The sequence below is a fragment of the Rubrivirga sp. S365 genome, assembly GCF_032248475.1.
Lineage (GTDB): Bacteria > Bacteroidota > Rhodothermia > Rhodothermales > Rubricoccaceae > Rubrivirga > Rubrivirga litoralis.
The window spans coordinates 511,020-567,198 of the sequence record NZ_JAVTTN010000001.1 but is presented as its reverse complement, the minus strand read 5'-3'; the positions used below and the strand labels follow the sequence as shown (position 1 = coordinate 567,198).

Genomic DNA, 56,179 nt, shown 5'->3' with positions numbered 1-56,179 from the left:
TAGGCCGGCGCCGTCATCGTCGTGCCGCACGCGCCGCACAAGACGGAGGGCTCGCTGAACCGGGCGCGCGGCCACGGGCGGGATGCGTGGTCCGCCGTCTCGTCGTGGCAGGCGTGGCACGGGTGGTAGACGCCGCAGCACCCGGCCCGGAGGGCGACGACGTCGGTCGGCCCGTCGTAGTGGGCGCACCGCGTCTGCGCGTCCACCGACACGCCGCGGAGGGGGACGGCGAACCGCGCGTCGAGCGCGGGCGGGGCGGTCGTCCGCCGGCCCACTCGCCTACTCCGCCGTCAGGCGGCGGACGCCAGCGTAGCCGCCGGCGACGAGCCACACCTTGGCGAGGTCCCACACGGCGAACAGGAGCCAGCCCTTGACGATCGACTCGGTCCACGTCTCGTGCCCGGCCGCGAAATGCAGCCACGTCACGCCGACCGTGAACAGGAGCGCCGAGCCGGCGAGCATCGACAGCGCCGAGCCGACGAACGAGTTCCACCGCCGCGAGAGCGTCCCGACGAGGAGCGCCACGAGCGGGTAGGCCAGGAGGTACCCGGCCGACGCCGAGCCGGCAAAGTAGGAGACCCCGTGGCCCTCGCCCGCGAACACGGGGAAGAGCAGGCCCGCGGCGAGGTAGAGCCCCATCGCGAAGAGCCCGTTCCGCCCGCCGAGGAACAGCCCGGCCCCGTACACGGCGACCGTCTGGAGCGTGATCGGGACCTCCCACAGGTAGATCTTGACCTGGGCGCCGAGCGCGGCGAGGAGTGCGAACCCGACCACGCCCAGCACCTGGGTCGTGACCGAGGCGTCGGCGCGGCGGAGGGCGTCGGCGGCGGCGGGGCGGGGCGAGCGGAGGGCGACGGCGGCCATAGGAGGGGCGGGGCGGGAGGGGAGCCGGAAGATAACGGGGGCGGGGCGGCCGGCGGTTCCACGCGCACCGTCTCCACCCCGCCCTCGCGGCCGGCGGGCGGGGCGGCGGCCCGCGACTCCACCCCGCCCTCGTGGGGGCGGGGCGGTCTGCGGCGGGCGGGGCGGCTAGCGCGCGCCCTCGGCGGCCTTGAGGAACGCGATCGACTCGGGGATCGCCTCGTGCGCGCGCGGGCTCTCGCGGCTCAGCTCGACCGTCACGAGCCCGGTGAACCCGACGTCCGCGAGCGCCGCCAGGATCGGGGGGACGTCCACGTCGCCGGTCCCGAACGGCTTGTGCAGGTGGACGCCTCGGTCCATGTCCTCGACGGCGACCGTCCCCAACTGACCGCCCCGCTCGCGGACCGCCGCGGCCGGGTCCTGCTCGCCGGTGACGAGGAGGTGGCCCGTGTCGAGGGCGAGGCGCAGGCCGGGCGCCGCCGCCGCCAGCCGGTCGTAGTCGGCCAGGTGCTCCGTCAGGTGGCCGGGCTCGGGCTCGAACGAGGCCGTCACGCCGCGCCGCCCCGCCCGCTCGACGAGCGCGGCCACGCCCTCTTCGAGCCACGCCCAGGCGTCCGCGCGGGCGACGCCGTCGCGGAGCGGGCCGGACCAGAACGAGACCGTCTCGCCGTCGCACGCCGCGCACACGTCGAGCGCCCGCGTGAGCATGTCGAGCCGCCGCTCGCGCCCGTCGGCCTCGGGGCTCATGAGCGTCGGCTCGTGCTTGCGGCGGGGGTCCAGGAGGAACCGGGCGCCGGTCTCGACCACGAGCCCGAGCCCGCGCTCGCGGAGCAGCACGCCGAGGTTCCACGCCTGCACCTCGTAGTCGTCGGCCGTCACGTCGAGGTGCTGCCAGTCGAGTGTGAGCGCGACCCCGGCGTATCCGGCCTCGGCGATCAGGTCGAGCGCGTCTTCGAGCCGGTGGTGGGCGCACCCGTTCGTGTTGTAGGCGTAGCGGAGCATGGGGGAATGCGGAAGGGTGAGAGGCTGTTCGAGACCGCACGGCGTTCTCCTCCCCCCAGCGGGGGGAGGCTGGGAGGGGGGACCCTGGGCGGCTGCCCCGCCCTCGCGTTGGCCTCCGATGTCGGTCTTCCACCCCGCCCTTTGGGTCCGGCCCTCTCGCGGTGGGGGTGGGGGAGATCCCAAACAGCCCTGAAAGCGGAATGTGAAAGAGGCGGTCGCCGAGGGCGGGGCGGGGCGGGGCGCTCAGGTGTGCCTCGCCCCGCCCCGCCCGCGCGTCACCCGCCCCGCCCGCGCGTCACCCGCCCCGCTCGGCGCGGAGGCCGACGACGTGCTCGGCCGGCTCGCGGTACATGGCGTAGAGCGGGCCGAGCGCCTCCTCGACGAGGTCGAGCGAGACCCACGCCGGGCCGCCCAATGCCGCCTCGCCGTCCGGCGCGAGCGGCACGGCCTGCGCCTCGGCCGGCGGCCGCCCGATCCCCACGAGGTCGGGGTGGACGATGGTGTCGCCGGCGCGGATGCGGTCGAGGAGCCGGCGGAGGTTGCGCGGCCCGACGCGCCCGTACGTCACCGTCTCGACCTCCAGGCCCGGCACGATCGTCTTGACCACCGACACCGGCGCGTCGGGCGGGGCGAGGTCGACGGCGAACGCGTCGAGCCCGGCGTCGGCGAGCCGCTCGGTTACGAAGGCGACGAGCGCAGCCGGGTCGTCGGCCACGTCGTGCGTGGGGAGCGCGTCGAACGGGAGCCGCTCGGCCTCGCGGAACCACGTCCCCTCCAGCCGGCGGAGCTGCTCGCGGCCGTCCAGCCCGGCCCACTCGGCGACGGCGTCCGTCGCGCGGTCCTCCTCGGGCGCCACGCCCGCCTCGCGAACGCGCGCGAGGTAGGCATCGGGCACCGCGCCCTCCAGGTCCGCGAGCGGCCCGTGCGCGTACCGCTTGCGGACCCGGCTCGCGCCGTACTCCAGGAGCGCCTTTTTCAGCGCCCGCTCGCGGTCGGGGTGGGCGCCCTCGCCGGCGCCCGTGAGGACCAGCGGGTGCGGCATCGCGTCCAGGTCCCGCTCGCGGCCCTCGACGTAGACGACCGGGATGCCGAGCGGGGTGTCGGCCAGCTTTGCCATGAGCGTGACGCCGCCCGTTTGCAGGCGGTCGATCCACTCGCGCGAGACCGGGTCCGTCACGCCGTCCAGGTCGATCACGAGCCCGCGGTCGAAGGCCCGGTAGCCGACCGACGAGGCGTCGCGCTGGACGAGCTCCAGGAGTCCGTGCGCGACGGCCCGCTCGCGCGTGTCGCCGGCGCCGAGACCGTTCGTGATCGGCGTGTAGAGCGGGCGGTAGCCGTCCGGCAGGTTGTAGCCGTGGGCGACGGCCTCGTCCAGCAGCACGTAGGCCGCCCCGCCCCGCCCGACGCGCTGGGCCTCGACCCACAGGCGCTCCGTGTCCTCGGTGTAGTCGGTCCCGACCGGGAGCCGGAGGCGGAGCGGGTCGACGGCGTCCGCCCCGCCCTCGACCAACTCGCGGTACGAGGCGCGGCGGGCGGGGAGGTCGGCGCGCAGGCGGTGGACGAAGACGCCCTCGGCCAGCTCGCCCCAGGCCCCGATTCGGGCGCGGTCGTCGGTCTCGCCGTAGCCGATTCCGCTCTGGAACTCGCCGTCGATCCAGGTCGCCACAGTCCACACCGGAATACCGGTCGTGTCGAGCGGCGTGAGCGGGAACTCGAACGTCTCGTTGAGCCCCAGCGCCCGGCGGTACAGGGCGACGGCGGGCGGGTCGGGGGGATGGGCCATGAGTGACGGGCGACGAGCGATGGGCAAATGCGCCTCGGGCGGGGCGGGCATCGTAGGGACACCATGCATGGTGTCCCGGGCAGGGCGGCGCGGGTGGGGCGGTCCGCCACCCCGCCCACGTCAAAGGCGGGGCGGGGCGGGGAGAGGGCCGCCGGGGATTTCGTGCCAGTCGGCTGAGGGGTGCCCGGCGAGTTGGACGTCGAGCAGCGACAGCACGGCCGCCTTGCCGCCGGTCGGGACGGCCTCCCACGGCGTCACCACGCCGTCGAAGTCGAGGGCGGCGAACAAGGCGCGGTAGGCGCGGGCGTCGTCGTGCGAGAGCGGGATGTGCGCGTCGTACGCCTTGTGCGTCGAGACGTGCGTGGCGCGGCCGTCTGCGTCCAGCCGGAACTTGAACGCGTCGCCGCAGAACACGAGCCGCCGCGCCTCCCAGTGGAGCACGCTGTGGCCCGCCGTGTGGCCGCCCGTCCACAGGAGCCGGAGCCCGGGCGCGAGCTCGGCCTCGGCCCCGAACGGCCACGAGACCGCGAGCGCCTGCGCGAACGGGAGCGCCGCGCTCTGCACCACGACCTCGGGCTCGAACCGCTCGGCGACGCGCCACCACGACCCGAACACGTGGGCGTGCGAGCCCGACAGGAAGCGGACGCCGCCCAGCGCCTCCATCTGGTCGAGCGCCGCGTCCGACGTCCACCCCGCCCCTTCCCACGACACGTTGCCGTGCTCGGTGCGGAGAATCCAGCCCAGCGGGCCGATCCCGAGCGCCGGCGCCGTCTCGAAGGCCCACACGTCGGGGAGCACCTCGCGCCACGTCGTCTCGAACCGCCCGGCCGCCTCGCCCTCGCTCACGAAGTCCCACCCCGCCCGCGGCAGCGGGTGCCGGTAATCGGTGCAGACGGGGCAGTCGGGCGGGGTGGCGAAGTAGGGCTGCCAGAACCCGCAGTTCGTGCAGGCCCAGCGGGGCAGCGGATCGTCGGTGTGGGGCACAGCGGGCGGGGCGGGTGTCGCTCTGTAGGGGGACACCATGCATGGTGTCCGCATCCGGGGTCAGGCAGAAACGGGCAGGGCGGCGTCCGGTGCGGGCACGCGCGCCGACGGCTCGCCCAGGGCCGCGTCCAGCAGCCGCATCGTGTGGAGGTCGTGCGCCGGCGACCACGCGAACGGCTCGCCGCGGAGGAGGGCGTCGGCGAAGGCCTCGACCTGGAGCCGGAACGGGCTCGCCGCGCCGTCGAAGGGGACCGCCTCCGCCCCGCCCTCGTCGTCGGTGAGCGTGAGCGTGCCGCCCGGCGTCTGCCCCATCGTGTTGAGCGCGAGCGCCCGCGCCCGCGTGCCGACCACTTCGAGCTCGCGGCGCGGAAACGTGTCGGGGCAGTTGTAGGCGACGGACAGGTTGAGGAGCGCCCCGCCCTCGGTCCGCCCGACGAGGGCGGCGCCGTCGTCGACGGCGTAGTCATGGACCCGGCGCTGGAGGAGCGCGGCGACGTCGGTGATCGGCTCGCCCAGGAGGACCTGCGTGAGGTCGAGCCCGTGCGGGGCGAGGTCGAGGAACGCCCCGCCCCCCGCACGCTCGGGGTCCGCCCGCCAATTATCGTGTGGGTTCTCGTCGGGCGACCAGTCCGGCCCGGTCCAGCAGGCGTAGCGGATGCGGACGGCCGTGACGGTCCCCAGCGCCCCGCCCGCGATCAACTCGCGCAGGGCAACGTGGGCGGGGTGGAACCGCTGGTCGAACGCGGTCCCGTACGGCACGCCCGCCGCCTGCGCGGCGCCGAGCAGCGCCTCGGCCTCGGCGAGCGTCCGCGCGACTGGCTTCTCGCAGAGCACGGCCTTGCCCGCCGCCGCCGCCGCGCGCACCGGCCCGAGGTGCGCGTCGTTCGGCGTCGCCACGTAGACGGCGTCGACGTCGTCGCGCGCCAACAGTGCGTCGAGGCTCGTCGTCCGCTCCAGGTCGTGGTCCGGGAGGAAGGCGTCGAGGGCTGCCGCGTCGAGGTCGCACGCCGCGACCACGCGCCCGTTCGCGCTCGCCGCGATCCCCGGGCCGACGTAGTCGCGCGCGACCCACCCCGCCCCGACGACGCCCCAGCCGATCGTGTCGCCCATCACGACCCGAGCTCGCGGCGCTCCAGGTGGGCGACCGTCGTGCCGTCGCGCAGCACCTCGCCGTCCTCGGCGCCCGGCCCGCCCGCGAGCGGCGAGTCTGCGGCGACGGCCCCGTGCCCGCCCCGCTCGTAGCTGCCCGAGGGCGGGGTGGCGGGCGCGGGCGTGTCGGGCAGGGCGGGGCGGTCGGCCTCAGAAGGGTCGCTCTCCTCCCCCCGACGGGGGGAGGCCGGGAGGGGGGAGCTTGAGCCGACCGCCCCGCCCTCGCCGCGGGCGGGGTGGTCGAACGCGAACAGGCCGGCGGCGCGGAGCACGTCGCGCTGGAGGTCCTGGTAGAACCCGCCGTGGCAGACGTCGAGCTGGCCGGCGGCCGTGTCGCTGCCCAGCGCGTCGTCGAGCGTGAACCGGGCCGTGCGCGCGTGCCAGTCCATTTCGAGCACGCGGTCGAGCGCGTCGGCCGCGTGGAACGCCTGCGCCTCGGGCTCGGCGAACCGGGCCTCGCGCGTGAGCCCGAGCGCGTCGCGGACGAGCGACTGCAGCTCGACCGGCAGCGTGGCGACGGCCCGGTCGGTCGCGACGGTCGCCATCCGCGCGGTCAGGTCGTCGCCGATCAGCACGTCGCCCGCGTGGCCGGCGTCGGGGAGCGAGGCGTTGAACAGGTGGTGGGCGAGGCCCGTCAGGAACACCTGCGCCGGGTCCGCCCCGTAGTCCGGGGCCAGGACCACGCCGAACACGGCCGTTGCGAACGAGTGGTCGGCGTGGCTCTCGGCCGGCTCCAGCACGAGCCGCGGGAGGCCCGGGTGCGTGGCGCCCGCGCGCGGCTGGCGCACGAGGAGGTCCACGACGGCCGGCTCCTCGCCGTGCGGGAGCGCCCCGAGCGCCGCGCGGAGCCGCCCGCGGAGGCCGGCGTCGACCGCCCCGCCCAGGTCGTCGAACGCGCGGCCGAGCACGTCGAGCGCCTCGGACTCGTCGAGCCCGTGGGCCATCATCACGCCCGCGTTGAGGGCGGCCAGGCGGACCGCCGCGAGCGCCGCGGCCGTCTCGCTCAGCGCGACCGCCTCGACGGGCTCGCCGGCCGCGAGCCGCGCCCACGCACGCCCAAACTGGCGCTCGGCGAGCGACCGCGGCGAGCGCGCGTCGCGGACCCGCTTGAGGTCGCGGATCTGGCGGAGGAGGTCGACGGGCGGGGCGGGGCGGGCGGGGTGGCGGGTCACGCGGAGGGGGCGGAGGTGGACGACTCCGTACGCGCGTCGGCCGGCGCGGTGTCCTCGGTGAGCCCGTCGAGCCACGCGAGGAACGCTGTCTGCTGCCGGCCGAAGTCGTGCTCGGGCGTGCGGCCGGCGGCCGTCATCGGCCCCTTGAAGAAGACGCCCATCGGCTCGGCCACGCCGCCCCGCCCCGCCCGCGAGGCGAGGTCGAGGCACCGGGCGATGTCGAGCACGAGCGGGGCGGCCAGGATCGAGTCCTTGCACAGGAAGTTGACCTTGATCTGCATCCGCTGCCCCAGGAAGCCGACGAGGTCCACGTTGTCCCACGCCTCCTTGGCGTCGCCGCGCGGGCGGTAGTAGTTGATCTTGACCACGTGGTCCTCGACGGGGTAGCCCAGGATCTGGTCGAGGACGGTCCCCTTGGTCCCGATCTTCGAGGCCAGCGAGCCCGCCTCGCGGAGCGCCTCGCCGTCGCGGTTGCCCAGGATGTTGGTCGAGAACCAGCCCTCGACGCGGAGCGCCCGGTCGCGAAGGCCCGGCGCCATGAGCGTCTTGAGGAAGGTCTGCCCCGTCTTCCCGTCCTTCCCCGCGAGCGGCACGCCGCGCGCCTCGGCCAGCTCGACGAGCGCCGGCACGTCGGCGCCGACCGACGGCGTAAAGTTGCCGTAGGGGACGCCCTCCAGGACGGCGGCGTAGGCGTAGAGCATGGCCGGCGGGATCCGGTCGTCGCCGGCGTCGACGGCGGCCTCGAAGGCCTCGGCCGTCTGGAACACGTCGGCGTCGAGGTCCGGCGACGCCTCGGTCGAGGCCAGGTTGATGACGACCGCGCGGTCGAGCCCGTTCTCGCTCTGGAAGTCGCGGAGCGTCCGGCGCAGCTCGTCGACGACGTCGCGGAGGCCGAGGTCGGCGGCGTGGCAGTGCTCGCCGGTCACGCCCTGGCAGAAGCGGTCGTCGCCGTAGGCCGGCCACGGCGCGATGGCCGCGAGCGCGTCCCTGGCCGCGTCGTACTGCTGCGCGTCGAGCACTTTGTGGTGGAGCGCGGCCGCCGCGAGGTCGCCGTCGAACAGGTCCCAGCCGCCGAACACGAGCGACTCGTAGGGTGCGAGCGCCGCCGTCCGCTCGGGCGCGAGCGCCGCCAGCGGGAGCCCGTCGGTGCCGGCCGCGCCCTGGCGCATGAGCTCGACGCCGGCCACGGCCGTCGTCGCCACCGCCCCGCCCAAGCCGACGATGGCCACGCCGACACGGCCGGCGGGCGGGGTGGACAGGTCGGCGGGCTGCGCGGCGCCGTCGCCGGAGGGAGTGTCAGACATGGGCGGGGTGGGGGAGGAAACCGGGCGCGTCGTGCGCCCGCTGGATCAAGCGCCCGGCCGGCGCCTGCTGTTCCGGCGCCGGGCCGCGGGCGCTCGATGTGAGGAGACTCCTGACCGCCCCGCTCGGTCTCTCACGAGGGCGGCGCCCGCGCGTGCGGGGCGGGGCGTACGGCACGGGGCGGGGCGGGCGCCTTGCGCGCGCCGGGCGGGGCGGCGAGCTTGCGGCGCCCCCACCCGCTCCCGCACGTGCTCAACTACATCTGGGCCGGGCTCATCATCGTGAGCCTCGTCTTCGCCCTCGCCGCCGACGTGGGCGACCTGGCGCGCGACACGTACCGGAACGGGCAGGCGCTCCCGGTGACGGTCGCCTTCCCGGCCGGCTACGACGCCGACGCCGCGCGGCAGCCGGCGCTCCTGCGGATCGACGCCGACGCGTTCCGCCAGTTCTACGGGGCCGAGGGCGCGCCCGAGGCCGAGTACCCGGCCACGTTCCGGCGGACCGACGCGGGCTTCGAGATCCGCCTCGACGACGCCGACGCGCCCCTCCCCGCCCCGCTCGACGTCATCCGCGACGCGACGAACCCGAGCGACAACGTGCTCCAGGGCACGCTCGGGCCGACGTTGAAATTGGGCCGCGAGAACGCATACACCGCCCCGCCCGCCCCGAACCCGCCGACTCCTCAGCCGGTCCAGTCGTTCGATCCGGGGATGGAGGTCGTCTCGACCGGCCTCACGTTCGCGCCGGTCCGGTTCGTCAAGCTGGGCGACATCACGCAGGCGGCGCTCGACTTTGCCGAGACGGCGGTGACGATTGCGATCGGGCTCGTCGGCGTGCTCGTCCTGTTCCTGGGGCTGCTGAAGATCGCCGAGGACGCCGGCATCGTCCGGGCTGTGGTGCGGCTGGTCCGCCCCGTCCTCGGCCCGCTCTTCCCCGACATCCCCCGCGACCACCCCGCCATGGGCATGATCGCGCTCAACCTGGCGGCCAACGTGTTCGGGCTGGGCAACGCGGCCACGCCGTTCGGGATCAAGGCCATGGAGGAGCTCCAGAAGCTGAACCCCGAGCCCGAGACCGCGACCGACTCGATGGTCATGCTCCTGGCCCTCAACACGGCGAGCGTCCAGCTCATCCCGCCGCTCACGCTCATCGCCATCATCGGGATTGAGACGAACGCGGTCTACTTCCCCATCCTGTTCACGACGATGGGCTCGCTCGCCGTCGCGATCATTGCGGCCAAGACGCTCGGCCGGCTCCGCCGCTACCGCGAGACGGACCCGCTGCGGCACGGCCTGCGGGCGCCAGACGCCGCCCCGCCCGCGGCTGGGGGCGGGGTGGCCTGAGCCCGTCGCCGCCCCGCCCATAACCCGTCACTCGTAACCCGCAATGGACGCCTTCCGCGAGATCATCAGCGTGCTGTCCGTGTTCGTGCTCCCGGCGATGATCGTCGGGATCCCGGTCTACGGCCTCGTCAAGCGCGTGCCCGTCTACGAGTCGTTTGTCGAGGGCGGCAAGGAGGGGTTCGGCGTCGCCGTGCGGATCCTCCCGTACCTCGTGGCCATCCTGTTCGCGATCGGGATGTTCCGGGCGTCGGGCGCGATGGAGTGGCTGGCCGGCGCGCTCTCGCCGGTCCTCGCGCTCATCGGGATGCCGGCCGAGGTGCTGCCCATGGCGATCGTCCGCCCGCTCACGGGCTCCGGCTCGGTCGCCGTCGTGGCCGAGCTCGCCGAGCGCTACGGGACCGACTCGCTCGTCACGCGGATGGCCTCGACCATGTTCGGGTCGACCGAGACCACGTTCTACGTGATCGCCGTGTACTTCGGGGCCGTCGGCGTGAGCAAGACGCGGCACGCGCTCCCGGCCGGCCTCATCGCCGACGTCTCGGCCATGCTCTTCGCCGTCTGGCTCTGCCTGTTGTTCTTCGGGTAGCGGGTACGGGGTACGAGGTACGGGAGCGCTGCGGGTGTCACGTGCCGTACCCCGTACCGAGTACCCCGTACCTACGGACCCACGACGTTCAGCGCCAGGTCCAGCGTGTGGAGGTGGAGGCCGACGGCCGTCCCCACGTCGAGGCACCGGAGGCCGAGGCCGTCCAGGTGCGGGGCGAGGTCGTCGCCCTCGGCGGCGGCCTCGACGAGCGCGGGCGTCCGCTCGCGGAACCGCTCCAGGAGGGCGGGGCGGCCGGGCTCGCGGTCGTAGTCGGCGCCGAGGACGAAGAGCGGGAGCTCGGTGACGAGGCACAGCGGCGTCTCGGCCGCCCCGGCGGTCTGCGCCCCGCCCCGCCCCGCCCGGTTGCGGCCGGTGAGGACGGCGGTCTCCATGGACGAGAGGAAAAACCTGGCAGCGGTCTCCTCGTCGCCGCGCTCCAAAAAGTGCTCGCGCATGGCGCGGCCCTCGGGCGTCGTCCAGAAGCCGGGGCCGCCGTAGCGGAAGCCCTTCTCGGCGCCCCGGTCGTGGTCGTGGAGGCGGAGCCCGGCCTCGGCGGCGGCCCGCTCGAACCCCGCCTTTAGCGCGCCGAGGGCGGGGCGGTCGATCCAGTCCTTCTCGATCAGGAGAAGCGCGCCCTCGGAAAACGCCATCCCGTGCAGGCTCGCGTGGAGGGCGACCGGCGCGTAGGGGAACAGGAACCGGCTGGCGGCGGCGTTCTCGGGCCGCATCACCGGGTACCCGAACTCGACGTCGCGGCCGGGCGGCTCGCGGCGGCGGCCCCGCAGGAAGCGCCCGAGCGTCTGGGTGGGGCGGCCGGCGTCCCACGCCTCGATCCACGATTGGCGCGCCTCGCCGTCGGGGTTCACGTGGGGGACGACGCGGACCGTGAACCGCTCGAACAGGTCGCCCACCCCGCCCCCGTCGGCGCCCCAGCCGCGGGCGGCGAGCCCCTCGAGGACGAGCGTGCGGAGCGTCTCCGGCCCGACCGGCTCGTCGGCGTGGGCGCCGGCGACGAGCGTGACCGTGCGCGGCCCGTAGCCGAGCGTGACGCCGGCGATCGGGCGCCCCTTCTCGCTCCGCCCGATGGTCTCGAACTGGGCGAGGTCGGGGTTCGCCTCGCACGCCGCCCGCATCTCGTCGAACACCTCGTCGGAGGTGCGGAAGCGGGCGGGGCGGTCGAGGTCGGCGAGGCGCATCGGGAACGGCGGAAGGGGAAGGCGGAAAGGTGCCCGCCCCGCCCGTGCGGCACAACGGGCGGGGCGGAAACGGCCGGGCGCTCGCCCCGTTTCTCTACGACGCGCGACCGCCCCGCTCGCGGCGTGCGGGCGGGGCGGTCAAACGCGCGGGCAGGGCGGGGCGGCTCGTCATGGTCCTGACCCACTGACCTACCCGCTCACTGACCTACTGGCCCGAGGCGTCCGGCGCCGGGTCGGCCTCCGTCCGCTGGACGGGCTCCTCGCCGGTCGGGAAAAACTCGAGGGCCGCCGAGTTCATGCAGTAGCGCTGGCCGGTCGGGGGCGGGCCGTCGGGGAAGACGTGGCCGAGGTGGCCGTCGCACCGCGCGCACCGCGTCTCGGTCCGCGTCATGCCCAGGCTCCGGTCCACGATCTCGCGGACGTGCTCCGAGTCGACGGGCTGGAAAAAGCTGGGCCAGCCGGTACCAGACTCGAACTTCGAGCCGGACTCGAAGAGCGGGAGCCCGCACAGGTGGCACGCGTAGCGGCCCTCCTCCTTCGTGTGGAGCAGGAGCCCGCAGCCGGGCCGCTCGGTCCCGTGGTCGAGCAGGATGTGGCGCTCCTCGTGCGTGAGGCCGGCGTCCTCGACGGCGCGCTCGCGGGCCTCGCCGCGGAGCGGGGTCAGGTCGTAGCCGAGGGCAGACGTGTGGGATGCGGTGTCAGTCGGAGTCATCAGAAGGGGAGAAGATGTGGCGTCTAGACGCCGGTACGCCCGCACGTCTTTCCCCGATCCGCCGCCCCGCCCGTGCGGCGGCATCGGCAGAGTGGGACGTGGCGGCGCACGGGGCGGGGTGGCCGTCCGTCGCCCCTACGGCGCTTCCGCCCCGCCCGCCGCGAAGGCCCGCGCGCAGCGCTCGGCCCACGCCTCGGCGCCCGCGACGTCGGCCGGCGTCGGGCCGCCGTCGATGTCGTGGAGCGGCGCAGCCTCCGCCCCGCCCAGCTCTAGAAACAGGTCGCGCAGGCGGAGCGCCGCCGTCTGGTAGTACGGGTCGTAGTCGCGGTCGCCCAGCCCGACGACCCCGAACGCGGCGCCGTCGAGGGCGGGGCGGACGGCCTCCAGCGACTCGGCAAAGTCGACGGCGTTGTCGGGGTACGTCCCGTCCGACCACGTGCACAGCACGGCGACGAGCTGGCGGTACGCCCCCAGGTCCTCGGGCACGGCCTCGGCCATGTCGAGGACGTGGGCCGCGAACCCCAGGTCGCCCAGCCGCTCGGCCACGGCGTCGGCGACGACCTCGGAGTTGCCGGTCTGCGTGCCCACGAGCACGAGCACGTCGGGGTGGGCAGCGGTGAGGTCGAGCACGGCGGGCGGGGCGGCGAGCGGAAGGCGGAAGATGACCACCCCGCCCCGACTGGCGCGGGGACGAGGCAGGCGCGCGATTCATGGTGACCGCGCGGGCGGGGCGGGGCGGCAAGATCCGACCGCCCCGCCCCTCCGTAGTTGCATGCAACGCCGGAGATCACGCGCACCTGAACCCAAACCGACAACGCCCCACCCCGCCCGCGGCGCAGACGTGGGCGGGGCGGCGGATGTGCGTTTCCGTGTGAGGCCGCCCCGCCCGCACGAGCGGGGCGGGGTGGCCGGCCCTTCACCGTTGGCTGCGCCGGCCTGGCGGCTCAGCGTTCCCCTACCCCTCCGGGTTCAGGACCGCGTCGATCCGCGCCTGCACGTCGAGCAGGTGGTACCGCTCGGCCTGCTCGCCCGCCGCCGCGTAGCGAGGGAGCGCCCGGCGGACGTCGTCGGCAAGCGACAGGAGCGCGCCGCGCGCGAGCGGCCGAGCGTCCGAGCGCTCGATGCTCTGCGGGCGGTACCCGTAGGCCCGGTCGCGGAACTGCTCGGGGACCGACGACGGGTCCTCGGTCACGATCTCGCCGAGCCGCGCCACGAACGCCCGCTGGAGCGCGCGCCGGGCCGGGTCGATGGACCGCCCCGCCCCGATCTCCGCCCACACGCCGTCCGTCAGCATCGCCATCATCTCAGTTGGCTCGAAGGCGTCCTCGTAGAGCCACGCCGCCTCGGTCATGCGTCCCAGGCGGACCGGGTCGAGCAGCCGGTCGAGCGCCGTCTCCTGGAGCCGCTGGACGCGGTCGGCGATGCCGCCGGCCTCGATCCGCCCCAGGATCGCCGTGTCGAGCATCCACTCGGGCGTCGTGAACCCCTCGTCGACGAGGAACCGGACGGCCGCCCGCTGGCGCTCGGCGTCGACCGGCTGGTAGACCGCCCCGCCCTCGTCGGCGTACTTCGGGTCGATCGTCACCCCGCCCACGACGCGCGAGACGTGGCCGAGATAGCGCGCCCACTGGCCCGCCACCTGGCCGTAGAGCTCGTCGAGCTGCGAGTAGTCCTCGCCCTCCTCGACCGTCCACTCGCGCAGCCGTGGGACGATCCGCTTGAGGTTGGCGAGCCCCAGCGTGGACGCGTAGACGGCGTCGTCGCCCAGGTCCTCGGACTGCGAGCGCGGGTCGACCGGGTCGAACGTCTGCGCGCCGTAGCGGAACGCCGGGTCGTCGCGGTTCGCCATCACGAGGGCCTGGAGCTTCCGCCGCTCCTCGGCCTCGGTCTGGGCGTCGGGGAAGTAGCGGTAGCCCCACTCGACGGCCCACTTGTCGTACTCGCCCACGCGCGGCATGAGCTGGGTCACGCCGTCGCCCGGCTGGGCGACGTAGTTGAACCGGGCATAGTCCATGATCGACGGGGCCGTCCCGTGGGCCGCCGTGAACGTCGGGCTGCGCAGGCTGTCGACGGGGTAGGCCGTCGACGAGATCCAGTTGTGCGGGAGCCCCAGCGTGTGGCCGACCTCGTGGGCCGAGACGAACCGGACGAGCTCACTCATCACCTCCTGGCGGAACCGGGGCGCCCGCGCGTCCGGGTTCACGGCCGCCGTCTGCACGAAGTACCAGTTGCGGAGCAGGTTCATCACGTTGTGGTACCACCCGATGTCGGACTCCAGGATCTCGCCCGTCCGCGGGTCGTGGACGTGCGGGCCGTAGGCGTTTTCGGTCTCGGACGGGAAGTAGCGGATCGTCGAGTAGCGGGCGTCCTCGGGGCTCCACTCCGGGTCGTCGGGCGCGTCGAGCGCGCGGATCGCGTTCTTGAACCCGGCCTGCTCGAACGCCACGTTCCAGTCCTCGACGCCCTGCTTCAGCGGCGCCCGCCACTCGGTCGGCGTGGCGGGGTCGATGTAGTACGTGATCGGCGTGACCGGCTCGACGAGCTCGCCCCGCTCGTACGCCTCCATGTCGGAGGGCACGAGCCGCCAGCGCGTGACGTACTGGCGCTCCTCGGCCCGCTGCGCGTCGAGCCCGTAGTCGACCTGGTCGATCGTGAAGAACCCGACGCGCGGGTCGTAGCGGCGCGCCCGCATCTTGTCCTCGGGGAGCAGGACCATCGAGTGCGCCATCTCGACGGAGAGCACGCCGGTCGAGGCGTTCTCCGGCGGCTCCGCCGCCTCGTACGTCAGCACCGACCGGACCTCGACGTTGCGCGGGAACGACATGGCGCGGGCCAGGAACGAGCGGTCCGTGTCCAGCCGCCGCACCTTGAACTGCTCGCGGGCGCCCTGCGGAAGCCCGAAGACCGGCGTGTCGCCCGTGAACGCGTCGGTCAGGTCCACGACGACCGACGCCGAGTCCGGCCCGATGGCCTCGACCGGCACGCGCGCGATGATCGGCGCGAACTGGGCGTCCTGGACGGCCCGCGCGATCGGCAGGTCCGGGTCGGCGACCGACTGGTACTGGACCGTCCGCAGCAGGACGTGGTCGCCCTGGCGCTCCCAGCGGACGGCCTGCGTGTTCACCTTGGCCCCGCCGTACTGGAACCCCTCGGTCGTCTTCGAGACGCGGCTCACGACGAGCATCTCGGCGCCGAAGAGCGAGTCCGGGATCTGGACCAGCAGCTTCTCGCCGTCGTCTTCGAGGTGGACCGTGAACAGGCCGTCGTCGCTGACCGCCCCGCCCGTGACGACCTCGGCGAACGGCTTCATCCCGTTCTCCTCTTCCGCCCCGCCCCCGTCCGCTCCGTTCTCGGCGGGCGGGGTGGCCGTCTGGGTGGTCGCGCAGCCGGCTGCGAGGAGCGCGGCGGCGAGGAGGGTGGCAAGGCGGGTCATGGGCGTCGGGGCGTCGGTGGAAGGGCCGTCTCGTGCGGGCCGTCGGGTCGCGCAGTGTACCGCCCCGCCCGACCGCGCACCCCGCCCGGCGCGCGCGGCGGGGGCGGGGCGGCTAGAACGGGGCGTCGGTGGCCGGCGGCGGGAGCGGCGGCGGTCCGCCGTCGCCCGAGTAGCCCGGGCCGGGCGGGGGCGGGGCGGTGCCGGACGGGGGCAGCGAGAAGTCGTCGTAGCCGCCCGACGTGTCGCTTGCGAGGTACGAGTTGAGGTTCTCGAAGCGGGCGTACTGGTTCACGAACGCCACCTTGACGTCGCCGATCGGCCCGTTCCGCTGCTTCCCGATGAGGAGCTCGCCGAGCCCCTCGGTCGAGTTCCCGTTCTCGTCGACCGTGATCCCGTAGCGCTCGGCGCGGTAGATGAACATGACCACGTCGGCGTCCTGCTCGATCGAGCCCGACTCGCGGAGGTCCGAGAGCTGCGGCCGCTTGTCGCCGCCCCGCGTCTCGACGGCGCGGCTGAGCTGCGAGAGCGCCAGCACCGGCACGTCGAGCTCCTTGGCGAGCCCCTTCAGCGACCGCGAGATCTGGGCGATCTCCTGCTCGCGGTTCCCGCTCTGCGCCTGGCTCGTCCCGTGCATGAGCTGGAGGTAGTCGACGATGACGAGGCCGATCCCGTGCTCGGCCTTGAGGCGCCGGCACTTGGCGCGCAGCTCCAGGATGCCCAGGCCCGGCGTGTCGTCGATAAAGATGGAGGCGGCCGAGAGGCGGCCGGCGGCCCGGGCCAGCTTGGGCCAGTCGTCGTCGTGGAGCCGGCCCGTCCGCGCGCGCTGGGCGTCGACGCGGGCCTCGGACGTGAGCAGGCGCTGCGCGAGCTGCTGCGCGCTCATCTCGAGCGAGAAGTACGCGACGCCGGCCGGCTTGTCGGGGTGGAGCGCCGCGTTCCGCGTGACGGCGAGGCTGAACGCGGTCTTGCCCATGGATGGCCTCGCCGCGATGATGACCATGTCGGACGGCTGCCAGCCGCCGGTCATGGCGTCGAGCGACGAGAACCCCGAGGGCACGCCCGTGATGCCGCCCTCGCGCCCGTGGATGGACTCGAGGTGCTGCATCGTCTGGTGCACGACGGAGTTCATGTCCACGGCCCCCTTACGGAGCTGGGACTCCGAGATCTGGAAGATCTCGCGCTCGGCGTTGTCGAGCAGGTCGAAGGCGTCCGTCGTCGGGTCGAAGGCCTGGCCGACCACGCCGGTCATGGTCGTGATGAGCTTGCGGAGCAGGCTCTTCTCGGCGATGATCCGGGCGTGGTACTCGACGTTGGCCGCGCTCGCCACGTGCGTCGTGAGCTCCGTCAGGTAGTAGCCGCCGATGCCGTCGTAGTCGCCGCGCCGCTTGAGCTCCTCGGTGAGCGTGATGAGGTCGACCGGGTTGCCGCGCTCGAAGAGGGCCTCGACGGCCTCGAAGATCCGCTGGTGGCGGGGGTCGTAGAAGGCGTCGGCCGGGAGGATCTCGATGGCCTTCGGGATCGCCTCGCGCTCGATGAGGAGCGCGCCCAGGACCGACTGCTCGACCTCGGTCGCCTGCGGCGGCATCCGCCCCGCCTGCTGCTGCATCGGGAGCACGTTGAGCGGGCGCCGGCTCCCGCCGGTCATCCGCTCGATGGGGACGCCCGGCATCGACTCGTCGATGCGGAGCGGGCGCTGCTGGAAGTCGTCGGGGTCGGGCATGAGCGGGTAATGAGTGAGGGGTGACGGGTGAAGGGCGTCTTCTCATCGCCCTTTACTCGTCACTCATCACCCGGTAAGCTGGTCGTAGCGGGTGCGGAGGAGCTTGACGTCCTCCCACGTGGGCCGCTTCCACTGGGGGTTGCGGAGGAGCGCGGCGGGGTGGTACGTGACCAGGAGCGGGAGGCCGTAGAAGTCCTGGAACGTCCCGCGGAGGGACGCCAGCGACGACTTCTTCCCCAGCAGCCCGTTCCCGGCGCTCTTGCCGACGGCGAGGAGCACCTTGGGGCGGACGAGCGCGATCTGCTTGTAGAGGATCGGGATGTGGGCCTCGACCTCGTCGGCGAGCGGGTCTCGGTTGTTCGGCGGCCGGCTCTTGAGGATGTTCGTGATGTAGACCTCGGGGCGCTTAAAGAGGACGGCCTCCAGGATCTTGTCCAGGAGCTGCCCGCTCCGGCCGACGAACGGCTCGCCCTGGCGGTCCTCGTCGGCGCCCGGCGCCTCGCCGATGATCATGAGGTCGGCGTCGGGGTCGCCGGTGCCCAGGACCGGGTGGATCCGGTCGCGGTCGATGGGCACGAGCTCGGTCTCGTCGAGCCAGGCGTAGACCTCGTCGAGCGAGGCCATGTCGCGGAGCGGGGAGTCCTCGGGGATGAGGGCCTCGATGCGCTCGTAGGGCGAGAGGGCCTCGTCCTGGCTGGGGTCGGGGAGGGCGCCAAACAGGTCGGGCACGTCGTCGGGGGAAGCGGGGGCGTCGGGGGGCGGGGCGGCCTCCTGGGGCTCGGGCGCCGGAGTGGCCGCCCCGCCCCGCCGGGGCGTCTCGGGCGGGGCGGCCGTCGGGAGGTGACCCTCGGCTTGCCGTTGGCCGGCAGGAAGGGGGGGCTCGTCGGGGGCGGGGGGCGCGGCCTCTGCGAGGAGCGGCGGCTCGTCGTCGGGGGGCTCCCACTCGGGCCGCTCCTCGGCGAGGGCCGCCGCCGCGGCGGGCTCGGCGCCCGCGCGGTACCGCGTCGGCCCGACGATGGCGCGCTGGAGCGCGAGGAGGCCGCGGGCCTCTCGGAGCAGGTCGGGGAGAGAGGCGGCGTCGGCCACGGGCACGGTCCGGGGGGGACCGGTCAATGTATCGGGCGGGGCGGCCCTCCGCAACGGCGGTGGATAAGGGTGTGGACAACCCGCTCGACCTTCACCGCCCCGCCCCGCGGCGGAGGAGGGGCGGCAGGCACTACCCCACCCCGCGGCGGAGACGGAGGGGCTGCCGTACGGCACCGTGCAGGGAGGTACAGGGTACTCGGTACGAGGTACGCGAGCGCCGAGGTTAGATCGGGCCGTACCCCGTACCTCGTACCCGGTACCCACCCGGAGGGTGCTCCAGGCGCCACCCCGCCCGCAGAGCACTTCGAGCGGGGCGGGCACGGAACCGCCCCCTCCTCTCAGGCCCCGAGCGCCGCGCGGACGGCCGGCGCGATCCGCTCGGCCCAGGCGTCGTAGGCCGCTCCATTCGGGTGGAGGCCGTCGGCGGCGACGAGCGCACCCTGCTCCCGCGAGAGGGCCGTGACGTCGACCCACCTCGCCCCGGCGGCCTCGGCCTCGGCGCGGGCGGCGGCGTTGAAGGCGTCGACCTCGCGGCCGATCTCGGCCGGCGTCCGCACGGGCACGTCGGCGTCCTCGGGCGGGGCGGCGCCGTGCGGCGTGCGGCCCCAGTCGGGGATCGAGACGACGACGACGCGCTCCGCCCTGCCGGTTTGCGGTCCGCCGGTTTGCGGTCCGCCTGCGAGGGCGGCGGCGCGGGCGAGGAGGGTGGTGAACCGGGCGCGGTAGGCGTCGGCGTCGGGCCGCCGGTACTGGTCGTTCACGCCGATGAGGAGCGTCACGGCGTCGGCGGCTTCGGGCGGGGCGGCGTCGAGGGCGGCAGCGAGGTCCTTGGTCGTCCACCCCGTCTGCGCGACGACGGTGGGCGGGGCGACGTCCACCCCGCCCGCGCTCAGGGCGGCGGCGACCCGAGCGGGCCACGCCTCGTCGGGCGCGACGCCCTCGCCGACCGTGTACGAGTCGCCCAGGCAGAAGAGGCGCGTCACGCGGGCGGGGCGACGTCGTGCGCGGCGGCCTCGCGCGTGACCACGTCGAGGAGCGCCGCGGCAATCTCGGCCTTGGGCGCCGTCGCGATCTCGACGCGCTGGCCGCCCCGCCCGAGCAGCGTCAGGCGGTTGGTGCCGGTGCCGAAGCCCGCGCCCGGCTCGCCCTGCACGTTGAGGGCGATCCAGTCGAGCCGCTTCCGCTCCAGTTTGGCGCGCGCGTGGGCGTCGCCGTCGTGCGTTTCGAGGGCGAAGCCGACGAGCGTCTGGCCGTCGCGGCGGCGCTCGCCGAGCGCGGCGAGAACGTCGGGCGTGCGGCGGAGGCGGAGCACGAGGTCGCCCTCGCCCTTTTTCAGCTTCTGGTCCGAGGGCTCGGCCGGCGCGTAGTCGCTCACGGCCGCCGCCGCGACCACGAGGTCGGCCTCGACGGCGAGCGCGGCCGCCAGCATCTCGTCGGCCGTCTCGACGTCGACGCGCTCGACGCCGGGCGGGGTGGCGAGCGTGACCGGTCCCGCGACGAGCGTCACGCGCGCGCCGCGCCGCGCCGCGGCCTCGGCGACAGCGAACCCCATGGTCCCGGTCGAGCTATTGGACAGGAACCGGACCGGGTCGATGGCCTCGCGCGTCGGTCCGGCGGTGACGAGGACGCGGACGCCGGAGAGGGATGGGGGATGGAGGATGGAGGGATGAGCGCTCCCGCCCGGCTTTGGACCCTCTGCCCATCCCTCTTCATCCCTCCCCATTCCCGATCCCTCCCCGCCCCGCCCGGGCGGGGCGGCCAGCCACTCGCCGATCCGCCGCGCGAGGTCCTCGGGCTCCGGCAGGCGGCCGTCGCCGACGAGCCCCGACGCCAGTTCCCCGTGGGCGGGGTGGACGACCGTCACGCCGTCGGCCTGGAGCGTCGCCACGTTGCGCCGGGTGGCCGGGTGGCCCCACATGTCGTGGTCCATGGCCGGCGCCACCAGGACCGGGCACCGCGCCGAGAGCACGACGGCCGTGAGCATCGAGTCGCAGAAGCCGCCGGCCAGCTTCGCCAGCGTCTGCGCCGTCGCCGGGGCGACGACGACGCCGTCGGCCCAGAGCCCGAGCTCGACGTGCTTGGTCCACGCCGTCTGCGCCGCGCCGGCGTCGGGGAACAGCGGCCCGAGCACCTCGCGCCCGGCCAGCGTCGCGACGGTCAGCGGCGGGATAAAGCGGGCCGCCGCCGCCGTCATCACCGGCTGGACGTCCGCCCCGCCCTTGACGAGGCGCCGCACGAGGTCGGCGGCTTTATAGGCCGCGATGCTCCCCGTGATGCCGAGGACGATCTTTTTGCCTTCGAGCGGCACAGCGGGGCGGGGTGGAGCCGTCGCTCTTCGGGGGAGGACGCACCCCGTACCAAGTACCCTGTACCAGCTCTAGGCTCCGTCGCCTTCGCTGGCGGTCGGGTTGCGGAAGTAGAGCTCGCCGTCCTGGAGCTCCTCGATGGCCGCGCGGCTGGGCTTCGGCTGGCGCTCGTACTCGAGCGAGATGCGGAGCTGGTCCTCGTTCGAGCGGAGCTCCTCGGCCGGGTCGAGCGCGAGGTCCTCGAAGTAGCTCAGCCGCTGGTCGAGCTCGGCCTTCGTCTTCGAGGCGAGCTGGCGCGCTCGCTTCGAGATCACCGTCACGGTCTCGTAGAGGTTGCCGGTCTCGTCGGCCAGCTTCGTCGTGTCGAGGGTCTGGATCGCCATGGGTCGGAGGGGGAGCGGGTAGCTAGAGAGCGTACGCGCGGGCGGGGCGGGGCGGGGCTAAGAATCCAGGAAAGCGCGGACGCGCGCGGTCGTCTCGCCGACGGCCCGCTCCAAATCGTCGTTGACGACGGTCGCGTCGAACTCGTGGGCGTAGCCGAGCTCCATCTTGGCCCGTTCGAGGCGGACGGCGATCCGCTCCTCGTCCTCGGTCCCGCGCGCGTGGAGCCGGTCGGCGAGGGCGGCCAGGCTGGGCGGCTCGACGAAGAGCGTGAGCGCGGCGCCGCCGAAGAGCCGCTTCACGTTGAGCGCCCCCTTGACGTCGATGTCCAAGACTACGGCGCGGACGCCCTCGGCCCGCGCCGTTCGCTCGACCTCCTCGCGGAGCGTCCCGTAGAACCGGCCGGGGTAGACCTCCTCGTGCTCGACGAAGTCGCCGGCGCTCAGGCGGTGCAGGAACTCCTCGGGCGAGAGGAAAAAGTAGTCGACCCCGTGGGCCTCGGCCGGGCGCGGCTCGCGCGTCGTCGCGCTCACCGAGAACTGGAGGCCGGGCACCTCGGCCATCAGCCGCCGCGCGATCGTCGTCTTGCCGGCGCCGCTCGGGGCGGTGAGCACGAGGAGCTTCATGAGAACGCTGAACGATGAATGATGAACGACGAAGGGGCGGGGTGGGCGGTCTCGCTCGTCGAACACCCCTTCAGCATTCGCCGTTCAGCGTTCAGCGTTCAGACCACGTTCTGGACCTGCTCGCGGATCTTCTCGACCTCCTCCTTCATGGCGACCGCGAGCCGCGTGAGCTCGGCGTCGTTGGCCTTCGAGCCGACCGTGTTGACCTCGCGGCCGATCTCCTGGGCGAGAAAGTTGAGCCGCCGCCCCACCGGCTCGTCCAGCGCCAGCGCCTCACGGAACTGGCCCAGGTGCGACCGCAGGCGGACGGCCTCCTCGGTCACGTCGAGCCGGTCGGCGAGCAGGACGGCCTCGGCTTCGAGGCGGCCGGGTTCGAGCTGCCCCGCCGCCACGAACTCGTCGAGGCGCTCGTGGAGCCGCGCGCGGGCCTCCGCGGTCCGCTCCGGCGCCCGCGCCTCGACGGCCGCCGCCCCGCCCTCGATGGCGTCGGCGCGGGCGACGAGGTCGTCGCGGAGCGCCGCGCCCTCGGCCCGGCGCATGGCGTCGAGGGCGCCGAGCGCCTCGGCCAGCGCCGCCTGGACCGCCCGCCACCCCGCCCCGTCGTCGGGGGCGGGGCGGGCCACGAGCACGTCGGGCAGGCGGAGCACGTCGGCCAGCGTGACGGCGGCGGCGGCGAGCCCGGCGTCCTCGGCCGCCTCGCGGAGCAGGGCGCCCGCCGCGCGGGCCGTCTCGGCGTCCACGCGCAGGCCGCTCGCCGCCCCGCCCGCGCGGCTCAGCGACACGTGGACGGTCGCCGTGCCGCGCCCGATGGCCTCCTTTACGGTGGACTGCACCGCCGTCTCGTGCTCGGCCAGATCGCCCAGCCCGCGGACCGTGGCCTCGGCGTAGCGGCCGTTGACCGTGCGGACCTCGACGGTCGCCTCGGCGCCGTCAGCGGCGGCGCTCCCCCGTCCGAACCCGGTCATGCTGCGGATCATGGGGCGGGGCGGGGCAGAACGGGGCGGGGCGGTCGGTACGGAAGAGCCCCGGCCTGCGGGGCAGGGCCGGGGCTCCGTGCGGAGAGAGAGGGATTCGAACCCTCGGTACCGGAAACCGGCACACGCGCTTTCCAGGCGCGCCCCTTCAGCCACTCGGGCACCTCTCCGGGGAATGCGGAATGAGGAATGTAGAACGCGGAAGGGAGTCCGAGAGCCGCCCCGCCCGTCCTGACGGCCCCTTCACCATTCCGCGTTCTCACTTCCACATTCCTAGACCTTCATGATGTCGGCCTCCTTGGCCTCGAGCGTCCGGTCGATGCGGCCCGTGTAGCGGTCGGTCATCTCCTGGAGCCCGCCCTCGGCCTCGTACTCCATGTCCTCGGAGAGCGACTCGGCCCGCGACGTCTTCTTGATCTGGTCCTTGGCCGTGCGGCGCGCGTTGCGGATCGAGATTTTGGCCTCCTCGCCCTTGGTCCGGGCCGTTTTGGCGAGATCGCGGCGGCGCTCCTCGGTCAGCGGCGGGATCGAGATCAGGATCTGCTGGCCGTTGTTGGTCGGGTTCAGGCCCAGGTTGGCGTTCGCGATCCCGCGCTCGATGGCCCCGATCGTGCCCTTGTCGTACGGGGCGACCGTGAGGAGGTCGGCCTGGGGCGCGGCCACGTTCGCCACCTGGTTCAGCGGCATCGTGCTCCCGTACGCCTCCACGCGGACGCTGTCGAGCATCTGGGGCGCGGCGCGGCCGGCGCGGACCGTCGCGAGCTCGCTGACGAGGTGGTCGAGGGCGGCGTCCATCTGCATCTCGGCCTCGTCGAGGGCCTCCTGGAGCTGCGGGTCGATCATGGTGTGCGGGCGGGGTGGGGGGAGGAAAGCGCCCGCCCCGCCCGGACCGTCTGCTCCGGGGCGGGGCGGGGCGGGCTAGGCGAAGACGACGGGCTCGAGGTCGACGTCCCAGTGGACCGTCGTCCCGACGTTCTCGCCGCGCAGGACGCGCGTGAGGGCGCCCGGCCGGTTCATGTCGAACACGATGAGCGGGAGCCCGCCCTCCTTGGCGAGCGTGACGGCCGTGAGGTCCATGACCTGGAGGTCGCGCTGGATGACCTCGGCGCCGTGGATCGTGTGGTAGCGCTGGGCGTCGGCGTCAGTCTCGGGGTCGGCCGTGAACACGCCGTCAACGCGGGTGCCCTTGAGGATGACCTCGGCGTCGACCTCGGCGGCGCGGAGCGCGGCGGCCGTGTCGGTCGAGAAGTACGGGTGGCCGGTGCCGGCCCCGAACACGACGACCCGGCCCTTTTCGAGGTGGCGGATCGCGCGGCGGCGGATGAACGGCTCGGCGATCTCGTTCATGTCGATGGCCGAGACCAGCCGCGTGTCGAGGCCGACCGCTTCGAGCGCGTCCTGGAGCGCCATCGCGTTGATCATGGTCGCCAGCATGCCCATGTAGTCGGCGTGCGCGCGGCTCGACATCTGGGCGCCCTGCGGCGAGACGCCGCGGAAGATGTTGCCCCCGCCGATGACGAGCGCCACCTGGGCGCCGGCGTCGACGGCCTCCTTGACGTCGGCGGCGTAGCGGCCGAGGACGCCGTGGTCGATCCCGAACTCGCGCTCGCCGAGCAGGGCCTCCCCGCTCAGCTTGAGGAGCACGCGGCGGTATCGCAGGCCGCCGGTCGTCGTCGGGTGCTCGTCGTCGGCCTCGGGGGGCATGGGGGGCGGGGCGGCAGGACCAAAAAAGCCGCTCGGGCGGGGCGGCGGGGCACGCGGAAGGTACGCCGGCGCCGCGGCGCCGGGCAACGCGGCGGCGGCCGCCCCGCCCGAAATCGCCGCGTAGAGCGAGCCCGCCGGCGCCGTGGGCGGAGCCCAGCGGGGCGGGGCGGTTTAGCTTTGGCCGCCCCGCCCGCGCGCTCCGCGTTGCCCATGCCCGCCCCGCCCGCCGCCCCCGCCGACCCGCCCCGCCCCGGCGAGGGCTCGCGGGAGGTCACGCGCCGGGCGCTCCTGCGCGGCGCGCGGCGCCTGTTCTCCGAGCGGGGCTACGACCACGTCGGCGTCCGCGAGATCGCGGCGACGGCAGACGTCAACGCGGCGCTCATCAACCGCTACTTCGGGTCGAAGCTGGGGCTGTTCCAGGAGGCCGTCGCCGAGAGCTTCACGGTCGGCAACCTCCTCGTGGGCGACCGCGCCACGCTGGGCGACCGCCTCGCGCGCTACCTCGTGCGGCCCCGGCCGGGCGGCTTCGACCCGACGCTCGTGCTCCTCCGGTCGGCCGCGTCGCCCGAGGCCGGCGGCGTCCTCCGCGCGGCGCTCGCCGACGACGTCGCCGCCCCGCTCGCGGCCTGGCTGGGCGGGGCGGACGCCCGGGAGCGGGCCGGGCTCGTCGCGGCCGTCCTGTTCGGGTTCGCGCTCGGGCGCGACGTGGCCGCCGTGCCGGCCCTCGCCGACGGCGACCGGGCGGCGCTCGCGGGCCACCTCGGCGCCGTCCTCCAGCGCCTCATCGACGGGGCCTAGCGGGCGGGGTGGCGGGTCGGGGGCGTAGCTTGGCGGCTCTCCCCGACGCACGATGGGCTTTGACTCGAACGGCGCCCGCTTTCTCCTCTCGGCGCGCGAGCGCGGGGCCTCGTTCGAGCGGACGCTCACCCTCGGCCACCAAGACCTCCACCTCGCCCCCGAGGAGCGAGCCCGGATCCTGGCCGACTACGGGCTTGCCGACGCGCCGCTCACCGACGGCCCCGGCTTTCTCCGGCACCTAGGGGCCGACGACGTCGCCGCGCTCGACGTGTCCGACTACGAAGGCGCTCGGATCCTGCACGACCTCAACGAACCCGTCGGCGAGGAGCACAAGGCGCGGTACTCGGCCGTGATCGACGCGGGGACGTTGGAGCACGTGTTCAACTACGCCGTCGGGCTCAAGAACGCGATGGAGATGGTGGCCGTGGGAGGCCACCTGATCACGATCAACCCGGCTAACAACTTTCTGGGCCACGGATTCCACCAGGCCAGCCCGGAGCTTTTCTTCCGGGCGCTCTCGCCGGCCAACGGGTACGAGATCGGCCGGGTGGTGCTGGCCGAAGAGGGCGGCGGCTGGTACCAGGTGACGGACCCGGCATCGGTGCGCTCTCGCGTCCAGATCGTCAACGAGCGGCCCACGTTCGTCATGGTCCAGGCCCGACGCACGGCCGACGTGCCGGTGTTCGCCGAGTGGCCCCAGCAGAGCGACTACGCCATGATCTGGGCCGACCATGCGGGCGAGCGGACCGCCGGCCAGAGCCCGCTCGTCCACGGCCTCCGGCAGCGGCTCCGTCACATCGGGCCGGTATGGCGGACGCTCCGGGCGCTCAAGACGACCGTCGCCGCGCCCGGCGAGCGGCGGCGGCGGTCGTTCCAGAACCGGACGCACTTCCGCCCCGTCGATCGCTGACGGGCGTCGACCACCCCGCCCCAAACGGCGCCACCCCGCCCGGGCAGCGCCGGGCGGGGTGGTCAGGACGTCGTCGGCGGAGAGGCGGCCGCGCCTCGTGCGAGCGGGCAGCGGGCAGGTCGCCCGCCCCGCCCGCATCCGTCACCCGCCGAGGGCGAAGCGGACGAACCGGCGGAGCTCGGCGTCCTGCTTTTTCAGCATCTGCTCGACGGTCATCGAGGAGTCTTTCACGAACGGCTGCTCGACGAGCACGTTGTCCTTGAAGTACCGCGTGAGCTTGCCCTCGGCGATCTTGTCGAGGATCTGGTCGGGCTTGCCCTCGGCGCGGGCCTGCTCGCGGCCGATCTCGCGCTCCTTGTCCTGCGTCTCCTGCGAGACGTCGGCGCGCGTGGCGGCCACGGGGTTCATGGCCGCGGCCTGCATCGCCACGTCGCGGCCGGCCTCGGCGAGGTCGCCCGAGCCCGTCATCTCGACGAGCACGCCCAGCTTAGCGCCGGGGTGGATGTAGTCGACGACGGTCCCGCCGTCCTGGGCCTCGACGGTCTCGAAGCGGCGGACGTCGATCTTCTCGCCGATCTTGCCCGTCATGGCCGTCAGCGCCTCGCCGAGCGGCTGGCCGTCGACCGGGACCGCCTGCGCGGCGTCGAGGTCGGCGGGGCGGGCGTCGAGGAGGGCGTCGGCGACCTTCTGGGCGAACGTGACGAACTGGTCGTTGCGGGCAACGAAGTCGGTCTCGGAGTTGACCTCGACGATCACGCCGACGTCGCCGCTGTCGGTCGTCGCGGTCACAATGGCGCCCTCGGTGGCGTCACGGTCGGAGCGGCTGGCGGCCACCTTCTGGCCCTTTTTGCGGAGGATGTCGATGGCCTGGTCGAAGTCGCCGTCGGCCTCGACGAGCGCCTTTTTGCAGTCCATCATGCCCGCGCCGGTGGCCTCGCGGAGCTGCTTTACGTCTTGTGCGGAGATTGCCATGTCGGTCGGTCTGGAATGTCGGATGCGGGGTCGGGCGGGGCGGACCCGACGGGCACGTAGCCCCGAAAGCGAGACGGGGACACGACGGGCCGGGCGGCGCGGCGTGTCCCCGTCGGGCGGCGTGGGCGGCCCCGGCGGAGCGGCCCGAGGGCGGGGTGGAGCCCTCTAGCTGTTGTCGGTCTCGGCGTCGGCGAGCGTGACGACCTCCTCGGTCCCCTCGGTCTCGTCGTCGCCCTTCTTGGCCGTCTCCTCGGCCTCGGCGGCGCGCGTCGCGGCCTCGGCGGCGGCCTCCTCGCGCTTGGCGAGCCCGGACTGCCGGCCCTCGATGATGGCGTCGGCGATGACGCGCGTGAACAGCGCCACCGACTTCATGGCGTCGTCGTTGGCCGGGATCGGGAAGTCGACGAGGTCGGGGTCGACGTTGGAGTCGACGAGGGCGATGACCGGGATGCCCAGCTTGCGGGCCTCGTCGACGGCGATGTGCTCGCGCTTGACGTCGACGACGAAGAGGGCGCCGGGCACCTTGTTCATGTCGGAGATGCCGCCGAGCACGCGCTCGAGCTTTTCGAGCTCGCGCGAGCGCATGAGCCGCTCCTTCTTCTTGAGCCCGGCGACGGAGCCGTCGGCCTCCTCGCGGCGGAGCGTCTCCATGCGCCGGAGGCTGCCGCGGATGGTCTGGAAGTTGGTGAGCATCCCGCCCAGCCAGCGGTCGACCGCGTAGGGCATCCCGCACCGCTCGGCCTCCTCGCGGACCACGTTCTGAGCCTGCTTCTTGGTGCCGATAAAGAGGATGTTCCGGCCCTGCGACGCGAACCGCGCGGCGGCCTCGGCGGCCTGGTCGAGGAGCGTCTGGGTCTGCTTGAGGTCGAGGATGTGGATCCCGTTCCTCTCCATGAAGATGTACGGGGCCATCTTCGGGTTCCACCGGCTCGTGAGGTGGCCGAAGTGGGCGCCTGCGCGGAGCAGGTCTTCGATCGGAAGGCGGGCCATGTTGGCTGTGGGCAGTCGCCGGCCGCGGAGGGCCGGGCGGGGTGGTTGGGGCCTCCCCCGCCGTCGCTCGCGCGGCCGACCCGCCCCGCCCGAGGGCGGTCCGACCGGTCGGTCGGCGGGCACCCGGCCGCGCGTCGGGCGGGGTGGGGGATGAATGCAGTACGGGGTACCAGGTGCGGGGTACGAACTCCGGGAGCGGCGTACCGAGTACCCTGTACCTCGTACCCGCGAAGCCTAGCGCTTCGAGAACTGGAACTTCTTGCGGGCCTTGGGCTGGCCGGGCTTTTTGCGCTCGACCATGCGGGGGTCGCGCGTGAGGTAGCCGGCGTCGCGGAGCGGCTTGCGGAGGTCCTCGTTGAAGTCGATCAGCGCGCGGGCGATGCCGAGCTGGATGGCCTCGGCCTGGCCGGTGAGCCCGCCGCCCTTCGCGTTGACGAGGACGTCGAACTGGCCGCGGAGCTCCGTCAGGTCGAGCGGGGCGGTGGCGGCGCGCTGGCGGATCTCGGTCGGGAGGTACTCCTTGAGCTCGCGCTTATTGACGACGACGTTGCCGGAGCCGGGGCGGAGGTAGACGCGGGCGACCGACGTTTTGCGGCGGCCGACGGCCTGGTACTGGGTTGCCATAGATGCGGGGTACAGGATACAGGGTTCGGGGTACAGTCCGGCGTGGGCACGGGGGCGGGGTGGCCGCGCCTCGTACCGAGTACCCCGTACCGCGTTAGATGTCGAGGGGCTCGGGCTGCTGGGCCGCGTGCGGGTGGTCGGGGCCGGCGTAGACGTGGAGCTTGCCGAGCATGGCGCGGCCGAGCTTGTTGCGCGGCATCATGCCCTTGACGGCGTTCTCGACGATGAACTCGGGCTTGTGGTCGCGGAGCTCCTTCGGCGTCCGCTGCTTGATGCCGCCGGGGTAGCCGGAGTGCCGGAAGTAGAGCTTGTCGGTCTCCTTCTTGCCCGTGAACCGCGCCTTGCCGGCGTTGACGACCACGACGTGGTCGCCGACGTCCATGTGGGGCGTGTACTCCGGCTTGTGCTTGCCGCGGAGGATCGTGGCGACGCGGGCGGCGAGGCGGCCGACGACGAGGTTCTCGGCGTCGACGACGTGCCACGCCGCTTCGACGTCGCCGGGCCGGGCGCTGTAGGTCTTGAACGAGGTCGTGTTCATGGGTCTGTCGGGGCCGGGGGGCCGGCGCGGGCGCAAAAAGAGGGCGGGGCGGGCGGGGCTCCTCCGCGCAGACGTGCGCGGGAGGGCAGCGGTCCGCTCCGCGGCCGACGGGCCGACCGGGCGTCTACGGCAGACGGGGGCCGGGGCAGTCGAGCCTGGGAAGCTAGAGGGCAGGCGGGGCAGGGGCAACGTCTGGGACCCGGCCGGACGGCCCGGATGGGCGAGTTCAAGGGTTCTTCCTCGGTAAGAGCGCGCGCTCTATCTTCACCGTCTGCCCAGGTATGCCCACGGATTCGACGGCTCACTGTGTCCGACATCTCCTTCGAACGGCTCGACGCCGTCGCCGCCCGCCTCCCCTTCTCCGTCGACGACTACGGCGCGGCCGCGGCCGCGTTCGTCCGCTGGCGGGCCGGGGGCGGGGCGGCCGACTGGGAGGCGGCCGTGACCTGGGCGTACTGCTACTCGCTCCGGTACCTCTACGTCCGGTTCGCCCGCGAGCCTGCCGCGGCGTCGGCCGACGTCGAGGCCGTCGTCGACCGGACGTTTATGCGCGTGCTCGACAAGCTTGACGAGGTCCGGGACCCGTCGAAGTTTCCGCAGTTCGTGAGCGTCGTGTGCAAGCGGGCGCTCCTCACCTACCGCGAGCGGTGCCGGCCGACGGCGGCGCTCGACGAGGAGCGGATGGCCGCCCCGCCCCGCCCGGAGTACCTCGACGGCGACCTCGTGCGGTGGGCCGTCGGCCGGGCCGTCGACGCGCTGCCCCCGGCGCTCCGCGTCGTGGCCCGGATGCGGCTCCTCGACGGCGCCCCCTACGCCGACGTGGCCCGCGCGACCGGGCACGCGCTGCCGACCGTGCGGACCTACCTCTCGAAGGCGGTCCGCCGGCTGCGCGACGACCCCCACCTCCGCGCGCTCGCGTTCGACGACGTGCTCCCGGTTGGGGCAATCCCCGAACCCGAGGGCGGGGCGGTGTAGCGAGGTTGCACGCGCGGTCGGGCCGCGTCTACCGCCCGACCCGCCCCGCTCTTGTGGACGACCTCGGCCCCCTGATCGACGACTACCCCGCCCTCTCGCCTGAGGAGCGGGCGGACGTGGAGGCGCGCGTGGCCGCGGCGCCCGAGTGGGCGGCGGCTCTGGCCGCGGCCCAGGAGTTTGCCGCCCTCCTCGACGCCGCCGCGCCCCGCCCCGCCCCGCCCCCGGCCGGCGGCGACGGGCAGCGCCCGGACGACGCGGCGGCCGCTCGCCTCCGTGCGCTGCTCGCCGAGGCCGAGGACCCGGTGCAGAAGTTCGAGCGGCTGACCGGCCAGCCCCTGCCCGATCTGCCGCCCCGCCCGACGCCGAACGGCAAGGGCGGCGGCCGAGCGGGGCGGGGAGGCGCCGCCGCGGTCGTGGTCCTCCTGGCGCTGTGGGGCGGGGTGGCCGCTCAGTCCGCCGCCACGGCGCCGGAGCGCGCGCGCGTCGCGGACGTCGGGGCGCTGGCGGACGTGGATCCGACCGCCCGGGGCGGGGTGGAGCCGCTGGCCGCGCGGCTGGACCACGCCCTGAGCCGCGTGGCGGACGCGCGGCGTGGAGCGCCGAGCCGCCCCGCCCGCTACGACGCGGACGCGCTGGCGACAGCGGCGGCCGACCTCGGCGGACTCGTGGCCGAGGCGCCGGCGGGCTCAGCGGTCGCGCAGGAGGCCGGCCTCGCGCGTGGACGCGTCCTCCTCCACCTGGGCCGCGACGCCGACGCCGCGCGGACGCTCGGCGCGCTCGTCCGCGACGGCGGCTACCGGGCGCCCGAGGCGCGGCGCCTGCTCGACTGGGTCCGCGCGGGCGGGGCGAACGAACGGGACGGGTGACGGCGCGCTGACACCGCCGCTCGGTAGCTTCCCGACCGCCCCGCCCGGCGGGTTCTCCCTCTGAGTCTGCCCGTTAGGTTTTCGCCTCCAGGACCGCCCCGCCCGTGTACGCATACGTTTCCGGCACCCTCGCCGAAAAAAGGCCGACCGAGGCCGTCATCGACGCCGGCGGCATCGGCTACCGGCTCCTGATCCCGGCCTCGTCGTTCGACAAGCTCCCGGCGGTCGGGAAGCCGGCCAAGCTGCTGACCACGTTCGTCGTCCGCGAGGACGCGCAGACGCTCTACGGGTTCGCGACCGACGGCGAGCGGACGGCGTTCGAGACGCTGACGGCCGTGAGCGGCGTCGGCCCCAAGCTGGCGCTCGCGGCGCTCAGCGCGATGAGCCCGGCCGAGCTCCAGAGCACGGTCGTCTCGGGCGACGTGGCCATGCTCACGCGCGTCCCGGGCGTGGGGAAGCGGAAGGCCGAAAAGCTCATCGTCGAGCTCAAAGACAAGTTCGCCGACCTCGACGGGCTCGAGCCGGCCGGCGCGCTGGGCAGCGGCGACTCGGCCGCCACGCAGGCCCGCGCCGACGCCCGCGCGGGCCTGGAGGCGCTCGGGCTGGGGCGCGCCGAGGCCGAGCGCCGGCTCCGCAAGGTGCTCCGCGCGAACCCGGAATCGCCCTCGGCCGAGGACCTCATCCGCCTCGCGCTGCGCGAGAGCTGAGGGCGGGGCGGCCGGGCGGGGCGCCGGGGCGGGGAGGAGAAGAGGACGGGAGGAGAAGAACCGCTCTGCGTACGACCGCCCCACCCGCCGCCCCGCCCTACGCCGCGACCGCGTCCAGGAGGGGCTCCGCCGCTTCCACCCCGCCCGAGCGGTCGAGGACGGCTTCGAGCGCGCCGAGGCACGCGAGGACTGGGCCGGGGCGGGCGCCCTCGCCCATCAGCCCGATCCGCCAGGCGCGGCCGGCGAGGTCACCCAGGCCGCCGCCGATTTCGAGGCCGTGCTCGTCGAGGAGCCGGCGCCGCGTGGCGGCGTCGTCGACGCCGTCGGGGATCCAGACGGCGTTGAGCTGGGGGAGCCGCTCGGCCTCGGGCACGACGAACGCGAGGCCCAGCGCGTCGAGCCCGGCCGCGAGCGCCCGGTGCATCCGGCGGTGCCGCGCCCACGCCGCCTCCAGCCCCTCGCCCTGGAGCCGCCGGAGCGCCTCGTGCAGCGCGTAGATCATGTTGACGGGCGCCGTGTGGTGGTACGCCCGCTTCGCCCCGTCCGCGTTCCAGTAGCGGGCGACGAGCGAGACGTCCAGGAACCACGACTGCACCGGCGTCTCGCGCGCGTCCATGCGCTCGAGGGCTCGGTCCGAGAACGTGACGGGCGAGAGCCCGGGCGGGGCGGCGAGGCACTTTTGCGTGCCGCTGTACACGGCGTCGAGCCCCCAGTCGTCCACGCGGACCGGCACGCCGCCCAGGCTCGTGACGGTGTCGGCGACGACGAGGCAGCCGTGGTCGCGGGCGATCCGGGCCAGCGTCTCGGCGTCCGACAGCGCGCCGGTCGAGGTCTCGGCGTGGACGAACGCGACGACCTCGGCCTCGGGGTGTTCTACCAGCGCGTCGGCGAGCGTCTCGGGCGGGACGGCCCGGCCCCACTCGGCGTCGACCACGACGGCCACCCCGCCCGCCCGCTCGACCATCTGGCGGAGCCGGTCGCCGAACACGCCGTTCCGGCACACCACGACCGTCGTCCCGGGCTCGACGAGGTTGTCGACGCACGCCTCCATGCCGGCCGTGCCCGGGCCGGAGACGGGCATCGTGAGCCGGTTCTGGGTCAGGAACGTCTCTTGGAGCAGCCCTTTCGTCTCGTCCATGAGGTCCACGAACGCCGGGTCGAGGTGGCCGATCGTGGGCCGGGCGAGGGCGGCGAGCACGTCGGGCGAGACCGGCGACGGGCCGGGTCCCATCAGCGTGCGGGCGGGGGGGGCGAACGATTCGGGCATGGGGGTCAGGTACGGGGTGCGAGGTATAGGGTACAGGTGCGACGCGCGAGAGCGGGGCGGTTCCACGCGCGGCCACCCCGCCCCGCCCCGTGCGCGCGAGCGTCGGGAGAGGGCGGGGCGGTTGGCGACGTGGGCGGGGCGGGGTGGAAGAGAGGGGGACGTGCGGGATGAGGAGAGGCGTGGGCTCCCTCTGCCCATCCCTCCGTCCCGCATCCCCCATCCCTCCCCCTAGAACTGCTCCGCCTCGGTCGAGTGCTGCATGGCGCCCGTCGAGGCAGCCCCGCCCGTGACCACGTCGCGGACGCGGTCGAAGTAGCCCGTGCCCACCTCGCGCTGGTGCTTGGTGGCCGTGTAGCCGCGGCCCTCGTCACCGAACTCGGCCTGCTGGAGCCGGCTGTAGGCGGCCATGCCCTCGCGGGCGTAGCCGTGGGCGAGGTCGAACATGGAGTGGTTGAGGGCGTGGAAGCCGGCGAGCGTCACGAACTGGAAGGCGTAGCCCATCGCGCCCAACTCGCGCTGGAAGCGGGCGATCGTGTCGCGGTCGAGGTGGGCCTCCCAGTTGAACGAGGGCGAGCAGTTGTAGGCCAGCTTCTTGCCCGGGAACTGGGCGTGGATGGCTTCGGCGAACGCGCGGGCCTCGTCCAGGTCGGGGTGGCCCGTCTCCATCCACAGGAGGTCGGCGTAGGGGGCGTAGGCGAGGCCGCGGGCGATCGAGGCCTCGATCCCGCTCGTGACCGGGTAGAACCCCTCGGTCGTCCGCTCGGCGTCGGTGCGGATAAACGGGCGGTCGCGCTCGTCGACGTCCGACGTGAGCAGCGTGGCGCTGTCGGCGTCGGTCCGCGCGATGAGAACCGTGGGGACGCCGGCGACGTCGGCCGCGAGCCGAGCGGCGACGAGCTTGGTCACGAACTCGCCGGTCGGTACGAGGACCTTGCCGCCCAGGTGCCCGCACTTTTTCTCCGACGCCAGCTGGTCCTCGAAGTGGACGCCCGCCGCGCCGGCCGCGACGAGCGCCTTCATCAGCTCGTGCGCGTTGAGCGCCCCGCCGAAGCCGGCCTCGGCGTCGGCCACGATGGGCGCGAGGTAGTGCGTCTCGTCCGCCCCGCCCGCGGCCCGCTCGCTCCACGCGATCTGGTCGGCCCGGAGGAGCGCGTTGTTGATCCGCTCGACGACGGTCGGGACCGAGTTGGCCGGGTATAGGCTCTGGTCGGGGTAGACGTCGCCGGCGAGGTTGGCGTCGGCGGCCACCTGCCAGCCGCTGAGGTAGACGGCCTCCAGCCCGGCCTTCACCTGCTGCACGGCCTGCCCGCCCGTCATGGCGCCCAGCGCGTGGACGTAGTCGCGGTCCTGCATGAGCGACCACAGCCGCTCGGCGCCCAGCCGCGCGAGCGTGTGCTCGACGTGGACCGAGCCGCGGAGCGCGAGCACGTCCTCGGCCGAGTACGGGCGCTCGACGCCGTCCCAGCGGGGGTTCTCGGCCCAGTCGGTTTCGATGTCGCGGGCGGTGAGGAGGCGGGCAGCGTTCAGTTCCATGGGTCTGGGGTTCGGGGGTTCGAGGTTGTGCGGTTCAAGGTTTTTGCGTCGGGTCGGGCGGGGCGGTCCGTGCGGGCGTCGGCGTCGGGGCGCACACCGCCCCGCCCGCGTCGTGTGGGCGGGGCGGGGTGGTCAGGCCGCCGCGTCGGCGGTCGCGGGGACGGCCTCGACGGCGGCGCCGTCGCCGCCGGCGGGCGGGGCGGCCGCGGCGAGGTCGGACGTCGTCGTCAGGAACGGGCGCATCTCGGGCTCCAGGAAGACCGCGCGGGCGTCGTCGGCGGCGCGGGCGTAGCGCGCGAGCTCGCGGCCGAGCGCGTCGGCGTCGTCGCCGTGGGCGTCGCAGAGGGCGAGGAGGATGGCCTCCTTCTCCTCGCGGAAGACGCGGCGGACGAGGTCGTCCGTCACCGCCTCGCCCGACGCCAGCGTCACGCCGTGGCGGCGCCACTGCCACACCTGGGCGCGGCTGATCTCGAGCGTCGCGAGGTCCTCCATCAAGTCGTCCCAAGCCACGCAGCCCACGTCCTCGTTCCAGCCCTTGAGGTAGGCGATGCCGACGCGGACGTTCGTCCTGAGGCCGTCCATCGTGTACGGGCCGCCGCCCTGCGGCATGAGGTCGGGTCGGGCGGGGAGGTCCTCGGGGAGCACGCCGAGCTGGTTGTCCGCCCCGCCCAGCGCGTCCAGGAACGGGCGCATGGCCGGGCCGATGAAGTAGGGGTGCGAGACCCAGCAGCCGTCGTGGCCGATCGACGCCTCGAACTCCTTGTCGGCGACGACCTTCGCCGTCTGCGCCTCGCGCGTGGCGTCGTCGCGGCCCGGCGTAAAGGCGGCCATCCCGCCCATCGCGAGGGCGCCGTGGCGGTGGCACACGCGGATGAGCTCGCGGGCGTAGTCGCGCATCCAGGGCCGGTTCATGCCGATGTCCGCCCGGTCGCCCAGGACGCGGTCGGGGTGCTCGCGCAGGCACTTGATGTCGGAGAAGATCTTGTCCCAGCGGCCGCCGTTGAGGCCGGCGGCGTGGTCGCGGAGCTCGTAGAGCACGGCCTCCATCTGGAGCGCGGCCGGGAGCGTCTCGATGAGGAACGTGGCGCGGATCGTGCTCCGGTCCAACCCGAGCTCGTCCTCGACGAGCGCGAACAGGCGGCTCCACCAGCGGGCCTCGCGGTAGTGCTCGACCTTGGGGACGTAGTACGCCGGCGTCTTGCCGCGGGCGACGAGCGCGCGCGCGGTGTGGATCGCGACGAGGGCGAAGTCGAGGAGCCCGGCCGCCACGGGCTCGCCGTCGACGCGGACGTTGGCCTCGTCCAGGTGGAGCCCGCGCACGCGGGCCATGAGCAGCGGCATGTCGTCCGGGTCGAGCGCGTACGTCTTCACGACCGCCCCGCTCGCGTCGGTCTTGGTCGCGGTGAGCTCGCCGCGGGCGGCGCCGATCATGTTCTCGACGCCGGCCACGACGTTGGCCCACGACGGCTTGAGGCTGTCCTCGAAGTCGAGCATGGCCGCGTCGGCGCGCTCGCCGTCGGCCCCGCGCGAGAGCATGTTGATGACCATGCGGGCGTCGCTCACCGGGCCGGTGATCTCGACGCGCCGCCGCCGCATGTCGGCCGGGAGCCGGGCGACGCACCAGCGGCCGGCGGCGGCCGGGTGCTCGACGCGCTCGGGGAGCGTGCCAGCGTTCCACTCGGCCTGCCGCTCGGCACGGTCGGCGAGCAGCGCCGTGCGGTCGGCGTGGAGCGTGCGGTGGAGCCGGGCGACGAGCGCGAGCGCGTCGGGCGTGAGCACGCGGCGGGCGGCGGCGGTGTCGGCCGCCGCGTGGAGGGCGACGCCGTCGACGGCCGTGGGGGCGGGGCGGAAGCGGGCGGGGTAGGGCATGGGAGAGTCGTGCAGCGAACTTTCGCTAGGGTACGAGGCAAGCTCAGCTCTTGCCAGCGTAATTTCGCTGACATGCTTCAGGACTCCGAAATAAGCGATCTTCGGTTTGCCCTTCCGCTCTCAGCGAAAGATGGAAGCGCTTCCCACGCTTCCGACGCGTCGCCCACCCCGCCCGCCCTGTTCGTCTCATGCCCGATCGCCTCCGCCTCATCCTCGGCGTCAAGCTCCGCGCGCTCCGCCAGGAGCGGGGGCTCGGGCTGAAGGCGCTCGCCCAGAAGGCCGGCCTCTCCGTCAGCTACCTGTCCGAGATCGAGCAGGGCAAGAAGTACCCGAAGCCGGACAAGATCGTCGACCTCTCGGTCGCCCTCGGCGTGCCCTACGACGACCTCGTCTCGCTGCGCGTGGACAAGGGGCTAGGGGCGGTGAAGGAGGTGATCGAGAGCCCGCTGCTCCGCGGCTTCCCGTTCGACCTGTTCGGGGTCGACGCCGAGTCCGTCGTCCGCCTCTTGTCGCCGGACAAGGCCGGCGCGCTCGTGCAGGCCGTCGGCGACGTGACGCGGGCCTACGACGCGCGCGTCGAGGACCTCCTCCTGGCCGCGCTCCGGGCGTACCAGCAGATGCACGCCAACCGCTTCCCCGACCTGGAGGCGGCGGCCGAGCGGCTCCGCGAGCGGCTGGGGATCGAGGGCGTCCCGGACGCGGCGCGGCTCCGCGGCGTCTTGGAGCGCGAGCACGGCTACCGCGTCGAGACGGACACGCTGCCGGGGCACCCCGAGCTGGGCGCGTTCCGCAGCGTCCTCTCGCAGGGCGGGGCGGGACCCGCGGGCGGGGCGCAGGCCGCGGGCGGGGCGGTCCTCCACGTCAACGGCGCGCTCCGCGACGAGCAGCTCGCGTTCCTCTACGCCCGCGAGCTCGCGTTCCTCGAGCTGGCGCCCGACGACCGGCCGTTGGCGTCGCCGTGGGTCCGGGCGGAGCGGTTCGGGCAGGTGCTCGCCAACTTCGAGGCGTCGTACCTGGCGGGCGCGCTCCTGCTGCCGGCCGCCGAGATCGACGCCGTCCTCTTAGCTCAGGCCGACGCCGAGCGGTGGGACCCGGCCGCCTTCCTGGCCCTCCTCGACCGCTACCGCTCGACGCCGGAGATGCTGTTCCACCGGCTCACGCAGCGCGTGCCCGAGGCGTTGGGGATCGACGAGCTGTACTTCCTCCGCTTCCACCACGAGACGACGACCGACCGGGTCGAGCTGACGAAGACGTTCAACCTTAGCCGCGTGCCGGTGCCGCACGGGGTCTCTGCGGGCGAGCACTACTGCCGACGGTGGCCGGCGCTCCAGGCGCTCGCCGCCCTCGACGCCCGCCAGCGGACGGCGGCCGGGCGGGGCGGGACCGACGACGGGCCGGCCGTCGTGGCGCAGCGCCAGCACTTCGTGGCGGGCACGGCCGGCGACGCCGAGCCGGCCGACTTTTTCGTGCTGGCGGTCGCCCGGCCGCTCTCGCTCCGGCCGGGCGTGAACTCGGCCGTCTCGCTGGGCCTCCGCCTCACGCGCGCCACCAAACGGGCCGTCCGGTTCTGGGACGACCCCGCGCTCCCGCGCCTCGACGTCAGCCTGACGTGCGAGCGGTGCCCCATCGCGGACTGCCGCGTGCGGGCCGCCCCGCCCACGGCGCTCCGCGAGGCGGAGGCGGAGGCGGGGCGGCGCGCGGCGCTCGCGGCGCTGTAGGGCGGGGTGGCCTCTTCGGTGGCGCCAACGCAAACCGCCCCGCACAGGCATGTGCAGGGCGGGGCGGTGGGCTCTACTGGATTCGAACCAGTGACCTCGTCGATGTCAACGACGCGCTCTAACCAACTGAGCTAAGAGCCCGGGCGGGGCGGGCGCACACGCCCACCGCCGAGGCCGCCCAACATACGGCGGCGCCCCGGAGGCCGACAAGGGACGCGCCGGGGAGGGTTGGTGAAGGTGCCGCCCCGCCCGCCGGTATGACCCGGCCCGCCGCCCTGCCCTGTCGAGTTACGATTCCGCCCCGCCCCGCCCCGCCCTACCCCTCGCTGGGGACGTGCTCCCGCGGGCGGGGCGGGGGCGGACGCGTGACAAAGGTCCGTCCGATACCGCCCGCCCCGCCCGTGCGGCCCCGCTCAACGGGCGGGGCGGGCAGGCGATGGCACGCCGTTTGGGTTCAGCCCGGCGTCCCCCCGACCGCTATGACCGCCCTCAGTGCCCACGTTCCGTCCCAGCCCGCGCCGTCCGCAGACGGCGTGGAGGCCTCTGTGCGGCGGGCGCTCGAAGACGCCCACGGCGTCTCGGGAGCGTTCGCCGTCTCGCCGTGCGCGTTCCGGCGGCTCGACCCCGAGGCCGCCCGCCGCCTCGCCCCGCCCCGCCCCGCCGCCGCGGGCGGGGCGGGGCGGTGGATCCTGGTGACGTGCCGCTCGGCGGCCGAGGCCGAGCACCAGACCCACCTCCACGAGCGGTGCCTGACCGCGGCCCAGCGGTTTATGCTCTCGCTCTCGTGCGACGGCGTCGACAACGTGTGGTCAGGGCTCTCGGTGGACGCCGACGTCGTCCGCCGCGCCGGCGTCGAGCTGGACGGGAGCGTGCCGGTCGGCTTGATCCGGTACGGGTAAACGCCGGCGCCGTGGCCGGGAGATGGCGCAGCGTAGGTTCCGGGCTTCCCCCCGGTGCCCCGATGCTCCGCCCCGCCCTCGCCGTCGCTTTGTTCGCTGCCCTCGCGGGCGTCCCCGCGCTCGCGCAGCAGGCCGACCCTGCCGTCGTGGCGGACTCGGCGGCGGTCGATTCGCTGGCCGCCGACTCCCTCGCGCTCGCCGACTCCGGCCTCGTCGCGCGGACCGGGGCTGAGATCGACTCGATCGCCGTCGCCGCGATCACCGACACGACCACGCGCGTCGCCGACGTGCTCGGGAACGGGGTCGGGGTGGACCTGTTCGGGCGGACGCTGTTCGAGGTCTGGGGCGGGTTGGGGCCGTTCTCGCCCGAGGAGCGGGCGGCCGCCCTCTCGGACCGCCTCGCCGAGCTCGCCACGAACGGCGACGTCGACCCGGAGGGCCTCCGCATCGTCGACGGCAACGACCTCTCGCTCGTCCAGATCGGCCCCGTGACCGTGATGACGGTGACGAACGAGGACGCTCAGGCGCTCGGCGTGCCCCGGGCGCAGGCCGCCGTTGGGTACCGGCAGGAGATCATCAGCGGGGTCCGGGCCTACCGCGAGCAGGCCACGATCCGCGGCGTCGTCCAGAACGCCGTCGTCTCGGTCGTGGCCCTCGTGGTCCTCGTCCTCGTCCTCCGCGGGCTGGGGTGGCTCTTCGGGTGGATCGACCGCCGGACGGCGGCCGTCCGCGGGCGGGTCCTCCGCCCGGTCCGCATCGGGACGCTCGAAGTCGTCGGGCGCGACCAGGTGGCGAGGTTCGGGCGCGGGCTCGGCGCGCTCCTCCGCCTGGCCGTCTCGGCCGTCATCGTCTACGCGTTCCTGGCCTACGTGCTCGGGCTCTTCCCGTGGACCCGGAGCTGGAGCGAGAACCTCCTCAACGTCGCGCTCGCCCCGCTCCAGCGCCTCGGCGCGGTCCTCCTGTCGTCGGTCGACAACGTGATCGCGATCGTGGTCATCCTCGTCGTCGTCCGGTGGCTCATGCGGCTCTCGGACTACCTGTTCATCCGCGTCGAGCGGGGCGAGGTGCAGCTGGGCGGCTTCCACGCCGAGCTCGCCGACCCCACGCGGAAGATCGCCCGGTTCCTCCTGGGGATCCTGGCCGTCATGCTCATCTACCCGTACACGCCCATCGTCAACAGCCCCGTGTTCCAGGGGCTGACGGTGTTCCTGGGCATCCTGTTCTCGCTGGGGTCGTCGACGGCGATCGCTAACATGGTCGCCGGCATCGTGCTCACGTACTCGCGGGCGTTCCGCATCGGCGACCGCGTCAAGGTGGGCGACACGTTCGGCGACGTGGTCGAGAAAAGCTTCCTCGTGACGCGCATTCGGACGCCGAAAAACGAGGACGTCTCGGTCCCCAACGCGACCGTCCTCTCGAACCACATCATCAACTACTCGGTGATGGCCCGTGAGGGGAGCGGGGTCATCCTCCACACCGAGATCACGATCGGGTACGACGTCCCGTGGCCGCAGGTCCACCGGCTCCTGATCCAGGCCGCCCGCGACACGGCCGGCGTCGAGGCCACCCCGCCCCCGTTCGTGCTCCAGACCGGCCTGGGCGACTTTTCGGTCGCCTACCAGCTCAACGCCTACACCCGCGAGGTCACGCGGATGGCCCGGATCTACAGCGACGTCCACCAGCACGTCCAGGACCGCTTTGCCGAGGCCGGCGTCGAGGTCCTGAGCCCGACCTACGGGGCCTGGCGCGAGGGGCCGTCGACAGTCCCCGAGTATGCCGCGCTCCGCGACCTCGAGGGCCGCGTGGCCGTCGCCCCGCCGGCCGCCGAGACCGACGGCGCCGACGCGCCCGCCCCGCCTGAGCCCACGCCGCTCCCCGACGTCAAGCCGCCCCCGTTCCTGGGCGGGGCGGCCGGCGACGGGTCGTAGAATGCGGAATGGCGAATGCGGAATGGCGAATGCGGAATGGCGAATGCGGAATGGTGAAGGGGAGCCGCCCCGGCCTCGTTGCTCTACCCGGGGCGGGGTGGCCTGACCCGAGGAGCCTTTCTAATTCGCCATTCCGCATTCATCATTCCGCATTCGAATGACTCTCCACCACGCCCACCCCTGGGACGTCACGCCAAAGGAGGCCGTCCAGATCCAGCGCGAGCTCGCCCCGCTCGTGCGCGAGGAGCCGCTCGACTTCGACGCCGTGCGGACCGTCGCCGGCCTCGACGTGAGCGTCCGCGGCGACCGCGTGCGGGCCGCCATCGTGGTCCTCGACGTCCGCGACGACCTCCGCGTGGTCGACCAGGCCATCTGGGAGGGGCCGGTGGCGTTCCCCTACGTGCCCGGGCTGCTCAGCTTCCGCGAGGTCCCGGCCATCCTCCCCGCCCTGGAGCAGCTCCAGGCGCCGCCCGACGTCTACATGCTCGACGCGCAGGGGCGGGCGCACCCGCGGCGGTTCGGGCTCGCGTGCCACCTCGGCGTGCTCCTCAACGCCCCGGCGCTGGGCGTGGCCAAGACGATCCTCGTCGGCCGCCACGAGCCGCTGGACGAGGACAAGGGCGCCGCCGCCCCGCTCGTGCACAAGGGCGAGACGGTCGGGCTCGCGCTCAGGACGCGGGCGCGCGTGAAGCCGGTCTACGTCTCGGTCGGCCACCGCATGGAGCTCCGCGACGCGGGCCGCCTCGCGCTGCGCCTGGCCGTCAAGTACAAGCTCCCGCAGCCGACGCACCTCGCCCACCGCCTGAGCTACAAGGGCGAGCTGTAGCGGCCCGCCCCGCCCGCGGTCTCCGCGTATCATTGGCCGGGCGGGGTGCCTTCACCTCCTGCACCCGGTCCCACCCTATGAAGCTGGCAGAGGCCCTCCTCCTCCGGTCCGACCTCCAGAAGCGGCTCGAGCAGCTCAAGAGCCGGCTCCTGCGCAACGCGCGCGTCCAGCAGGGCGACGAGCCGTCGGAGGCCCCGGACCGGCTGATCGAGGCGTACGAGGAGGCGAGCGCCGAGCTCGAACGGCTGATCCGGCTGATCAACCGGACCAACCTGTCCGTCGAGATCGCCCCCGGGTTCACCCTGACCGACGCGCTGGCCCGCCGCGACGTGCTCCGCCTCCGCGCGGACACCTACCGCGAGCTCGCTCGCGCCGCGAGCGTGTCGCAGGACCGGTACCTCCGGTCCGAGGTCAAGTTCGTGAGCACCGTCGAGGTCCGGGCCGTCCAGCAACGGGCCGACGACCTGTCGCGCGAGCTCCGCGAGCTCGACGCGAGGGTCCAGGAGACCAACTGGCAGTACGACCTTATGGAGTGACGCCGGGCCGGAGCGATGGTAGCCGCCATCCGCGAGGGCGAGCGCAAACCCAGGCCGGGGGTAGCCGGCCACACACCAGACTAAAAATCTGGACCGCGCGATGGGCAGCGCATCGGGTCACCCCGAGCACCGTTCAGCCCCGCACAGTCACCTGTGCACCGGGCACCGCGCACCGTGCACGACCACGCGCTGACTCGCAGGCGGTGAGGGTGGGTAAGGGGTTGCTCCGGCTCCAGGCGAAGCGCGGGCGCAAAGCGGCGGAGGCCGCAAGCGGATCGCCCCGCCCCGGACCGCGCGCGGTCGGGCGGGGCGGGACCGTTGGCGTAGCGCCGTTGCATGCAACGGCGCTATAGCGTGGCGACCGGGGCGGGGTGGCGCGACGGCTCCTACGTTCATCACTCCCCGTGTCCTCTGCGTCAAATCGGCGGGGCGGGGCGGGGCGGCGGGGACTGAGGGCGCCGGTACGGCGTTTGTCACCGGACCCCCAAACGACTCCCACCCCGCCCGTAGAGTTCACCTGTGCGACGGCGGCGACGACCCCCGACGCATGGAAGCGACAGTTGGTACTGGAACACACGGCGGAGCCGGCGTCCCCGACGCCTTTGAGCACCCGCGCGGCCTGTTCTGCAACCGGACCCTCAACCTGAGGAAGATCCAGGCCGTCGGGTACGACATGGACTACACGCTCGTCCACTACCATGTGGCGCTGTGGGAGGAGCGGGCCTACAGCTACATCAAGAACGGGCTGGCGGCGCAGGGGTGGCCCGTCGAGGACCTCGTGTTCGACCCCGACCTCGTGGTCCAGGGCCTCGTCATCGACACGGAGCGGGGGAACGTGGTCAAGGCCAACCGCTTCGGCTACGTCAAGCGCGCGTTCCACGGGAGCACGCCGCTGGACTACGAGAGCCAGAAAAAGGCGTACCGGCGGACGCTCGTCGACCTCCACGACACGCGGTGGCGGTTTATGAACACGCTGTTCTCGATCTCCGAGGCGTCGATCTACCTCCAACTCGTCGACCTCCTCGACGCCGGGAAGCTGCCGGAGCGGTTGGGCTACGACGACCTCTACCAGACGGTCCGCCAGACGCTCGACGCGGCCCACCTCGAAGGGCTCCTCAAGGCCGAGATCCTGGCCGACCCCGACCGCTTCGTCGACGTCGACCCCGACGTGCCGCTCGCGCTGCTCGACCAGAAGGAGGCGGGCAAAAAGGTGCTCCTCATCACGAACTCCGAGTGGGAGTACGCCGCCCCGCTCTTGACCTACGCGTTCGACCCGCACCTGCCGGGCGACATGACGTGGCGCGACCTGTTCGACCTGGCGATCGTGGGCGCGCGCAAGCCGGCGTTCTTTTCCGAAGCCGCGCCCGCCTTCGAGGTCGTCGGCGAGGACGACGCCGGGCGCGCCGTGCTCCGCACGCAGACTGGCTTGCTCGAAGAGGGCCGCGCCTACGTCGGCGGCAACGCGGCGCTCGTCGAGGCCAGCCTGGGCCTCGCCGGGTCCGAGATCCTCTACGTCGGCGACCACGTGTTCGCCGACGTCAAGGCGTCGAAGAGCGTGCTCCGCTGGCGGACGGCGCTCGTGCTCCGCCCGCTCGAAGACGAGATCGAGGCGTTCGTCGCGTGGCGCAGCGAGCAGGAGCGGCTGACGGCGCTGATGACCGAGAAGGAGCGGCTCGAGGCCTACTTCTCGGCGCTCCGCCTGGAGCGCCAGCGGAACGAGGGCGGCTACGGCCCGCAGACGGATCGGTCGCTAGAGTGGCTGACCGACCGGATCGACCAGACGCGCGAGCGGCTGCTCGCGATCGACGCCGAGATCGCCCCGCTCGCCGTCGCGTCGAGCCGCCTCGTGAACCCGCGGTGGGGGCCGCTCATGTGGGCCGGCAACGACAAGAGCCACCTGGCCCGCCAGATCGAGGCGTCGGCCGACGTGTACACGGCGCGCGTCTCCAACTTCCTCCACTACACCCCGTTCGTCTACCTCCGCAGCCCGCGCGGCACGCTCGCCCACGACCACGCGACGCCGCAGGCGGCCGGGCTGGAGCAGGCGGCCGACGACATGGGCCTCGACACGTTCGGCGAGGCCGGCGACGGCGTCCCCGGCGAGGCGCCCGCCTAGCCACCCCGCCCGCACGCCTCGGGCGGGGCGGGCGGGGTGGCTGACCCCTCCTTTCTGCCTCCCCGCGGGGAGGCCTTTCCCATCCAGCGGTCCCGCCCCGCCCGCGCTCTGAGGGCGGGGCGGCGCTCCACGACTCCACGCCTCTCTATGTCCACCCCGCTCTCTTCCGGCCAGCAGGCCGTCCTCGACGGCGCCGTCCGGTTCGTCCGCGACCAGGCCGGCCGCGTGGCCGAGACCGACCGGCCGACGGTCGACCCGCCCGAGGCCGCGTTCGGGACGCCGTTCGGGCTGGGCTACCTGTTTGGCGCCGTCGACGCGCTGTGCCAGGCGAACGGCGTGGCGTTCGACGGGATGGCCCTCGCGATCTTCGCCCTCACGCTGGACCAGGCCGTCGGGCGCCCGGCCGACGCGCTCCGCCGGCAGGCCCTCGACCTGGAGGCCGCCGGCGACGCCGACTTCGCGCGGGGCCGGACCTGGGGCGGCAATGAGGCGGCGGGGTGGGCGCGCGGGCAGCACGAGCCGGTCGGCTTGGTCCACCTCGCGCACGGCGACGAGCACCGGATGCAGTAGGGGAGGCCCGCCCGCTCTAGCCGGCGCCGTTCCCGCCGTTCCCAGAGGGCGGGGTGGCGGTGTCGGGCGGGGAGGTCTCCGCCGGCTCCGCCCCGCCCCCGCACAGCGCGTCGGCCAGGGCGGGGAGGACGTCGCCGAGGCGGGCGTCGAGGGCCACGGCGGCGTGCCGGTGCCCGCGCGTCTGGCCCAGTGTGACGATGGCGACTGGCGTGCCCTCGGCCTCGGCCTGGCGCACGAAGCGGTACCCGCTGTAGACGGTCAGGCTGGACCCGACGACGAGGAGCGCGTCGGCGTCGGAGACGATCGCGCGGGCCGTCGCCACGCGCGGCTTAGGAACGCTCTCGCCGAAAAAGACCACGTCCGGCTTGAGCGCGCCGCCGCACGACGGGCACGCCGGCGGCTCGAAGCGGGCAACGGCCGCGGCCTCCAACTCGGCGTCGCCGTCGGGCGCCGCCGCCCCGCCCGGGAGCACGGCGTCGAGCCAGCCGGGGTTGCGGGCCTCCGCCTGCGCCTGGACGTCGGCCCGCGGCCAGAGGTGGCCGCAGGCGAGGCATGCGACGTCGGCGAGCGTGCCGTGGAGCTCGACCACGCGCCGCGAGCCGGCCCGCCGGTGGAGCCCGTCGACGTTCTGCGTGACGACGCCGGAGACGGCGCCGGCGGCTTCGAGGCGCGCGAGGGCTCGGTGCCCGTCGTTGGGCTGTGCGTCGGCCACGCGCGCCCAGCCTCGCGTGGCGCGCGCCCAGTAGCGCCGCCGCGCCTCGGCGTCGCGGACGAAGTCGTCGTACTGGACCGGCCGGCGCTCGACGTGGCGCGTGGTCGGCCCGCGGTAGTCCGGGATGCCGGACTCGGTCGAGATCCCGGCCCCGGCGAGGACCGCCGTCCGCCGTCCGTGGAGGAGGCGAGCCAGGGCGTCGAGCGAGGCGGCGGGCGGGGTGGCAGCAGTCATCGCGCGGGAACGGGGGCGGGGCGGCCGGCCGTGCCTGCCCCGCCCCTACGGCCCGGCGAGGACGAGGGCGGGGTGGGGCACGAGCGCGGTCTCCTCTGAGCCTTCCCCATCCTCGTCTCCGCGGCCGCCACCGGGCGGGGCGGCCTCCCGAGCCGCCGCCCCGCCCGTGGCGAAAGGGCATCGCGGCGCGCCCCGGTACGAAACCGGGCGCCGGCGCGTACGTTGCGGCCCCGGCTCCTCGTCCCCCCACGCCCATGCCGACTCCGCCCCGCCCCGCCCGACGCGGGCGCCTCCCCCTGCTCGCCGTCCTCGTCGGCCTCGCGGCCCTCACCGCCTGCGACACGACCAACCCCGGCGGCAACCTCGACCTCGTCGAGGGCACGTACTCGCTCGCTGAGCTCTCGTTCGACCCGACCACGACCGACCTCTCGACGGCCAACGTCATCGACGTTCTCGAACCCGGGAGCGCGCGGCTGACCATCTACAGCGACGGAAACGCGCTGCTCTCCTTCCGCCGTCTCCAGGGCGGGCTCACGCGCGTCGACCTCCGCCCGCGGGCCTCGCGCGAGCGCGTGACGCTGGAGGCCGTCCGCCGCGAGGACGAGGACTTTCTTGCTGACATCCTCCTCCCGCCGTCGTTCGCGCTGGGCTACACCGGCGAGCCGGCCAACACGCTCGAAGGCTCGTTCTCGCAGTCCAACGTGGACCTCGAAGCCTTCGACCCCGAGCGCTACCAGGACCAGCGGAGCAACAGCGGCCAGCTCTCGGTCCGCTTCGAGCGCGTCACGCCGTAGCCCCCGCCCCGCCCGCGGGCGGGGTGGTCGGTCGGGCGCCGCCCCGCCCCCGACCCGTGCGGGCGGCGCTAGAACGCGACCCGGAAGCGGACGTTGAGCGTCCGCGGCGTGAGCCGCGTGGGGACCGCCGTGAACTGGCGCCGCCCCTCCTCGACCTGCTCGACCCACGAGTACGCGACGGTGTTTTTCTGGTCGAACACGTTGAGCACCTCGACCGTCGCCCGGAGCAGGAGCGGGGCGCCCGTCGGCGCCGTCCCCAGGCGGAGCTCCTTGGTCGCGCCCAGGTCGAACCGGAAGTAGGCGGGGAGGCTGACGGCGTTGCGGCGGCCGTCGGTAAAGATGGAGGCGCCGTCGAACTCGACCGCGATCCCCGATGAGCGGTCCTCGTCACGAGCCGGCGCCGTGACCGGGACGCCCGAGCCGAGGAGCGTGCGGATGTGGAGCGTCCACGTGTCGTCGCCGGGCACGTAGTCCTGCACGAAGAGGGACAGGTTGTGGCGGCGGTCGGTCGGCCGGCGGACCCAGTCGCCGCCGCCCCGCGCCTCGAACCGCGCCGCCGCCCGCTCGGCCTCGGCGGCGCTCAGGCCGTCGAGGTCGGGCGCGTAGAACCGCTCGCGCGTGACGAGGAACCCGTAGTTGACCCAGCTCTCCAGCCCCGGCACGAGCTCGCCCCGGAGCTGGACGTCGGCGCCGACGGCGTAGCCCTCGGAGTCGTTCTCGGCCGAGTACACGACGCGGACGTTCTCGGTGTCGTACGAGATGAGGTCCGAGAACCGCTTGGCGTAGGCCTCGGCGCGGAGCGCCACGCGGCGCGACGTGAAAAAGTGCTCCAGCCCAACGACCGCCTGCACCGCCCGCGGGCTCGTGATGTCGCCGTTGAGCGGGCGGAGCGCGGTGTCGGCCGGGGCGGGGTCGCCGCGGAGCTCGCGGTACGTCGGCGCCTGGTGGTAGACGCCGGCCGAGGCCGAAAGCGTCGTCTGCGGGCCGGACGCGTAGACGAGACCGAGCCGGGGCGAGAGCGTGAGCTCGTCGTTGTACCCGAAGTAGTCGGCGCGGAGGCCGGGCGTGACGGTCAGGCGGCCGAGCGCGAGCGCGTCCTCGACCCAGAGCGCGCCTTGCCAGCTCGCGAGCGACTCGCCGCCGACGATCTCGCGGCTCGTCGCCGTGACGGTGCCGCCGTCGCGCCCCCGGCCCGTCAGCGTCGTCCGCTCGCTGATGTCGTCGCCGAAGCGGAGCGCGCGGGCCTGCCACCCCGCCTCCAGCCCGTGGCGCCCCAGCCGCGCGAGGTAGCGGCCCTGGGCCGTGTAGACCGTCTGCGAGATCTCGTTGTCGGCCACGTCGGCCTGCGTCGCCTGGCCCTCGATGATGCGGTCGAGGTCGTCCTGCGGGCGGTCCGGCGCCTGCTGGCGGCGGAAGATGCTCGTGCGCGACGAGATGTCGTAGGTCTCGAACTCGTCGGTCGAGAACACGGAGAGCCGGTGCTCGGCGGCGACCGCGTCGCTCAAGCGGCTGGCGAGGAGCGCCCCGCCGAACCCGATGCCGTAGCCGTCCTCCTCGACCCCCTCGAAGTCGACGGCGACCGTGCGCACGAGGTTGGGGAAGATGCCGAACGTGGTCTCGCGCTGCTGCGGGGCGAGCCGGAAGCGGTGGCGGGCGTAGAGCCCGAGGAGCCGGAGCGCGTGGGCGTCCGACAGCCGCGCCTGGGCGACGCCCTGGACGTCGCGGTAGTCGGGGTCGTAGGCGCCGTCGAGCTCCTGGCCCGCGAAAAAGCGCTGGGGCCGCGCGCTCCGCGCCGCGACCGCCACGCCCACCCCGCCCCCCACGGCGCCCTGGACGGCGGCGCCGGCGTCGAGCGTGGACGAGTAGGCCGTCCCGGTGACCGGCCCCCCGGGCGGGGCGTAGGTCGCGTCGAGCACGCTGGCCAGCTTGCCCCCGTAGCGGACCGGGAAGCCCCCGGCAAACAGCGTGAGGCGGCTCGCGAGGTCGCCGTTGATGAGCCCCAGCCCCTCCTGCTCGCCCTGGCTGATGCGGAGCGGGCGGTAGACCTCGAAGCCGTCGATAAAGATCTGGTTCTCGTCGTACGACCCGCCCCGCACCGAGTACGCGTTCGAGAGCTCGTTCGACGACGTGACCCCGAGCTCGACCTTGACGCTGCGGATGGCGTCGGTGACCGGCGTGGGCAGGTCGCGGACCGTCCGCGGGTCGATCCGGCTGACGCCCACGCCCCGCTCGGCGCCGGCCTCGACGGCCACCTCGCCGAGCGCCTGGTCGGTCTGGGCGAGGACGGCGTCGAACGCCGTCGTCTCGCCGCGGCGCACGACGACCGTGTCGCGGACGGTCGCGTAGCCGACGAACGAGACCTGGACCGGGTACGTCCCCTCGGGGATGCGGAAGGCGTAGCGGCCGTCGGCGCCGGCGTTGCGGCCGTACGACGTGCCCGTGATGAGGACGGTCGCGCCGGCCACGCCGTCGCCGGTCGTGGCCTCGGTCACGCGGCCGGCGATCTCGCCCCACGCCTGGGCAGCGGCGCCGGGGGCGGAGGCCAGAAGGACGGCGCCGAGGAGGCACCCGAGGACGACGCGCATAGGACCGTCGGATTCCCGCAGGACGGCCGCTGGGCGGACCCGCCGAGCGGGGCGGAGGAGCAACGAGGGACGGTACCGAGGCGGATAGGCGGCGGGGGGGATGGCCTCCCGCGGCGGGCCGGGCGGGACGCGCCGAAGATACCGAGCGGGGCGGGGCGGGCGAGGGACGGCGGTGTGCCCTCTGCGCACGTGCAGGTAGAGGGCGGACGGTACGGCCTCTGAAGGGCGCTCGTGCGTCTTCGGGCACGTCATCCCCGCGCAGGCGGGGATCCAGGAGGGCCGGTCGCCGCGCCCCGTGCCCTGGATCTCGGATCGGGTCCGGGATGACGGTGGGGATGCACGGCGAATCGGCGGAACGCGTGTGAGAGCGGAGAAGCGGCGCCACCCCGCCCTCACCCCGCCAGGCCCAGCCACTCGTAGACGATCCACCAGAGTTGGAGCTGAGGCACCACGAGCCCGAACGCGGCCCCGGCCACGACCTGCCCCACCGAGTGCGCCCCGACGCGGACGCGCGCCCACATCAGGAGCGGGAGCAGGAGCACGAGCGGCCCGACCGTCGCGACGGTCAGCGCCGCCTCCACCCCGCCCGGCAGGTCGCGCCAGACGGTCAGCGCCGCGAACAGGAGGACGCCCACGAACCCGGCCAGGCTCGTCATGTGGATCGAGATCTTCCACCGGAGGTTGATGAGCAGGAGGGCCGCCGTGTTGAGCGGGTACAGCGCCGCGAACGCGACGATGACGGGGAGCGCCGGCCCCTCGACCGTGGCCGCGAGCAGGAGCGCCCCGACGGCGTACGACGCGACGCCGACGAGGAGCGGCCCCAGCCGCGCCGCCCGCTCGCGGACTTCGAGGCTCTCAGCCCGCCCCCGCCGGACCATGCCGACGACGTAGAGGAGCGGGACGAGGCAGAAAAAGACGAGCGAGACGCCAAACGTCCACGCAACCTCGCCCGGTCCGGCCCCGAAGTGCGCGTCGAGCAGGGCGAAGGCGACGGGCGGGAAGACGAGCGGGTTGAGGACGTACGAGACCGCGTTCGCCACGCGGTACCCCCGGTCGCGGGCGCCACCCCGCCCACGCGTCCGGGCGGGGCGGGGCGGGGCGGGGCGGTCGTCCGGGCGGGGCGGCACGAGCGGGGCGGGGGAGTGGAGGAGCGGCGGGCGAGGACGGGCGGGCGTTCCCCAGAGACTCGGCGACTCGGGCACGTTGGACTGGGCTCGTCACCCTTTACTCGTCACCCGTCTCCTAGTACGCGCGGGCGTAGACGACGCGGCCGGCCGAGGGCGCCCCGCTCACGGGGTCCGTCCCGGGCTCGTCGGTGTCGACGCCGGGGAACTGGCCGGGGAACGGGACGCAGCGGATCGTCGCCTTGGCCTCGTCCTTGACGCGGGCCTCGGTCTCGGGCGTGCCGTCCCAGTGCATGAGCGCGAACCCGCCGGCCTCCATGACCTCCTGGAACCGCTCGTAGCTGTCGACGACGTGCGTGTGCTCGCGGCGGAACGCGGCGGCCCGGTCGTAGAGCGCCTGCTGGACCTCATGGAGCGCCGTGCGGACGGCCCCGGCGATCCCGCGCTGGGGCACCGGGCTCTTGTCGCCCGTGTCGCGGCGCGCGAGCTCGGCCGTCCCGTTCTCGACGTCGCGCGGGCCGACGGCCAGCCGCACCGGCACGCCCTCGACCTCGTACTGCGCGAACTTCCACCCGGGCCGGTACTGGTCCCGGTCGTCGAGGACCACGCGGACGCCGTCGGCGAGGAGCGCGTCGCGCATCTCGCGGGCTGCGTCGAGCACGGCCTCGTTGTCGCCGTTCTTGCGCGTGATCGGGACGATGGCGACCTGGACCGGGGCCAGCTTGGGCGGCATGATCACGCCGGCGTCGTCGCCGTGCGTCATGATGAGCGCGCCGATGAGCCGCGTCGAGACGCCCCACGACGTGGCCCAGACGTATTCGGCCTCGTTGTCCTGGTTCTGGAACGTGCAGTCGAAGGCGCGCGCGAAGTTCTGCCCCAGAAAGTGGCTCGTTCCGGCCTGGAGCGCCTTCCCGTCCTGCATCAGCGCCTCGATGCAGTACGTGTCGACGGCGCCCGGGAACCGCTCGGCCGCCGTCTTGACGCCGCGGACGACGGGCATCGCCATCCACTCCTCGGCGAACGTGGCGTAGACGTCGAGCATCTGGCGCGTCTCGTCGACCGCCTCCTGCTCCGTCGCGTGCGCCGTGTGGCCCTCCTGCCACAGGAACTCGGCTGTGCGGAGGAACAGGCGCGTCCGCATCTCCCAGCGGACCACGTTGGCCCACTGGTTGATGAGGACGGGGAGGTCGCGCCACGACTGGATCCAGCGCGAGTACGTGTCCCAGATGATGGTCTCCGACGTGGGCCGGACCACGAGCGGCTCGTCGAGTTCAGCGTCGGGGTCAACGATGAGATCCCCGTCCTCTTCTTTCAGCCGGTAGTGCGTGACGACGGCGCACTCCTTGGCGAACCCCTCGACGTGCTCGGCCTCGCGGGCGAGGAAGCTTTTGGGGATGAAGAGCGGGAAGTAGGCGTTCCGGTGGCCCGTCGCCTTGAACATGCGGTCGAGCGCGCCCTGCATGTTCTCCCACAGCTCGTACCCGTTCGGCGGCAGGACCATCGAGCCGCGGACGGGCGACGTCTCGGCCAGCTTCGCGGCCCGGATGACGTCCTGGTACCATTGGGCGTAGTCGTCGGCGCGCTTCGTGATCGTCTCGGCCATAGCGGACCCGGGGGCGGGGTGGGGCCGCCGACGCAACTTGGCGGCGGCGGTAGAGTTACCAGGATGTGTGACCCATGAGGGGCCACCCCGCCCCGCGCCCGCCGCCACGCGGCGTTACCTCGGGCGGGGCGGCGGCGGCTGGCCCGGTAGGGCCGGCGAATATACCCGGCGGCCCCGCGGCCCCCGCCCCGCCCGCCCCTCTTCGCGCGGCCTCCGCACCCGAGCCCTCCGAACCCATGTCGCAGATCCCGCTCCTGGGGCGCTCTCTCCGCCCCGCCCTCGCCCTCGCGCTCGTCACCGCCCTAGCCGGATGCTATTCGGCCCGCCCCGCCCTCGTCGAGCGCGACCGCGGGCCGGCCCCGGTCGTCCCCGATACGGCTGAGGCCGGCCCGGCCCGCGTCGGCCTCGCGGCGACGATGGACGTGCCCCAGAACCCGTACGGCGACACGGCCGCCGTCGCGCTCCCCGACGCCGGCGAGCTCCCCAGCCTGAACGCCATCGACGGCCGCGCCGACGGCTCCGACGACGCCTACGCCGAGGGCGGGGCGGTCGACCCCAGCGCCGTCTCAGTCACGCGCTACTACTACGACGACGCGGGCACCTACTACTACGACGACGTCGAGGCCGACCTCGCCGACGGCGGCCTGGGCGTCGACGACGACTTCTACTACGGGGGCTACTACGCCGACTACTACCGCTACGGGGACCCGTCGTACTACCCCTCGCTCTACACCTACTACCGGCCGTACCGGGTCTACAACCCGTACCGCCGCTTCGGGTGGTACAACACGTGGGGCCGCCGCTACGGGGCGTTCGGGCACTCGCCGTACTACGCCTACGACCCGTTCTTCAGCTACGGCGGCGTGTACGACCCGTTCTTCTACGACCCCTTCTTCTACGGGCCGGGCGTCCACGTCTCCGTCGGGTTCGGGTTCGGTGGGTTTGGGTACGGCGGCTACGGGTACGGCCACAACCCGTACTTCGCCGGGGCCGGCTACTACGGCCCGGGCTACTACGGCCGCCCCCGTCACCACAACTACTACACCTACCGCGAACGCCGCGGCGCCGACGACGGCGTGCGCAGCCCGGTCCGCGGCATGCCGGGCACGCCGTCGTCGCCCATCGTCGAGTCGACGCCGAACCCGGCGCGGGTGCCCGCGCGGATGCCGGTGCGGCGCGGCCTGAACCCGGCCCGTATCTCTGGAGACCCGGCGCCGAACGCCACGCGGGCGCCGGTGCGCGCCGGGCGGGGCGGGGCCGATCCCGTCGCCGACGCGCCCGGCCGCCGAACGCCGCCCCGGGCCACGGCGCCCCGAACCCCACGCCGCGGCGAGCCGGGGACGACAGGCCGAGTGCTCCCCGGCCGCGCCGCCCCGACGCGGGCGACCCCGGCGCGGACCGCCCCGCCCGACCGCGAGTGGGCGCGCCCGGAGCGGGCGCCCCGCGTCCCGCGCCGCGCTCGCAGCGAGGACGCGCGCGTCCGCGAGGCGGCCCCGCGCCCCGAGAGGCGGCCTCGCCCGGAGGCCCGACCCGTTCCTCGCCGCGAGACGCGCCCCGCCCCGCCCCCGCGCCGTGAAACGCGCCCCGCCCCGCGCCGCGAGACGCGCCCTGCTCCGCCCCCGCGGCGCCAGACGCGTTCCGCCCCACCCCCGCGGCGGGAGTCGCGGCCGGCGCCGGCGCCTCGGCGCCAGGAGTCGCGGCCAGCCCGCTCCTCGGGCGGCGGCCGCTCGACGGGCGGGTCCAGCCGGCGCTCGTCGCGCCGCGGCGGCAACGGATAGGGCACCCTTCGGGTGGGTACGGGGTACCGGGTACGAGGTACGGTCTAATCTGACCTCGACGCAGGTGTACCTCGTACCGAGTACCCCGTACCTCCTTGCACATTGCTCTGGGCGGGGTGGTGTGCCCCCTACGCCACGGCTTCGACGGCCCGCGGGCGGGGGGGGGCGGGGGCCTGCGGGCGGGGTGAGCGCGTCCGGCGAGCCGGCCACCGCACCGCCGTCTCGGCGACGGCGGCCCCCAGCGCGAGGAGGCCAGCCGTGACGGCGAGCGCGCGGCCGGGCGTCACGAACGCCCACATCTGGAGAAAAGCGACGGCCGCTCCCGCCGGGGCCGACACCAGGAGCGGGGCGAGCCGGGCCGCCGCCCCAAAGTGGTCGCTCCGGCGCGAGAACGGCGGCGTCCGGTACAGGACGGCCTGGAGCCGCGTGGCGAGGGCCACGACGGCGAACCAGAACGCCGCGTGGACGGCGGCGTCGGCGACCGGCATCGAGAGCACGAGGAGCGCGGCAATCCCAACGTGGAGCGGGAGCAGGACGCGAACCATGAGCGCCTTCTGCGCCCCGATCTGCGCCAGTCGAGGCCGCGCCTCGGGCAGCGTCCCGAACAGCCACGCGGCCTCGGCGTGGTCCGAATACTGGAGCGTCTGCACGAGCGACTGCGCGCAGAACAGGAGCACGACGATCACCGACAGGTGGAGCTGCGTGTTCGGGTCCGTAAGGAGCCCGGCCGTGCCGTAGACGAACAGGCTCCCCAGCCCGTCGCCCAGCCACCCGAACACGACGAACGCGAGCGGGAGCAGGGCCGCCGGCCACAGGCGCCCGCGCACGATGCGGTCGTCGGCGAAGGCGGCGAGCGCGAACCCATACACCGCGCGGACCGGCCCGCGGCGGGCCGCGACCCGCTCGAACGGGAGCAGCCGGCGCCCACCCCGCCCCGCCCGCTCGGCGCGGCGGGCGCCGTCGGCGAGGCGCCGGAGGAGGCGGAAGTAGCGGTCCGGGAAGACGGCCGTGAACAGGACGGCGAACAGGGCGACTGTGGCGAGGAGCACGCCGAGCCCCCACGTCGACCGGCCGAGGATGGCGTCGGCGAGCCACGCGCCCGGCCACCACGGCACGTCGACGGCCTCGGCCGTCGTCCCGATGAGCTGGAAGCCGAGCACGAGCACGCCGATAAACAGCGCCCGCGCCGCCGTCAGCGCGTAGCGGAGCGGCGTGGGCGGCAGCGCGAGCGTGAGGCTCCACAGGACTACGAGCGCCGCCGCGGCCGTCCATGCGACCGCCGCCGCCACGCCGGCGCCGACGGCGAGCCCCGCCCCGCCCCCGTGCGCGAGCGCCACCCGTAAGGCGACCGGGACGGCCACGCCCGTCACCATCAGGCCCGTGTACACGCCCACGCCGACCAGCCGCGCCCCGTAGTGCTGGCGCTCGGTCGCCGGCAGCGTCGCCAGCCAGGCGTTCTCTTTGGGCCGCCCCATGAGGTCGTCGTACGACCCGACGACGCCGAACGCGGCGAGCACGACGCCGAATGAGACCGACACGAACAGGGCCTGCGCCGCCGGGGCGTTGCCCAGCGACAGCGCGAGGACGAGGCCCGTGAACCCGTAGGCGATGACGGTCGTCGCCACGCGTCCCGCGCTCCGCTTGCCCGAGCGGGCGTGGCGGAGGTCGGCCCGGAGTTGGGCCGCGGCGAGCGTGAGGACCGGGCGCCCCGGGGTGCGGGTCGTGGGCATGGCGACGGTATCGGCGGGGCGGGGCGGGGAGGTTAGCGCCGGGGCGGGACAGGGGCTACGCATCACCATGAGTAGCGTAGGAGCCGGTTTCGCTCCGCTCCACCGCTCATGGCTCTGCTTGGAGGTCACTTCGACCTCATCCCCGACCCGCGCCGAGACCACGGCAAGCGCCACGCGCTCTCCGACATCTTCGGCCTCGCGCTCTGCGCCATCACGGCCGGTGCCGACAGCTTCCTCGCCATCGAGGCCTTCGGCAAGGCGCGCCTCGACTGGCTCCGGCGCTGGTTGCCGCTCACCCACGGCGTCCCGTCGCACGACACCGTCCGCCGTGTCTTCGCCCTCGTCGACCGCCGACACTTCGAGCGCTCGTTTGCCGCCTGGGCGCAGGAGGCCTTCCGCAAGACCGACGGCCGGGTCGTCGCCGTCGACGGCAAGCGGCTCCGGCGCGCCCGCGACGCGGGCGAGCCCATGCTGACGGTCGTCTCGGCGTGGGCCACCGAGGCGGGCGCGGCACTCGGACAGGTCACCACCGACGACGGCGAGGGCGAGGTGTCAGCCGTCCCGCGCCTGCTGGCGCTCTTGGACCTCTCGGGCTGCATCGTCACCACCGACGCGGCCGGGTGCCAGACCGACATTGCGAAGCAGATCGTCGACGGC

The 56,179-nt window shown here is 74.1% G+C and carries 50 protein-coding genes and 2 tRNA genes (2 of these 52 only partly in view); 17 read left to right on the top strand and 35 right to left on the bottom strand.

Translation table 11 applies throughout. The features are described 5' to 3' along the window. From RQM47_RS02540 to RQM47_RS02505, 8 genes are all read right to left on the bottom strand, one after another. On the bottom strand, positions 1–275 hold the 5' portion of the coding sequence (locus tag RQM47_RS02540; RefSeq protein WP_311662846.1) for a CHY zinc finger protein. 103 nt of this gene lie to the left of the window's left edge; the window shows 275 of its 378 coding nt (coding positions 1–275); the start codon lies at positions 273–275; its stop codon lies beyond the left edge, outside the window. Between the two features lie 4 nt (positions 276–279). Further along, entirely contained in the window at positions 280–864 is a 585-nt protein-coding gene (locus RQM47_RS02535) for a biotin transporter BioY (protein WP_311662847.1), read from the bottom strand. A 165-nt stretch (positions 865–1,029) separates the two neighbouring features. Next, positions 1,030–1,863 carry a sugar phosphate isomerase/epimerase family protein gene (locus RQM47_RS02530; protein ID WP_314007276.1) on the bottom strand — a complete coding sequence of 278 codons (834 nt, stop codon included), beginning with the start codon at positions 1,861–1,863 and terminating at the stop codon, positions 1,030–1,032. Positions 1,864–2,158: 295 nt separating this feature from the next. Further along, positions 2,159–3,646, bottom strand: a complete 1,488-nt coding sequence (locus RQM47_RS02525) for a YcaO-like family protein (RefSeq protein ID WP_314007275.1) — start codon at positions 3,644–3,646, stop codon at positions 2,159–2,161. 120 nt (positions 3,647–3,766) lie between these two features. Beyond that, positions 3,767–4,630, bottom strand: a complete 864-nt coding sequence (locus tag RQM47_RS02520) for an MBL fold metallo-hydrolase (RefSeq protein ID WP_314007273.1) — start codon at positions 4,628–4,630, stop codon at positions 3,767–3,769. 60 nt (positions 4,631–4,690) lie between these two features. Beyond that, positions 4,691–5,740 (bottom strand): Gfo/Idh/MocA family oxidoreductase, encoded by a 1,050-nt coding sequence (locus RQM47_RS02515; RefSeq protein WP_314007270.1) that lies wholly within the window; start codon positions 5,738–5,740, stop codon positions 4,691–4,693. Beyond that, positions 5,740–6,951, bottom strand: a complete 1,212-nt coding sequence (locus tag RQM47_RS02510) for an HD domain-containing protein (RefSeq protein WP_314007268.1) — start codon at positions 6,949–6,951, stop codon at positions 5,740–5,742. Before RQM47_RS02510 ends, RQM47_RS02515 begins: the two co-directional genes overlap by 1 nt. Further along, a complete protein-coding gene (locus tag RQM47_RS02505; RefSeq protein WP_409945949.1) occupies positions 6,948–8,210 on the bottom strand; it encodes an inositol-3-phosphate synthase in 1,263 nt (420 codons plus the stop codon). Before RQM47_RS02505 ends, RQM47_RS02510 begins: the two co-directional genes overlap by 4 nt. A 291-nt stretch (positions 8,211–8,501) precedes the next feature. Here RQM47_RS02505 and RQM47_RS02500 point away from each other — a divergent pair, with 291 nt between their 5' ends. Together RQM47_RS02500 and RQM47_RS02495 are read left to right on the top strand one after the other, a co-directional pair. Further along, positions 8,502–9,596, top strand: coding sequence for a nucleoside recognition domain-containing protein (locus tag RQM47_RS02500; protein ID WP_311662854.1), 1,095 nt, complete (start codon positions 8,502–8,504; stop codon positions 9,594–9,596). A 43-nt stretch (positions 9,597–9,639) separates the two neighbouring features. Next, entirely contained in the window at positions 9,640–10,182 is a 543-nt protein-coding gene (locus RQM47_RS02495; protein ID WP_311662855.1) for a spore maturation protein, read from the top strand. A gap of 71 nt (positions 10,183–10,253) precedes the next feature. On the opposite strand, the gene RQM47_RS02490 is transcribed toward RQM47_RS02495, so the two are convergent. The 14 genes from RQM47_RS02490 to pyrH all read right to left on the bottom strand — a co-directional run bounded on the left by RQM47_RS02490 (position 10,254) and on the right by pyrH (position 24,320). Further along, entirely contained in the window at positions 10,254–11,378 is a 1,125-nt protein-coding gene (locus RQM47_RS02490) for a M14 family zinc carboxypeptidase (protein WP_314007265.1), read from the bottom strand. 205 nt (positions 11,379–11,583) lie between these two features. Continuing rightward, complete coding sequence (gene msrB / locus RQM47_RS02485) at positions 11,584–12,090, bottom strand: peptide-methionine (R)-S-oxide reductase MsrB (RefSeq protein ID WP_314007262.1); 507 nt, start codon at positions 12,088–12,090, stop codon at positions 11,584–11,586. A gap of 135 nt (positions 12,091–12,225) precedes the next feature. Next, positions 12,226–12,720: a flavodoxin family protein gene (locus tag RQM47_RS02480; protein WP_314007259.1), complete on the bottom strand. Its 495-nt coding sequence runs from the start codon at positions 12,718–12,720 to the stop codon at positions 12,226–12,228. A 325-nt stretch (positions 12,721–13,045) separates the two neighbouring features. Further along, positions 13,046–15,523, bottom strand: a complete 2,478-nt coding sequence (locus tag RQM47_RS02475; protein WP_314007257.1) for a zinc-dependent metalloprotease — start codon at positions 15,521–15,523, stop codon at positions 13,046–13,048. Between the two features lie 112 nt (positions 15,524–15,635). Next, positions 15,636–17,243 carry a replicative DNA helicase gene (gene dnaB, locus RQM47_RS02470; protein ID WP_314007255.1) on the bottom strand — a complete coding sequence of 536 codons (1,608 nt, stop codon included), beginning with the start codon at positions 17,241–17,243 and terminating at the stop codon, positions 15,636–15,638. A gap of 66 nt (positions 17,244–17,309) precedes the next feature. Next, entirely contained in the window at positions 17,310–18,329 is a 1,020-nt protein-coding gene (locus tag RQM47_RS02465; protein ID WP_314007252.1) for a uracil-DNA glycosylase, read from the bottom strand. A 338-nt stretch (positions 18,330–18,667) separates the two neighbouring features. Next, on the bottom strand, positions 18,668–19,312 hold the full coding sequence (locus RQM47_RS02460; protein WP_314007249.1) for an SGNH/GDSL hydrolase family protein: 645 nt from the start codon (positions 19,310–19,312) through the stop codon (positions 18,668–18,670). After that, positions 19,309–20,637 carry a bifunctional phosphopantothenoylcysteine decarboxylase/phosphopantothenate synthase gene (locus tag RQM47_RS02455; protein ID WP_314007246.1) on the bottom strand — a complete coding sequence of 443 codons (1,329 nt, stop codon included), beginning with the start codon at positions 20,635–20,637 and terminating at the stop codon, positions 19,309–19,311. The genes RQM47_RS02460 and RQM47_RS02455 overlap by 4 nt, the downstream gene beginning before the upstream one ends. A 69-nt stretch (positions 20,638–20,706) precedes the next feature. Next, positions 20,707–21,018 carry a DNA-directed RNA polymerase subunit omega gene (locus RQM47_RS02450; protein WP_311662864.1) on the bottom strand — a complete coding sequence of 104 codons (312 nt, stop codon included), beginning with the start codon at positions 21,016–21,018 and terminating at the stop codon, positions 20,707–20,709. 57 nt (positions 21,019–21,075) lie between these two features. After that, a complete protein-coding gene (gene gmk, locus RQM47_RS02445; RefSeq protein WP_314007245.1) occupies positions 21,076–21,642 on the bottom strand; it encodes a guanylate kinase in 567 nt (188 codons plus the stop codon). Positions 21,643–21,740: 98 nt separating this feature from the next. Beyond that, entirely contained in the window at positions 21,741–22,619 is an 879-nt protein-coding gene (locus RQM47_RS02440) for a YicC/YloC family endoribonuclease (RefSeq protein ID WP_314007243.1), read from the bottom strand. A gap of 79 nt (positions 22,620–22,698) precedes the next feature. Then, positions 22,699–22,786: transfer RNA gene (locus tag RQM47_RS02435), tRNA-Ser, on the bottom strand. A gap of 103 nt (positions 22,787–22,889) precedes the next feature. Next, positions 22,890–23,459, bottom strand: a complete 570-nt coding sequence (frr, locus tag RQM47_RS02430) for a ribosome recycling factor (protein WP_311662867.1) — start codon at positions 23,457–23,459, stop codon at positions 22,890–22,892. Positions 23,460–23,534: 75 nt separating this feature from the next. Further along, positions 23,535–24,320, bottom strand: a complete 786-nt coding sequence (gene pyrH, locus RQM47_RS02425) for a UMP kinase (RefSeq protein ID WP_311662868.1) — start codon at positions 24,318–24,320, stop codon at positions 23,535–23,537. A gap of 210 nt (positions 24,321–24,530) precedes the next feature. On the opposite strand from pyrH, the gene RQM47_RS02420 reads away from it, so the two are divergent. Continuing rightward, a complete protein-coding gene (locus tag RQM47_RS02420) occupies positions 24,531–25,118 on the top strand; it encodes a TetR family transcriptional regulator (RefSeq protein ID WP_314007241.1) in 588 nt (195 codons plus the stop codon). A 52-nt stretch (positions 25,119–25,170) separates the two neighbouring features. Beyond that, entirely contained in the window at positions 25,171–26,028 is an 858-nt protein-coding gene (locus RQM47_RS02415) for a hypothetical protein (RefSeq protein WP_314007240.1), read from the top strand. Positions 26,029–26,169: 141 nt separating this feature from the next. Here RQM47_RS02415 and tsf read toward each other — a convergent pair whose 3' ends face one another. The 4 genes from tsf to rplM form a co-directional block, all read right to left on the bottom strand. Continuing rightward, positions 26,170–27,000, bottom strand: a complete 831-nt coding sequence (gene tsf / locus RQM47_RS02410) for a translation elongation factor Ts (RefSeq protein ID WP_311662871.1) — start codon at positions 26,998–27,000, stop codon at positions 26,170–26,172. Positions 27,001–27,165: 165 nt separating this feature from the next. Beyond that, positions 27,166–27,990 carry a 30S ribosomal protein S2 gene (gene rpsB, locus RQM47_RS02405; protein WP_314007238.1) on the bottom strand — a complete coding sequence of 275 codons (825 nt, stop codon included), beginning with the start codon at positions 27,988–27,990 and terminating at the stop codon, positions 27,166–27,168. Positions 27,991–28,224: 234 nt separating this feature from the next. Beyond that, on the bottom strand, positions 28,225–28,614 hold the full coding sequence (gene rpsI / locus RQM47_RS02400; RefSeq protein ID WP_311662873.1) for a 30S ribosomal protein S9: 390 nt from the start codon (positions 28,612–28,614) through the stop codon (positions 28,225–28,227). A 94-nt stretch (positions 28,615–28,708) separates the two neighbouring features. After that, positions 28,709–29,152: a 50S ribosomal protein L13 gene (gene rplM, locus RQM47_RS02395; protein WP_314007236.1), complete on the bottom strand. Its 444-nt coding sequence runs from the start codon at positions 29,150–29,152 to the stop codon at positions 28,709–28,711. A gap of 306 nt (positions 29,153–29,458) precedes the next feature. Between rplM and RQM47_RS02390 the strand changes: the two genes are divergently transcribed. The 3 genes from RQM47_RS02390 (at position 29,459) to ruvA (ending at position 31,700) form a co-directional block, all read left to right on the top strand. Continuing rightward, on the top strand, positions 29,459–30,127 hold the full coding sequence (locus tag RQM47_RS02390; protein WP_311662875.1) for a sigma-70 family RNA polymerase sigma factor: 669 nt from the start codon (positions 29,459–29,461) through the stop codon (positions 30,125–30,127). Between the two features lie 53 nt (positions 30,128–30,180). Next, positions 30,181–30,993: a hypothetical protein gene (locus RQM47_RS02385; RefSeq protein ID WP_311662876.1), complete on the top strand. Its 813-nt coding sequence runs from the start codon at positions 30,181–30,183 to the stop codon at positions 30,991–30,993. A gap of 104 nt (positions 30,994–31,097) precedes the next feature. Next, complete coding sequence (ruvA, locus tag RQM47_RS02380; RefSeq protein ID WP_311662877.1) at positions 31,098–31,700, top strand: Holliday junction branch migration protein RuvA; 603 nt, start codon at positions 31,098–31,100, stop codon at positions 31,698–31,700. 97 nt (positions 31,701–31,797) lie between these two features. Here the strand turns inward: ruvA and RQM47_RS02375 are convergent, their stop codons facing one another. From RQM47_RS02375 to RQM47_RS02365, 3 genes are all read right to left on the bottom strand, one after another. After that, complete coding sequence (locus RQM47_RS02375; RefSeq protein WP_311662878.1) at positions 31,798–32,967, bottom strand: alanine--glyoxylate aminotransferase family protein; 1,170 nt, start codon at positions 32,965–32,967, stop codon at positions 31,798–31,800. Positions 32,968–33,195: 228 nt separating this feature from the next. Continuing rightward, entirely contained in the window at positions 33,196–34,500 is a 1,305-nt protein-coding gene (gene aceA / locus RQM47_RS02370) for an isocitrate lyase (protein WP_311662879.1), read from the bottom strand. A 132-nt stretch (positions 34,501–34,632) separates the two neighbouring features. Next, positions 34,633–36,369 (bottom strand): malate synthase A, encoded by a 1,737-nt coding sequence (locus RQM47_RS02365; RefSeq protein WP_311662880.1) that lies wholly within the window; start codon positions 36,367–36,369, stop codon positions 34,633–34,635. A gap of 188 nt (positions 36,370–36,557) precedes the next feature. Here RQM47_RS02365 and RQM47_RS02360 point away from each other — a divergent pair, with 188 nt between their 5' ends. Continuing rightward, positions 36,558–38,087, top strand: a complete 1,530-nt coding sequence (locus RQM47_RS02360) for a helix-turn-helix transcriptional regulator (protein WP_311662881.1) — start codon at positions 36,558–36,560, stop codon at positions 38,085–38,087. A gap of 67 nt (positions 38,088–38,154) precedes the next feature. On the opposite strand, the gene RQM47_RS02355 is transcribed toward RQM47_RS02360, so the two are convergent. Next, a tRNA-Val gene (locus RQM47_RS02355) sits at positions 38,155–38,228 on the bottom strand. A gap of 338 nt (positions 38,229–38,566) precedes the next feature. On the opposite strand from RQM47_RS02355, the gene RQM47_RS02350 reads away from it, so the two are divergent. The 6 genes from RQM47_RS02350 to RQM47_RS02325 all read left to right on the top strand — a co-directional run bounded on the left by RQM47_RS02350 (position 38,567) and on the right by RQM47_RS02325 (position 44,962). Beyond that, positions 38,567–38,986 (top strand): hypothetical protein, encoded by a 420-nt coding sequence (locus RQM47_RS02350; RefSeq protein WP_311662882.1) that lies wholly within the window; start codon positions 38,567–38,569, stop codon positions 38,984–38,986. 62 nt (positions 38,987–39,048) lie between these two features. Then, complete coding sequence (locus RQM47_RS02345; RefSeq protein WP_311662883.1) at positions 39,049–40,914, top strand: mechanosensitive ion channel family protein; 1,866 nt, start codon at positions 39,049–39,051, stop codon at positions 40,912–40,914. Between the two features lie 157 nt (positions 40,915–41,071). Continuing rightward, a complete protein-coding gene (locus RQM47_RS02340) occupies positions 41,072–41,740 on the top strand; it encodes an endonuclease V (protein ID WP_311662884.1) in 669 nt (222 codons plus the stop codon). A 77-nt stretch (positions 41,741–41,817) separates the two neighbouring features. Then, positions 41,818–42,276, top strand: coding sequence for a DIP1984 family protein (locus RQM47_RS02335; protein WP_311662885.1), 459 nt, complete (start codon positions 41,818–41,820; stop codon positions 42,274–42,276). A gap of 547 nt (positions 42,277–42,823) precedes the next feature. Then, complete coding sequence (locus tag RQM47_RS02330; RefSeq protein WP_314007234.1) at positions 42,824–44,392, top strand: HAD-IG family 5'-nucleotidase; 1,569 nt, start codon at positions 42,824–42,826, stop codon at positions 44,390–44,392. Between the two features lie 147 nt (positions 44,393–44,539). Then, on the top strand, positions 44,540–44,962 hold the full coding sequence (locus RQM47_RS02325; RefSeq protein ID WP_314007232.1) for a hypothetical protein: 423 nt from the start codon (positions 44,540–44,542) through the stop codon (positions 44,960–44,962). Positions 44,963–44,978: 16 nt separating this feature from the next. Here the strand turns inward: RQM47_RS02325 and RQM47_RS02320 are convergent, their stop codons facing one another. Further along, positions 44,979–45,908: an NAD-dependent protein deacetylase gene (locus RQM47_RS02320; RefSeq protein ID WP_314007230.1), complete on the bottom strand. Its 930-nt coding sequence runs from the start codon at positions 45,906–45,908 to the stop codon at positions 44,979–44,981. Between the two features lie 254 nt (positions 45,909–46,162). Here RQM47_RS02320 and RQM47_RS02315 point away from each other — a divergent pair, with 254 nt between their 5' ends. After that, complete coding sequence (locus RQM47_RS02315) at positions 46,163–46,702, top strand: hypothetical protein (protein ID WP_311662889.1); 540 nt, start codon at positions 46,163–46,165, stop codon at positions 46,700–46,702. Positions 46,703–46,770: 68 nt separating this feature from the next. Here the strand turns inward: RQM47_RS02315 and RQM47_RS02310 are convergent, their stop codons facing one another. The 3 genes from RQM47_RS02310 to proS form a co-directional block, all read right to left on the bottom strand. Continuing rightward, on the bottom strand, positions 46,771–49,287 hold the full coding sequence (locus RQM47_RS02310; RefSeq protein WP_311662890.1) for a TonB-dependent receptor: 2,517 nt from the start codon (positions 49,285–49,287) through the stop codon (positions 46,771–46,773). A gap of 392 nt (positions 49,288–49,679) precedes the next feature. Then, complete coding sequence (locus RQM47_RS02305; protein WP_311662891.1) at positions 49,680–50,414, bottom strand: hypothetical protein; 735 nt, start codon at positions 50,412–50,414, stop codon at positions 49,680–49,682. Positions 50,415–50,529: 115 nt separating this feature from the next. Beyond that, complete coding sequence (gene proS / locus RQM47_RS02300) at positions 50,530–52,014, bottom strand: proline--tRNA ligase (RefSeq protein ID WP_311662892.1); 1,485 nt, start codon at positions 52,012–52,014, stop codon at positions 50,530–50,532. Positions 52,015–52,250: 236 nt separating this feature from the next. On the opposite strand from proS, the gene RQM47_RS02295 reads away from it, so the two are divergent. Next, the gene (locus tag RQM47_RS02295; RefSeq protein ID WP_311662893.1) at positions 52,251–53,792 is read left to right on the top strand and encodes a hypothetical protein; all 1,542 of its coding nucleotides are present in this window, start codon (positions 52,251–52,253) and stop codon (positions 53,790–53,792) included. Positions 53,793–53,920: 128 nt separating this feature from the next. Here RQM47_RS02295 and RQM47_RS02290 read toward each other — a convergent pair whose 3' ends face one another. Further along, the gene (locus RQM47_RS02290; protein ID WP_314007227.1) at positions 53,921–55,522 is read right to left on the bottom strand and encodes a hypothetical protein; all 1,602 of its coding nucleotides are present in this window, start codon (positions 55,520–55,522) and stop codon (positions 53,921–53,923) included. Between the two features lie 108 nt (positions 55,523–55,630). Here RQM47_RS02290 and RQM47_RS02285 point away from each other — a divergent pair, with 108 nt between their 5' ends. Continuing rightward, on the top strand, positions 55,631–56,179 hold the start of the coding sequence (locus tag RQM47_RS02285; RefSeq protein WP_311666078.1) for an ISAs1 family transposase. Its footprint extends 549 nt past the window's final position; the window shows 549 of its 1,098 coding nt (coding positions 1–549); it begins with the start codon at positions 55,631–55,633; its stop codon lies beyond the right edge, outside the window.

What these genes read in the sequence shown, in the direction of transcription:
- RQM47_RS02535 (WP_311662847.1), bottom strand. Translation starts at nt 864, where the DNA reads ATGGCCGCCGTCGCCCTCCGCTCGCCCCGCCCCGCCGCCGCCGACGCC.
- RQM47_RS02530 (WP_314007276.1), bottom strand. Translation starts at nt 1,863, where the DNA reads ATGCTCCGCTACGCCTACAACACGAACGGGTGCGCCCACCACCGGCTC.
- RQM47_RS02525 (WP_314007275.1), bottom strand. Translation starts at nt 3,646, where the DNA reads ATGGCCCATCCCCCCGACCCGCCCGCCGTCGCCCTGTACCGCCGGGCG.
- RQM47_RS02515 (WP_314007270.1), bottom strand. Translation starts at nt 5,740, where the DNA reads ATGGGCGACACGATCGGCTGGGGCGTCGTCGGGGCGGGGTGGGTCGCG.
- RQM47_RS02495 (WP_311662855.1), top strand. Translation starts at nt 9,640, where the DNA reads ATGGACGCCTTCCGCGAGATCATCAGCGTGCTGTCCGTGTTCGTGCTC.
- RQM47_RS02490 (WP_314007265.1), bottom strand. Translation starts at nt 11,378, where the DNA reads ATGCGCCTCGCCGACCTCGACCGCCCCGCCCGCTTCCGCACCTCCGAC.
- msrB (WP_314007262.1), bottom strand. Translation starts at nt 12,090, where the DNA reads ATGACTCCGACTGACACCGCATCCCACACGTCTGCCCTCGGCTACGAC.
- RQM47_RS02475 (WP_314007257.1), bottom strand. Translation starts at nt 15,523, where the DNA reads ATGACCCGCCTTGCCACCCTCCTCGCCGCCGCGCTCCTCGCAGCCGGC.
- dnaB (WP_314007255.1), bottom strand. Translation starts at nt 17,243, where the DNA reads ATGCCCGACCCCGACGACTTCCAGCAGCGCCCGCTCCGCATCGACGAG.
- RQM47_RS02450 (WP_311662864.1), bottom strand. Translation starts at nt 21,018, where the DNA reads ATGGCGATCCAGACCCTCGACACGACGAAGCTGGCCGACGAGACCGGC.
- gmk (WP_314007245.1), bottom strand. Translation starts at nt 21,642, where the DNA reads ATGAAGCTCCTCGTGCTCACCGCCCCGAGCGGCGCCGGCAAGACGACG.
- RQM47_RS02440 (WP_314007243.1), bottom strand. Translation starts at nt 22,619, where the DNA reads ATGATCCGCAGCATGACCGGGTTCGGACGGGGGAGCGCCGCCGCTGAC.
- frr (WP_311662867.1), bottom strand. Translation starts at nt 23,459, where the DNA reads ATGATCGACCCGCAGCTCCAGGAGGCCCTCGACGAGGCCGAGATGCAG.
- pyrH (WP_311662868.1), bottom strand. Translation starts at nt 24,320, where the DNA reads ATGCCCCCCGAGGCCGACGACGAGCACCCGACGACGACCGGCGGCCTG.
- RQM47_RS02420 (WP_314007241.1), top strand. Translation starts at nt 24,531, where the DNA reads ATGCCCGCCCCGCCCGCCGCCCCCGCCGACCCGCCCCGCCCCGGCGAG.
- RQM47_RS02415 (WP_314007240.1), top strand. Translation starts at nt 25,171, where the DNA reads ATGGGCTTTGACTCGAACGGCGCCCGCTTTCTCCTCTCGGCGCGCGAG.
- tsf (WP_311662871.1), bottom strand. Translation starts at nt 27,000, where the DNA reads ATGGCAATCTCCGCACAAGACGTAAAGCAGCTCCGCGAGGCCACCGGC.
- rpsB (WP_314007238.1), bottom strand. Translation starts at nt 27,990, where the DNA reads ATGGCCCGCCTTCCGATCGAAGACCTGCTCCGCGCAGGCGCCCACTTC.
- rpsI (WP_311662873.1), bottom strand. Translation starts at nt 28,614, where the DNA reads ATGGCAACCCAGTACCAGGCCGTCGGCCGCCGCAAAACGTCGGTCGCC.
- rplM (WP_314007236.1), bottom strand. Translation starts at nt 29,152, where the DNA reads ATGAACACGACCTCGTTCAAGACCTACAGCGCCCGGCCCGGCGACGTC.
- RQM47_RS02375 (WP_311662878.1), bottom strand. Translation starts at nt 32,967, where the DNA reads ATGCCCGAATCGTTCGCCCCCCCCGCCCGCACGCTGATGGGACCCGGC.
- aceA (WP_311662879.1), bottom strand. Translation starts at nt 34,500, where the DNA reads ATGGAACTGAACGCTGCCCGCCTCCTCACCGCCCGCGACATCGAAACC.
- RQM47_RS02365 (WP_311662880.1), bottom strand. Translation starts at nt 36,369, where the DNA reads ATGCCCTACCCCGCCCGCTTCCGCCCCGCCCCCACGGCCGTCGACGGC.
- RQM47_RS02360 (WP_311662881.1), top strand. Translation starts at nt 36,558, where the DNA reads ATGCCCGATCGCCTCCGCCTCATCCTCGGCGTCAAGCTCCGCGCGCTC.
- RQM47_RS02350 (WP_311662882.1), top strand. Translation starts at nt 38,567, where the DNA reads ATGACCGCCCTCAGTGCCCACGTTCCGTCCCAGCCCGCGCCGTCCGCA.
- RQM47_RS02345 (WP_311662883.1), top strand. Translation starts at nt 39,049, where the DNA reads ATGCTCCGCCCCGCCCTCGCCGTCGCTTTGTTCGCTGCCCTCGCGGGC.
- RQM47_RS02340 (WP_311662884.1), top strand. Translation starts at nt 41,072, where the DNA reads ATGACTCTCCACCACGCCCACCCCTGGGACGTCACGCCAAAGGAGGCC.
- RQM47_RS02335 (WP_311662885.1), top strand. Translation starts at nt 41,818, where the DNA reads ATGAAGCTGGCAGAGGCCCTCCTCCTCCGGTCCGACCTCCAGAAGCGG.
- RQM47_RS02330 (WP_314007234.1), top strand. Translation starts at nt 42,824, where the DNA reads ATGGAAGCGACAGTTGGTACTGGAACACACGGCGGAGCCGGCGTCCCC.
- RQM47_RS02325 (WP_314007232.1), top strand. Translation starts at nt 44,540, where the DNA reads ATGTCCACCCCGCTCTCTTCCGGCCAGCAGGCCGTCCTCGACGGCGCC.
- RQM47_RS02320 (WP_314007230.1), bottom strand. Translation starts at nt 45,908, where the DNA reads ATGACTGCTGCCACCCCGCCCGCCGCCTCGCTCGACGCCCTGGCTCGC.
- RQM47_RS02315 (WP_311662889.1), top strand. Translation starts at nt 46,163, where the DNA reads ATGCCGACTCCGCCCCGCCCCGCCCGACGCGGGCGCCTCCCCCTGCTC.
- RQM47_RS02310 (WP_311662890.1), bottom strand. Translation starts at nt 49,287, where the DNA reads ATGCGCGTCGTCCTCGGGTGCCTCCTCGGCGCCGTCCTTCTGGCCTCC.
- proS (WP_311662892.1), bottom strand. Translation starts at nt 52,014, where the DNA reads ATGGCCGAGACGATCACGAAGCGCGCCGACGACTACGCCCAATGGTAC.
- RQM47_RS02295 (WP_311662893.1), top strand. Translation starts at nt 52,251, where the DNA reads ATGTCGCAGATCCCGCTCCTGGGGCGCTCTCTCCGCCCCGCCCTCGCC.
- RQM47_RS02290 (WP_314007227.1), bottom strand. Translation starts at nt 55,522, where the DNA reads ATGCCCACGACCCGCACCCCGGGGCGCCCGGTCCTCACGCTCGCCGCG.